Below are 57,671 nucleotides of genomic sequence, written 5' to 3'. Positions count from 1 at the left end.
GCGAGAGTGCGCAGCAGGAAGGAGTCCAGCACGAGCGGCGGTGCGAGCTTGCCCTCCCCCATCGCTCGCAGGGCTCCGACGAGCATCAGGAAGCCGCGCTGGTGAGGGTCGACCATCTCGTCGGTGAGCCGGTCGGTGGTCTCGAGCATCGCACTGGCCGCGGTGAAGCGGCCGTAGTCAGCGCTGATCCCCACGGCGAAGGCGTCGATGGTGACCACCTGGGTCACCGTGTGCAAGGACTTGCCGGCGTGGAGCTGGATGTCGACGAGGTTGAACGGCTCCAGCCGGGCGCCGAAGCGGCTGCCGGTGCGACGCACGCCCTTGGCGACCGCGCGCACCTTCCCGTGCCGCCGGGTGAGCAGCGTGATGATGCGATCGGCCTCACCCAGAGGATGGGTGCGCAGGACGATCGCATCGTCGCGGTAGAGCTTCTGCTGCATGGTCCTTCGAGCCTACGGCGCGGGCGGCACCGGGCATCGCAGGCGGGCCCGGTGTCGAGCAGGAGGTCGCTCACTCCTCCGCCGCCCGCCGTACAGCCATCCGGCCCACCGAGCGGTCGGGTGCGCGGGTCCCTGCCCTGCGACACGGCATGATGGGCACCATCGACCGCCGCGCCGCCTTGTGTGCGGTGCACGACGAGGAAGGAGGCGCCATGGGAATCTTCTCGATGCTGCGCCATGACAAGTCGGCCAAGAGCACTGCCCGCGAAGCGATGAAGGAGGCGCGGCGGGGCGATCAGGCTCCCTCGGGTGGAGCCCTCGAGCGGGTGGTGACGCTGATCCGCGACATCGGCCTGGACGGGAAGCTTGCCTACTCCTCTGCCGCTGACATCGCTCGCCACGCCCAGCGCGGGCGCGGCAAGCGCCGCCCGCAGGTCGCGGTGCGCCGTCTCGTGCGCCGCCATCGCTGGGGCGTGACCGCAGGTGGTTTCGCCACCGGGCTCGGAGGATTCATCACCCTGCCGATCCTGCTGCCCACCAATGTGGTCGAGTTCTATGTCCAGGCCACCCGCATGGTGGGGGCGATCGCGGCAGTGCGCGGCTATGACCTCGAGGACGAGGAGGTCCGGGTGCGGGTGCTCGCAGCCCTGCTCGGCGAGGAGTCCGGGGACATGCTGAAGAACGTCGGGCTCGGACCGATCGCCGGAGTCGCCACGCGGGGCCTCGCGAAGCGTCTGCCGACGACCCCGCAGTCGGAGCTCGCCGGTGCGATCGGCGGCCGCCTGCTGCGCCGCTTCGGGCTGCGCTCCGCGCGACTGTTCGGCAAGGCGATCCCTGGCCTGGGCGCTGTGCTCGGCGCGCTCGCCGACCGCTCGCAGCTGAACAAGATCGCTGCCGCCGCACAGAAGAGCTTCCCGCCGGTGGCCTGAAGCGCCTCTTCGTGGCGCTCCGTCCCTCCGCGGCCGCGCCCGATCATCTGGACTCCGCGCTCGAGCAGGTACGGACGGGCGTGGGAGGCGAGCGAGCTCGAGCTGCTCGAGTCACGGCTGGGACGGGGTCGTTCCGGCGGCCCTCATGACGAGCTGCTCGCTGCCGTGCCGCTCGGCTGAAAGCCGTCGCAGGCTGACAGCCGTCAGGCCAGGCGCTGGCCGACGGCGAAGATCCGCCGGAACGGGAGCACGACGCCGTGGCCGGTGTCCGGATAGGCCTCGCGCAGCCGCCTGCGGAACTCGGTGGCGAACTGCTCGCGGAGCGGTGTGGGCAGGGCCTGCAGCGTGGGCCGCGCCCCGGTGCCGCTGACCCACTCGAACACCGGGTCCGGGCCGTGCAACACGTGCAGGTAGGTGGTCTCCCAGGCGTCGACGTCGAGCCCGAGCTGCTGCAGGGCGCCGAGATAGGTCGCGGCGTCGTGGGAGGCGGGAGCGGCAATGCCCTGCAGGTGGCCGGCATAGGGCTCGTTCGCGGCGAGCTCGCGGCGGAGGGCATGACTGGGCTCCTCGAAGTTGCCGGGCACCTGCATCGCGAACCACCCGTCTGGGGCGAGCATCTCCACCAGGCGGGGCAGGAGCTCGAGGTGGCCCGGGATCCACTGCAGAGCGGCATTGGTGACCAGCACATCGATCTCGCCGTCGGCCTCCCATGTGCGCAGATCCCCCTGCTCGGCGAGGATGCCGGGAACAGCCCTCGCGCGGGCGATCATCTCCGGGCTCGAGTCCACGGCCAGCACCTCTGCATCAGGCCAGCGCTCGGCCAGCAGCGCGGTCTGGGTGCCTGGCCCGGCACCCAAATCCACCACCCGCTGCGGGTTCGCAGCACTGATCCGGGCGGTGAGCTCGAGGAAGGGACGTGCCCGCTCGTCTCCGAATCTCAGGTACTGCTCCGGATTCCAGGTGTGTGCCATACCGTCCTCCCCACAAAAGTATCTTGAAATCAAGATATCGCGGGAAGGGGTGGCAGCACAAGCAGCCCGCTCACCTGACCGGCCTCGCACCTGCGCTCCTCACCTCCGTTCAGCGAGGGACGGCGACGCTGACCTCCATGCGCGGCTGCATGAGGGAGACCCCGTCGTCGGGGGCGACCCAGCCGGCAGCGAGCGTCGGGTCATAGCTCGTCTCGAGCAGGGTCAGCTGAGCATCGGGAGGCACAGTCGCGGTGACGTGCACCGTCTGCCCGGCCCGGACGCCATGGATCATGAGCTGCTCGAGCCCGTCGGCGGAATCCACCGGGACGCCGTCCACGGTGATGTCGGTGAGCAGTCCGCCGCTCGTCTCAAGGGTGAGCGCAGATGCCTCTCTCGGGGCATCGATCGATATCTCCTGCGGCCCCGCTGAGGCGCCCTGGACGCTCACGGTCGGCACGGCGATGTCGGAAGCTGCCGAGGTCCCATCCAGAGATCGACCCCATTCAGTGCTGCCCGAGACCTCCCAGGTGGTCTCCCCGGTGCCGCCGTCGACGTGAGCGATGACCTGCTCCTGCGTCGGCTCCGGTGCCGCGAGGGTCCATGCGGACCCACCGATCGCGAGCCCGGTCGCGAGCACAGCGGGGAGCACCGGAATGAGGAGCCGATGAGGGCGACGTGCCGGGCGGGCACGAGGATCGACAGGCGCACGGCCTCGGCGATCAGCGGCGCGACGGGAAGGTTGGTCCGCAGGTCTGTCGCCCGAACGACGGAGGGAGCTGCCCAGCAGCAGCGGGCAGGCAGCGCCGAGCCCGATCAACGCCGTACCCGCCAGTCCCCCGGCGGCCGAGGCGATCCCGAACTCGGCCAGCGCCGAGAGCTGGGTGCCGAGCATCCAGCCTGTCGGCAGCACGGCGAGCACCCGCACCATCAGGCCTGGCAGCGGCGGCAGCAGCGCGGCGAGCAGAATGCCGAGCGCGGCGATGGCGGCGGGCAGGATCATCGAGCTGCCGAGCGCGGGCGAGTAGACCCCGAGCACCGCGAGCAGCGTCATCACCACGAGCGCAGCGCCGAGCAGAACGGCGGTGCGCGAGATCAGCAGCCGGGCGTTCACCCAGCCTGCGCTCACCACCGCGGCGGCGATCATCAGCTCGGCGAGCAGGAAGAGCTCTGCCCGCACGGGTTCACCCATGGTCTGGGAGAGCATCTCGGGAGTGGCTGCCGCTGTCGAGGACCACAGCTGGAACGCGGCAAGCACCCCACCGACCAGGACCAGCAGCCCCACCACCGCCCCCATCGCAGCGCCGCGGAGGGTCACCTCGCTGCGGCGCCGTCGCACCAGCAGCGTGGCGAGCACAGCCAGCGGCGCGAGCAGGCCGAGCACAGTCAACATCAGTGGCGGCACCTGCACCACGCCCCAAGGTGCGGTGGTCTGCACCGGATGCTCGTCCGCTCGGTCCTGGAGCGCGGAGAGATCCCGTTCGCCGAGGTCTTGGGTCAGGGCCAGGGTGAGCTCGCCGTAATGCTGAAGGGTGCCGGTGTCGAGGTGCGCGGCATCGTCCTGCGCGGAGTGGTACGCCCACGACTCGTCGATGATCGCCATATCCATCCCCCACCAGCCGGCGTCGCGATAGGAGCTGAAGTCGGTGTAGTTCGGGATGATGCCGAACAGGGCATCGGTGAAGGATTCGAACTCGGGGCTCGGCGTCGCGCCGATCACGGCGTGCATCGGTCCGTTCGCGCGGGTGACCAGCGGCCGACCGGAGATGCCGCGCGCCTCATGGTTCATCACCACCACCGGTGCCAGCAGCTCCTTGCCGGGGCCGGCCAGGTACGCGTCGGAGCCCAGGAGGCCTCGCTCCTCGCCGTCGACCAGCAGGATCACCAGATCGTTGCGCAGCGCCTCCGGACTCAGCGCTCGGGCGGTCTCGAGGATCACCGCGAGGCCCACCCCGGCGTCGGCCGCACCGGGGGCGCCGGGGACGGAGTCGATGTGGGTGGCGAGCACGACGGTGCCGGTGGGATCGGTGCCGGGGCGGGTGGCGATGAGATTGCGGACGTACCCTGCTGAGGCTTCGTCCTCCTGGACGCGCGTCCCGATCCCCTCCTGGGACTCGATCTCGAAGCCGAGTGCGCTCAGCTGTCCAGCGAGCTCCTCATGGGCGTCGTCATTCTCGGTCGAGCCTAGCGGGCGCGGTGCGGCGACCACGGGCGCGACGGCTGCGGCGGCGCGCTCGGCGCTGAAGGCGTCCTCCGGCGCGCCAGCATCGCGCGGCGCCGTCACGCCGCGGAAGGCGAAGCCCGCGACCACCACGGCTAACAGAATCAGCAGCAGCACCGCGGCATGCCACCTGGGTGCTGGGGCGGCCTCGGTGCCGTTGTCCTGAGTGGTCGTCATGAGAACGTTCTACCCTGTCCCCGGCTCGGCTCTATCCGCCACGCGGAGGAGATGCACGATCGCGCCCCCGTCGAGCGCAGTCAGTGCCGGAAATGCTCCAGCCCCTCGAGGCTGGAGAGCGTCCCGGCCGCCTCGAGCAGAGCGGCGCGGAAGGCGAGCAGCGAGGGGTGTCCGGCCGCTCCCGCCCGGGCCGCGGTGTAGAGGGACCGGTGGGGATCCCCTGGCAGCCGCACCACCCGGGTGCCGCCGAGATGCTCGGAGGCGATGATCCCGGGGACGAACGCCACCGCATGCCCGGTGCGCACCAGGTGCACCTGCAGCAGCGGGTCCGAGGTGGTGAAGCTGACTCGTGGCTCGAGGCCGGCCTGGCGCAGAAAGGTCCGTGCCCAGATCCCGGTGCGACTTCCCGAAGGGTCCAGCGCCCACGGCGCATCTGCCAGATCTCCGAGAGTCTGCGCGTCAGCCCACGGTCCAGCATCCGGAAGCACCAGCAGCAGCGGATCGCGCAGCAGTGCCTCACGGTCGGTGCCTCGGCGCACCACCCGCTGACCACCGGGATAGTCCTCGCCGAGGATCACGTCGAAGCGGTGCGCGAGCAGTCCTTCATAGGCGGCTTCCACCTCCTGCTGGGACATCTCGAGCTGGAGCTGCGGGTGCTGCTGGGCGAGCACGCTCACGGCCGCCGGGGCGAGCGCGATCATCGGCGTCTGGAAGGACGCGGCGCGCAGCAGACCACTGGCCTCGCCCTGGGCGAGGGCGAGCTCGGCCTCCGCCGTCTCCAGCAGGCCCAGCATCTCCTCCGCGCGGCGGGCCAGCTGCACCCCTGCATCGGTGAGCACCACCCGTCGGCCCACCTGCTGGAAGAGGGTGGTCTTCGTCTCCCGCTCCAGGTGGGAGAGCTGCTGGGACACCGCCGACGGGGACATCGAATGGGCGTTCGCGACTGCCGTCATGGTCTCCAGCCTGCGCAGTTCGTGCAGCAGGAACAGCCGGTGCAGGTTCAGCATGGACACCCCTCCGTTCGTGAAGTTCTGCTTCACGATACAGGTCGGAAACATTCGCTGGACCTGGCGGGATAGGAGTGTGCACAGTGGACGTGTGAGAACCTCGCCCGCCCCCGCTCCGATCCCCTCGAACACCGCCGCACCGACCCCGTCGGGCCCCTCCCGTGGGGTTCCGCTGACGCCGGTGCTGTTCATCCTCGGGTCCTGCTTCTCGCTGCAGTTCGGGGCGGCGCTGGCGACCCAGCTGTTCCCTGCGATCGGCTCCTGGGGCACCACCGCGCTGCGCCTGGGCATCGCGGCGATCGTGCTGCTCGTGATCGTGCGCCCGAAGGTGCACCGCTTCACCCGGCAGCAGTGGATCGCGGTGATCATCTTCGGTGTGGTGATCGGTGCGATGAACGGCGCCTTCTACGCCTCGATCGAGCGGATCCCGCTGGGCACGGCGGTGGCGATCGAGTTTCTCGGCCCGCTGACCGTCGCCGCGGTGCTCTCCACCCGCCGCACCGACCTGCTGTGGGTGCTGCTGGCCCTCGGTGGCGTGGGGCTGTTCGGGGTGGAGTCCTTCACCGGCGCGGCATCCCTGGACCTGCTCGGAGTAGTGTTCGCCCTGATCGCCGCCGTGTTCTGGGGCCTGTATGTGCTCTCCAGCGCCAAGGTGGGGCAGCTGGTCCCCGGCCAGGACGGCCTCGCCGTCGCCATGGCGGTCGGCGCCCTCGCGATCCTGCCGCTCGGCGCCGAGGGCGCGGTGGCGGGAGTGATGGACCTGCGCCTGCTCGGCCTCGCTGCGGGCACCGCGCTGCTCGCCTCGGTGCTGCCGTACACGCTCGAGCTCGCCGCACTGCGGCGCCTGCCCCGGCACATCTTCGGGATCATGCTGAGCCTCGAGCCGGTGGTCGCCCTGCTCGCGGGCATGCTGCTGATCGGTCAGGACGCGACGCCGCTGCGGATCGCCGCCGCCGTGCTGGTGGTCGCCGCGAGCGCCGGGGTCACCCTCACCGCGCGCAGCACCCCACAGGATCAGCCGCAGCCCGCCGACGAGGCAGCCGGCTGGGACCTCCCCACACCCACCCATGCGACGGTCACCGGCGAGATGCCGATGCTCACCGAAGCGGAGCTGGCTGCCTACGAGGACGAGGCGGCGGCGCGGCCCGAGTGAGCGGCACGGCCCCAGTGAGCCGCGCCGCCCTCATCCCTCACGCCCGGGCGCGGTAGGCCCGGTTCAGCGCCGAGGTGATCGCCTCGAGGGAGGCGCGGGTGATCGACCCGTCGATGCCGACGCCCCAGAAGATCCGGTCACCGATCTCGCACTCGATATAGGACGCGGCCAGGGAATCGTCACCCTCGGTGAGGGCGTGCTCGGCGTAGTCGAGGATCCGCACGTCGATCTTCCGCTCCGCGAGCGCCTTGACGAAGCCGTCCAGCGGGCCGTTGCCGATCCCGGTCACCTGGTGCTCCTCACCATCGACCACGAGCGTGGCGGTGATGCGGTCCGAGCCTTCGCCGGTGGACTCCTGGTGCACGTCGCGGAAACCGTAGTGGCCCCACTGACGAGACTGTTCATGCGAGGGCAGGTACTCGTCGGTGAAGACGTCCCAGAGCTGCTCGGGGCTGACCTCGCCGCCATCGGAGTCGGTGCGCTGCTGGACGATGCCGGAGAACTCGATCTGCAGGCGGCGCGGCAGGTCCAGGCCGTGCTCGGTGCGCAGCAGGTAGGCCATCCCGCCCTTGCCGGACTGCGAGTTCACCCGGATCACCGCTTCGTAGGAGCGGCCCACGTCCATCGGGTCGATGGGCAGGTACGGGACCCGCCACACCAGATCATCGACGTCCTTGCCGGACTTCTCGGCGTCGCCCTGCATCCGCTCCAGGCCCTTCTTGATGGCGTCCTGGTGGGAGCCGGAGAAGGCGGTGAACACGAGGTCGCCGCCGTAGGGGCTGCGCTCGGGCACCGGCATCTGGTTGCAGTGCTCGACGGTGCGGCGCACCTCGCCGAGGTCGGAGAAGTCGATCTGCGGGTCGATGCCCTGGCTGAACAGGTTCAGGCCCAGGGTCACCAGGTCCACGTTGCCGGTGCGCTCGCCATTGCCGAAGAGGCAGCCTTCGATGCGGTCCGCGCCGGCCAGGTAGCCCAGCTCGGCGGCGGCGACGCCGGTGCCGCGGTCGTTGTGCGGGTGCAACGAGAGCACCAGCGAGTCGCGACGGTCCAGGTTCCGGTGCATCCACTCGATCGAGTCGGCGTAGACGTTCGGGGTCGCCATCTCCACCGTCGCCGGCAGGTTGACGATCATCTTGTTCTGGGGCGTGGGCTTGAAGACCTCGATCACCGCGTTGCACACGCGCAGCGCGTACTCGAGCTCGGTGCCGGTGTAGGACTCCGGGGAGTACTGGTAGGTGACCTGGGTGTCCGGAACGGTCTCCTCGTACTTCTTGCACAGCAGCGCGCCCTGCACGGCGATGTCCAGCACCGCATCCTCGTCGGCGCGGAAGACCACGTCGCGCTGGACCACGGAGGTGGAGTTGTAGAGGTGGACCACCGCGCGCTTGGCCCCGGCGATCGACTGGTAGGTGCGCTCGATCAGGTGCTCGCGGGACTGGGTGAGGACCTGGATGGAGACGTCTTCCGGGATGCGGTCCTCTTCGATGAGGGCGCGCACGAAATCGAAGTCGGTCTTGGAGGCCGACGGGAATCCGACCTCGATCTCCTTGTAGCCCATCTGCACCAGGAGCTCGAACATCCGCAGCTTGCGCTCGGCGTTCATCGGGTCGATGAGGGCCTGATTGCCATCGCGCAGATCCACCGCGCACCAGCGCGGGGCGCGGCTGATGCGGCGGGTCGGCCAGGTGCGGTCCGGCAGCTCGACCTGGATCTGCTCATGGAAGGGCAGGTACTTGTGGATCGGCATGCCCGAGGGCTGTTGGGGGGCGTCGCCGGTGGTGCCGACGACGGGCGCCGAGGGGTCGCCCTCTGCGGCAACAGGGCGGGTGATCGTGGAGTCAGTCATCTGGAGGTCCTTCTCGCTGGGGTACCGGTCGCCGGACAGCACGTCAGCCGCGGCGGGTTCCCGGCGGTTCAGGACCCGTCGCGGCGGCGAAGCAGAAGCAGCGATCCACGCATGAGCGCCACGTTAGCACCGTCGGCCGGACGGCTCGGGCCCTCTCAGCATGCGAACACCGGACTGAGCTCAGCTGGACGCCACGCTCCCCACGGAGCGCTCACCTTTGAGCGCCCCGAACACCTTTGAGCACCTCGAATGCGACGTATCAAGACTGGAGAGCACCCATCCCCTCTCAGCTGTCGCCGGGCGCTCCGCTGAGCGACAGCTCAGAGGGGATACCTCGCAGTAACCGGCGCACGTGGCAAGCATGCGCGACAGCAGCCCGCGGCAGGCACCGGTGCTGGGTCCCTGCCGCGGGCCTGCTCATCTGCTCAGAACCCGAGGCGGCCCAGCTGCTTGGGATCGCGCTGCCACTCCTTGGCGACCTTGATCCGCAGGTCCAGGTGCACCTTGCGACCCACCAGCCGATTGATCTCAGCGCGGGCCTGGGACCCGACCTCCTTCAGTCGCGAGCCTCCCTTGCCGATGATGATGCCCTTCTGGCTGTCGCGCTCGACGAACAGGGAGGCGCGGACGACGAGACGTCCGGTGCCTTCTTCCACAGGGGTGAAGGCGTCGCCGTCGGGGTCCACCTCGACGACCTCCTCGATGACCACCGCGATCGAGTGCGGCAGCTCATCGCGCACGCCCTCGAGAGCGGCCTCGCGGATCAGCTCGGAGATACGGTCGTCACGCGACTCCTCGGTGAGCTGGTCATCCGGGTAAAGCTGCGGCCCCTCGGGCAGCTGCCGCGTGACCACCTCGAGCAGCACATCGATCTGCTCGCCCTTGACGGCGGAGATCGGCACGATCTCGTCGAAGTCCATCATCTGGTCCACGGCCATGAGGTGCTCGGCCAGGCGGTCCCGGGTCACCAGGTCGGTCTTGGTGACGATCGCGACCACGCGCGGGCCTCGGCGGCCGGTGCGCAGCTCGACCAGGTCCTCGCAGATGAAGCGGTCGCCAGGGCCGATCTTCTGGTCAGCGGGCAGGCAGAAGCCCACCACGTCCACCTCGGAGAGGGTCTCTCGCACCAGGTCGTTCAGCCGCTCGCCCAGGAGGGTGCGGGGGCGGTGCACGCCGGGGGTGTCGACCAGGATGATCTGGGCATCCTCGCGGGTGACGATGCCGCGGATGGCGCGGCGGGTGGTCTGCGGCTTGCTGGAGGTGATCGCCACCTTCTCGCCCACCAGGGCGTTGGTCAGCGTGGACTTGCCGACGTTGGGGCGGCCCACCAGGGCGACGAACCCTGAGCGGTGTGTGGGCTCAGCGGCGGGCACTGCGCCAGCCTCCGCGGCAGGATCCGCAGCGGAGCCCTCGGCGATATCGGGGCTGGGATCCTGGTCAGCGGTCATTGTCGTCCTCCTGGTCGGTGTCTTCGTGGTCTTCGTCCAGCGGGGCTCGTCGCACCAGCACGGTGGAGAGCCGCTTGCGTCGGCCAGCGGTCCTCTCCCCCTCGAGCTCGAGCCCGAGCGCGATGGCCTGGGAGCCGGGGATCGGAACCCGCCCGGTCATCTTGCCCAGCAGGCCGCCCACGCTGTCGATGTCGTCGTCGTCGAGCTCGAGGTCGAACAGATCTCCGACCTCCGAGAGTCCGGCACGGGCGGGGACTCGGTAGCGGCCCTCGCCGAGGTCCTGGATCTCCGGCTCCGCGCGATCGTGTTCGTCGGCGATCTCGCCCACGATCTCCTCGAGGATGTCCTCGATGGTCACGACGCCCGCCACTCCCCCGTACTCGTCGACCAGCACGGTGATGTGCACATGGCTGGTCTGCATCTGCGTGAGCACCTCGTCGGCCGCGACGAATTCCGGGGCGAAGCGCGCCGCGCGCATGATCTCGTGCACCGGCCGTTCGGGACTCGCATCCCAGGGCGAGTGGATCGCCCTCATCACGTCCTTGACGTACAGCATCCCGCGCAGATCATCTACGCTGTCACCGATCACGGGGATGCGGGAGTAGCCGGAGCGGACGAACAGTCGCATCGCTGTCTCGGCGCTCGCGTCCGCACTGAGGGTGACCATGTCAGGGCGCGGGACCATCAGCTCGCGCACCATGGTCTCGCGCAGGTCGAAGACGCCCTGGATCATGTCCCGTTCGCCGTCTCGCACGTGCTCGTCCTCGAGCGCACGGTCCACCTTCTTGCGCGCCTTCTCGGCGCCGTCCTCGGGCTTCTCCTGCCCGCCCGAACGGGCCGCGAGCGAGGAGCCGACGCTCGTGAGCGCCCCGGCGGGAACCCACAGCAGCCCCCGCACCAGCGTGACCAGCCAGCGGTTGGAGATCAGCACGGATTCGGGGCGGCTGCGGCCGATGGTCCGCGGCGAGATCGCGAGCACGATCAGCACCAGCAGCCCGGCCACGATCACGGTCGCGATCCCCGGCAGCATCAGGCCCATATGCCCCAGGTGATCGCGGACTGCCACGGTCACCCCGGCCACGGAGGCGACCATCACGGTCTCGGCGAGCATCCGGCCCAGAGACACCGAGGCCAGGGTGCGGGCGGTGTCCTCCTGGTGGGCGAGCACCCGTGTCCGCACGGACTCGGGGCGGGAGGCCAGTGCCTTGTCCAGCACACTGCGGGAGACGGACAGCTGCGCCGCGTCGACGGCCGTGAGCATGGCGGCCACCACCCCGGAGACCACGATCAGCGGGATCAGGACGAGCAGGGCGAGGGTCAGCACGGAGCCTGCCCGTTCCAGGGTTGCGGAAGAGTCATGGGTGGGGCGCTCAGCGAGCGGTCCGTGAGGCGAGGAAGGTGAGCAGCAGCTTGCGCTGGAGGTCGAACATCACGGTGCGCTCGTCCTCCTCCATATGGTCGTAGCCCAGCAGGTGCAGGATCGAGTGCACGGTCAGCAGCAGCATCTCCTCGACAGCGCTGTGACCGGCTTCGGCTGCCTGCTTGGTGGCAACAGTCGGGCACAGCACCACGTCCCCCAGCAGCCCTTCCGGGGCCGGGTGCTCGGGGGTGCCGGGGATGAGCTCGTCCATCGGGAAGCTCATCACGTCGGTCGGGCCGGGCAGGTCCAGCCACTGTACGTGGAGCTTCTCCATCGCGTCCTCGTCGACGAACAGGATCGACATCTCGGTGGCCGGATGCAGGTGCATCGCCTCGAACACGAAGCGGGAGAGCTCGACGAACTCGCGCTCGTCCACGACCGCCGTGGTCTCGTTGCGGATCTCGATGGTCATGCTCTGTTCCCTTTGTTCGTGCGGTGGCGAGGGTCGCGTGGACCCCCGGGTTGGATCTCCCAGCGCCCGTAGGCGTCGACGATCTCGCTGACCAGGCTGTGGCGCACCACATCCCGGGAGGAGAGGCGGCAGAAGGAGATGTCCTCGATGCCCGAGAGCACCTCTTCGACGACCCGCAGGCCGCTCTTCTGACCGCCCGGGAGGTCGACCTGGGTCACGTCGCCGGTGATCACCATGGTGGAGTTGAAGCCGAGCCGGGTCAGGAACATCTTCATCTGCTCGGGGGTGGTGTTCTGAGCCTCGTCGAGGATGATGAAGGCGTCGTTCAGGGTGCGGCCGCGCATATAGGCCAGCGGGGCGACCTCGATGGTGCCGGCGCTCATCAGGCGCGGGATCGACTCGGGGTCGAGCATGTCGTGCAGGGCGTCGTAGAGCGGCCGCAGGTAGGGGTCGATCTTCTCGTTCAGGCTCCCGGGCAGGAAGCCGAGCCGCTCCCCCGCCTCGACCGCGGGACGGGTGAGGATGATGCGCTCCACCTGCTTGCTCAGCAGCTTCTGCACCGCCATCGCCACGGCGAGATAGGTCTTGCCGGTGCCGGCGGGGCCGATCCCGAAGGTGATGGTCGAGGATTCGATCGCCTCGATGTAGTCGTTCTGGCCCATCGTCTTGGGACGGATGGTGCGGCCGCGAGAGGAGAGGATCGTGCGGGAGAGGACCCGCTCGAGATTCTTCCCGCCGGCCCGCTGATCGCCGTAGAGGTTCGCGGCGCGCTGCACCGCCTCGGCGGTGATGGCCTGCCCGGTGCCGGCCAGCTCGATGATCGAGCGGATGATCTGCTCGCCGCGACGCAGCGCCTCCTGCGTGCCGCGCAGGGTCACCTGGTGGCCCCGCACGTGCACGTCGGTGTCGGGGATTGCGTCCTCGAGGGCCGCCAGGGCCTGGTCGTTCTCCCCGAGCACCTGGAAGGGGCTGAGGTGGTCAGGGATCGTCAGCGTCCGCTCACGTACCTCGGGAGCGTGGCCGGGCGCTGGGTCGAAGGCGTCTGTCACAGTTCTCCTTCTGCGAGCTTTCCGCCCGCCAGCACGTGCGCATGCACGTGGAAGACGGACTGGCCGGCGCTCGCGCCGGTGTTGAAGATCAGTCGGAAGTCACCATCGCCGTGTTCTGCTGCCACCTGCGCGGCGACCTGTGCCGTGTGGGCGAGCAGCGCCGGATCCTGGGCGAGCTCGGTCACATCGCGCCGGTGCTCACGAGGCACCACCAGCACATGCACGGGGGCCTGCGGATGCAGATCCTTGAAAGCGATCACCTGATCGTCCTCGTGGACCCGCTCGGAGGGGATCTCGCCAGCCACGATCCTGCAGAAGATGCAGGCAGGATCATGACGCTGTGTGACGTGCTCGGTGAGGCTGTTTCCCATGCTGGGGAGTCTACGGGAGCGAGGAGCACCACCCCCGGTTGAGAAACCCCTCTGACGTATGAGAAGTTTAAATCATCATGACAAAACTTGGAATCATCCTCGCCAGTGCCCGCCCGAATCGCGTGGGAGACCACGTCGCCCGCTGGATCCGCGACGCCGTCCCCGCCGGCGTCGACGTGGACCTGATCGACCTCCGCGAGGTCGCACTGCCCGCCTTCGATGGCACCAGCAGCCCCAAGCAGGGACTGCCCAAGGAGACGGACCACTCCATCTCCTGGGGTGCACGGATCGAGGCCCTCGACGCCCTGGTGATCCTCACCCCGCAGTACAACGGCTCCTACCCCGGGGCCCTGAAGAACGCGATCGACTTCCTCTACGAGGAGTGGAGCGAGCTGCCCACCCTTCTGGTCGGCTACGGCTGGGGCTCCGCCGGCGAGGTGCTGCCCCTGCTGGAGACCCTGATGACCCGCCTGGGCGCCGACGTGGTCGGCTCCATCGGTCTGGGCTTCCGTGAGGACCTCTCCGTCGAGGGCGAGCTGTTCGTCGCCGAGGAGAAGACTGCGGCGCTCGGCCAGCAGCTCACCGCGCTCTCCCAGCGCGTGCCCGCGAACGTCGGCTGACTCAGCCGGACAGCCGAGCGCGGCCCTGCCGGTGAGCACCTCACCGACAGGGCCGCGTCGTCGTCCCCGGATTCGCGGCGCGTTCAGCCCCAGCGACCCACCAGCGCGCTGAGCACCGCGATCGACGCCGGTCCGGCGGTGGAGGAGCGCAGCACCTCGGGCCCCAGCAGCACCGAGCGAGCGCCTGCCGCGCGCAGCGCGTCGAGCTCGCCCGGATCGATGCCGCCCTCGGGGCCGACGATGATGAGGATCTCCTCGAGGCCGGACTCGCTCGCCGCCTGCAGCTGCGGGGCGAGGCTCATCAGGCCCGCGGACTCCTGCTCGTGCAGAACCAGCACCAGGGTGTCTCGCCCGGCGCTCCCTTCGAGCTCCGCGACCAGCTGCGCAGTGGTCACGGGCGCATCCACCGCGGGAATCCCGGCCCGTCGGCACTGCTTGACCGCCGCGCGCACCGTGGCCTCCCACTTCGCGCGGCCCTTGCGCAGCTTCTCGCCGCGCCAGACGGAGACCGAGCGCCGTGCGCTCCAGGGCACGACCCGATCGACTCCGAGCTCGGTCGCAGATTCGATCGCCTGCTCATCCCGACCACCGGTGGCCAGGGCCTGCACCAGGGTCAGCCGGGGCAGGCGCTGCACCGCCGCCGCGGGGTCGTCGAGCAGCCGCAGCGCGAGCGATTCCTTCTGGGCGCCCGTCACCTCGGCCAGCACCTGCCGGCCGGAGGCGTCGGTGAGCAGCAGCTGCTCCCCCACGCCGATCCGGGCGACCTTCGCGGCGTGACGCCCTTCCTCACCAGCGAGCATCAGCGCGTCTCCCCCGCGTGCCGTCACGAGGGCGTCGTCGAGGATCAGGAAGCCGGGCGGTGTGGTGGGCATGGCCTCAGCGCTCTCGTTCGTCGGAGGGGTCTCGTCGGTCTCAGAACTCGCGCAGGCGCTCGCGGAGCTTCGCGAACGGGCCGTGGCCCTTGCTGCGGCGCGTCGTCTCGTCTCCGCGCAGCGCGGCGAGCTGCTGGAGGAGGTCCCGCTCCTCGTCGCTGAGCGAGGTGGGGACATCCACGTCGAGCACGACCCGGATGTCACCGCGGCGCTCGCGGCGCAGGGGGGTGACGCCCAGCCCCTTCAGGACGATCTCCTCACCGGGCTGCGAGCCCGGACGCACATCGAGGTCCTGGGAGCCATCGAAGGTCTCCAACGGGATGGTCGCGCCGAGCGCGGCGGTGGTCATGGGCACCGCGATCGTCGTCACCAGATCGTCGCCCGAGCGCTCGAACATCTCGTGCTCGGAGACAGACAGCTCGACGAAGAGATCGCCGGACGGTCCTCCCGCCTCGCCGGTCTCTCCCTCGCCGCGCAGCTGGATCCGGGTGCCGTTCTCGACACCGGAGGGGATCCGCACGGTGACGGAGCGCTCGGAAGCGGTGCGGCCGTGGCCGGCGCAGCTGGTGCAGGGGCTCTCGATGACATCGCCGTGACCCTCGCAGGTGGGGCAGGGTGCCATGGTGACCATCTGGCCCAGCAGCGACTGGGCGACGCGCTGGACGTGACCGGAGCCGTTGCAGGCGGTGCAACGGGTGGGGCTGGTGCCGGGCTCGCAGCAGGAGCCGGTGCAGCGCTCGCACAGCACCGCGGTGCGGAAGGAGACCTGCTCCTCGGTGCCGAAGACCACGTCACGCAGATCGATCTTCACGCGGCGCAGCACATCGCCGCCGCGGCGCTGGCGGGGCACGGGGCCCTGGCTGCGGCCGCGCATGCCGGAGGCGCCGGCGAACATGTCGAAGATGTCGTTGAAGTCGAAGCCACCCCCGCCACCGCCGCCGGGGAAGCCGCCCATGCCCGGGCCGCCGCCCATGTCGTACTGGCGTCGCTTATCCGCATGGGAAAGGGTCTCGTAGGCCTGGGAGACGCGCTTGAACTTCTCCGCCGCCTCCGGGTCCGGGTTCACATCCGGGTGGAGCGTGCGGGCGAGCTTGCGGTACGCCTTCTTGATCTCATCGGTCGATGCCTCCCGGGAGACGCCGAGGAGGTCGTAGTAATCGTCGTTCACTGCAGTGGAGTCCTTACCGGAGAGTCTGTGCCGCGGGCGGCGGGCACGGGGCGTCGAGAGGCATGGGAGGCGGGCGGACGGTGGTCCGTCGAGCCCGCCCGAGACTATTCGAGAAAGCGGGAGACGTAACGGGCAATGGCCTGGACGGTGGAGATGCCGGTGACGTAATCCATCCGGCTGGGTCCCAGGATCGCGACATGCGAGCCGACGCCGTAGCCGGCGCCGACGACCGCGGCCTGATGCAGCGCCCGATCCTGGAGCTCGGTGCCGATGCGCACCTCGACGGCACCCGGTGAGGCATGCATCTCGGTGAACAGCCGCAGCAGCACCAGCTGCTCCTCGAGCACGTCCAGCAGCGGCTCGACGTCCCGTGCGAAGTCCTCCGCCGAGCGCGCGAGGTTCGAGGTGCCGGCCATCATGATCCGGCCCTCGGCCCGGGTCGCCGCGAGCGCGGCGAGAGCCTCAGACACCTCCGCCGCGGCGGGGCGATCCGGCGGCGTGAGCGCCTCGAGGTACTCGGCCAGCGGCGCGGCCAGGTCGGTGACCTCACGGCCGGCGACCACGCGGTTCAGCTGATCGCGCAGCATCGCATAATGCTCGGCGGGCTTGCCGGCGCTGATCGGCACGGTGCGCTGATCCACCCGCCCGGACTCGGTGATCAGCACCACCAGCAGCAGGGAATCGGCGACTTTCACCAGCTCGACGTGCCGGATGCGCGCCTGCCGACGAGCCGGGTACTGCACCATCGCGACCTGCTGGGTGAGCTGCGCCAGCACCCGGACGGTGCGGGCGAGGAGCTCCTCGACGTCGCCCGAGTCCTCGAGCAGCGTCCGGATCGCCCGCCGCTCAGGGGCGGAGAGCGGCTTGATGGTCGCCACATGGTCGACGAAGGTGCGATAGCCCTTGTCGGTGGGGACACGACCGGCAGAGGTGTGGGGCTGATGGATCAGCCCTTCCTCCTCGAGCAGGGACATGTCATTGCGCACCGTCGCGGCCGAGACCCCCAGCTCATGACGCTCCAAAAGCGACTTGGAGCCGACGGGTTCGCGAGTGGAGACGTAGTCCTCGACGATCGCGCCGAGGATCTGGAGCTTGCGGGGGTCCGTCTCGCTCACCTCCTGCGCTGCATGCTTCCGTCGTTGCTGTCTCGATTGGCACTCTCTCATGCCAGGTGCCAATGCTACGCGTCTCGGCGCGCTGCGCGGGGAGGTGTTCGCCACGGGTGTACGGTGTCGCGCGTGCCTGCTGACTTCCCCGACCGGTACGGCCGTGATGTGCTCTCCTCCGGTCCGCCCTCCCATCATCGTCGCCGTCCCGTGGCCCGTGAGGTCCCCGCGCAGCGAGGCCTGGTCGCCGAAGATGCCTCCACCGGGTTCACCGGCGCGGTGACACGGGTGGAGAAGATCGCCGGGGAGCTGATCGTCGAGCTGGAGGACGGCCGCGGGGTGCGACGCACCTTCCCGCTGGGTGCCGGGTTCATGATCGACGGACAGCCCGTGGTGCTCATCCGCTCCATTGCAAAGACTGCAGCGCCAGCCCGTGCCCGCTCGGCGTCCGGCTCCGTGTACGTCGCAGGCGCCAAGGCGCGCACTGCCCGGGCCTCCCGGATCTGGGTCGAGGGCACCCATGACGCCGAGCTGGTGCAGAAGGTCTGGGGTCACGACCTCCGCATCGAGGGCATCGTCGTCGAGCAGCTCGAGGGCGCTGACAATCTCGCCGAGCGCGTGCGTGAGTTCGGACCCTCCCCCGGGCGCAGGCTCGGGATCCTCGTGGACCATCTCGTGAAGGGTTCGAAGGAGTCCCGCATCGCCGCCGAGGTGATGGCGCTGCCCGGCGCCCGCGGCAACGTCACGGTGGTCGGCCACCCGTATGTGGACGTCTGGCAGGCGGTCAAGCCTGCCCGGGTGGGCCTGACCGCCTGGCCGCATATCCCCAAGGGCACCGACATCAAGGTCGGCTCCCTCGCGGCGCTCGGCTGGCCGCACGGCGACAAGTCCGACATCGGGCTGGGCTGGAAGCGCATCCTGTCGACGGTCCGTTCCTACGCCGACATCGAGCCCACGCTCTCGGGCCGCATCGAGGAGCTCATCGACTTCGTGACCGTGGACCACTCTGAGGATCGGCCGCTCCCGACCGGGGGATAGCCCCCACTCGATGCGGCGGCCCGCCACGCCGACGACGCTGGCCCCGCTCTATAGGCTGGATGCATCAGCCCGTCGCCGGCCAGAGAACCGGCCCGTCCCGAAGAAGGAACCATGAGCCAGACTCCGCATCCGCACGATCCGTTCGGCACCGAGCCCGGCCCCTCCGCCGAGCAAGCCGCTCCCACCTCGGATCCCGCCCAGCATCCGCACGATCCCTTCGCCTACGGCCACGACACCTCCCGCGTGCCGTCGCCCCCGAGTGCCGGTGAGCCCGGAACGCAGGCTCCCCACCTCGCAGGACCGGCTCCCGCTCCCGCCGGCCACAGCGCCTACCAGGCACCGGGTGGTGCTCCCTATGGCGCCCCCGGCGGGCCGGCAGGCGCAGAGCAGGCGGACCAGCCGGCACCCGGCACGAAGGGCGTCTATGAAGGGCCGCTCTCCGGTCAGCTGCTCAGCCGCTCCGACTCCCGCATGTGGGGAATGTTCTCGCAGCTCGCGGTCGTCCTCGGGCACGTGGTCAGCTGGGGCTTCCTCGGCTGGGTCGGCCCGCTGATCATCTTCGTGATCTACAAGGACCGTGATCGCTTCGTGCGCTTCCACGCCGCGGAGGCCCTGAACGGAGCGATCGCCGTGCTCATCGCCCAGATCATCCTGGGCATCGTCATCACGATCATCACCGTGTTCACCTTCGGCTTCGGCAGCGTCTTGTACCCGCTGGTCGGACTGCCGGCCCTGCTGCAGCTGGTGTTCTCGATCATCGGTGCGGTCAAGGCCAACCAGGGCGAGTACTGGGCCTACCCGTTCAACATCCGCCTGGTGAAGTGACCCGCCCGGCGCCCGCTGCGCCGTGAGCATGAGAGCCCCTGGGATGCCGATCTCAGGGGCTCTTGCTCTGCCTTCAGACCCAGCTCCATCGGAGCCTCAGGGCACCAGGTCCCGGATGACGGCATCGGCCAGCAGGCGCCCCTGACGGGTCAGGACCGCCCGGCCGGCGGCGAGGGCATCAGCGTCAAGGTGCCCGCGATCACGGTGCACCGCCAGCATCTCCCGGCGCTCCTCCGGGACCACGTCCACGGCGAGCCCGTCGACGATCCGCAGCTCGAGCATGATCCGCTCGACCAGCCGGTCCTCCGCAGCAACCTCCTCGGAATCCGCCACCGGGATCTCGCCCTCCGCGAGCATCCGGGCGTAGCGGCTGGGGTGCTTGACGTTCCAGGAGCGCAGTCCGTCGCGGTGACGGTGCGCGCCGGGGCCGATTCCCCACCAGTCGGTGCCGCGCCAGTAGGCGAGGTTGTGGCGGGAGCGCTGCTGCGGGGTGCGGGCCCAGTTGGAGACCTCGTACCAGGACAGGCCGTCAGCGCGGGCGAGGTCGTCGACCAGCTCGTATTTGTCGGCCATGTCGTCGGGATCCGGGGCCTCGAGCTCGCCGCGGCGCAGCTGACGGGCCATCGCCGTATTGCCCTCGATGATCAGGGAGTAGGCCGACATGTGGTCGACCCCGCAGGCCAGTGCCGCTTTCACCGAGGTGTCGACGTCGGCGATGGTCTCCCCCGGGGTGCCGTAGATGAGGTCGAGGCTGACGTCGAGCCCCACTTCCTTCGCCCAGGCCACGGCCTGCGGCACCTTCTCGGGGTCGTGGGTGCGGTCCAGGGTGGCGAGCACCGAGGGCACCGCCGACTGCATGCCGATCGAGACGCGGGTGATGCCCCCGGCGGCGAGGCGGGACAGGGAGGCGCGGGTGACGGAATCCGGGTTCGCCTCGGTGGTGATCTCGGCGTCCGCTGCCAAGGGGATCAGGGTGCGCAGGTGCTCGAGCATCCCGACCAGATCGTCGGCGGGCAGCAGGGTCGGGGTGCCGCCTCCGAAGAAGACGGTCGAGACCTGCTCGTAGTCATAGCCCTCGGCGCGGTCCGCGGCGAGGGTCAGATCCATCTCCCGCATCGCGTTCTGCGCATACTCCGCCTGGGAGCCGCCGCCGCCGAGCTCGGTCGCGGTGTAGGTGTTGAAGTCGCAGTATCCGCAACGCACGGCGCAGAAGGGGACGTGGATGTAGACTGACAGGTCACGGCCCGACGTGCCCACGGCGCTCACAGTCCCATCCCCAGTCCCAGTCCGCGACCGGTGGAGCGCAGCCGTTCCGGGAACTCGGTGTCCTGACCAGCGCGCCGCAGCGCGTTCTGGGCGCTGTCCGCGAGCGTGTCGTACAGCACGGTCTCCGTCTCGAGCGCCCAGTCCAGCAGCGCACGGGACTGCTCTGCGTCCAGTCCGCGGAAAGCATCACCGATGGTGACCCCGTGCGGCGGGCAGTGGAGCACCTCGATCTCGTCACCGGCCGAGGTCTCCCCCTCCACCAGCACCCGGAAGTACGCACCGCAGCGACCTGCGGCGGTGAAGTGGCGGCCCCAGCGGCGGTCCCCGATCCAGGCGGAGAAGGTGCCGCAAGGATTGCGCGGGCAGGTGGCTTCGAGTTCGGCGCTGCCGATCCGCCAGCGCTCACCGATCACCGTCTCGTCGGTGTCCTGGCCGGTGGTCACGAGGTTCTCGCCGAAGGACCCATCGGGCAGCTCGAGCTCTCGGGCCGCGGCATGCTCCTCGCGGGTCTCGCGGGCGAAGGCGTAGACCGCTTTGAAGATGCCGCCGTGGTGCTCGCGGTCTCCCTGGACATCGCCGAGCACCCCATGGGTGAGCAGCCGCACCGGCCCGTCGGCGGGTTGTTTGTCGATGCCGCTCATCAGGCCGCTCGCCGCGACCGGGAACAGCTGGGCGACGGTGCAGACTGCCGCGATGCGTCCGGTCTCCATGCTCACTTCTTCTTGCTGTCCTTGGGCATATCGCCCTCGTCGGAGGAGAGCGCGGCGATGAAGGCTTCCTGCGGGACCTCGACGGAGCCGATGTTCTTCATGCGCTTCTTGCCCTCCTTCTGCTTCTCCAGCAGTTTGCGCTTACGGGAGATGTCGCCGCCGTAGCACTTGGACAGCACGTCCTTGCGCATGGCGCGGATGGTCTCGCGGGCGATGATGCGGGAGCCGATGGCAGCTTGGATCGGCACCTCGAACTGCTGGCGCGGGATGAGCTTCTTGAGCTTCCCGGCCATCTCGACGCCGTAGTTGTAGGCCTTGTCGCGGTGCACTATCGCGCTGAATGCGTCCACCGGCTCTGCCTGCAGCAGCATGTCAACCTTCACCAGGTCCGCGGCCTGAGAGCCGGAGATGTCGTAGTCCAGCGACGCATAACCGCGGGTCTTGGACTTCAGCTGGTCGAAGAAGTCGAAGACGATCTCCGCGAGCGGCAGCGTGTAGCGCAGCTCGACCCGGTCCTCGCTGAGGTAGTCCATGCCACCGAGGACACCGCGCTTGGACTGGCACAGCTCCATCACGGCACCGATGAACTCGCTCGGCACCAGGATCGTGGCCTTGGTGATCGGTTCGGTGATCTCCTTGACCTTGCCCACCGGGAAGTCGGAGGGGTTCAGCACCTCGACCTCGGTGCCGTCCTCCATCTTCACCTGGTAGACGACCGAGGGGGCGGTGGCGATCATGTCGAGGTTGAACTCGCGCTCGAGCCGCTCCCGGATGATCTCCAGGTGCAGCAGGCCCAGGAAGCCGACGCGGAACCCGAAGCCGAGCGCGGTGGAGGTCTCCGGCTCATAGAGCAGAGCGGCATCGTTGAGCTTGAGCTTGTCGAGCGCATCGCGCAGCACCGGGTAGTCGGAGCCGTCGATCGGGAACAGCCCGGAATACACCATCGGCTTGGGGTCCGAGTAGCCCTCGAGGGCCTGGGTCGCGCCGCGGATGGAGGTGGTGATGGTGTCGCCGACCTTCGACTGACGCACGTCCTTCACACCGGTGATCAGGTAGCCGACCTCACCGGGACCGATGCCCTGGGTGGGGTGCGGCTCCGGGGAGCTCACGCCGATCTCGAGCAGCTCGTGGTGGGCACCGGTGGACATCATGTCGATGCGGTCGCGGGACTTGAGGCTGCCGTCGATCACCCGGATGTAGGTGACGACGCCGCGGTAGGTGTCGTAGACGGAGTCGAAGATCATCGCGCGGCAGGGCGCCTCGGGGTCCCCCTGGGGCGACGGGAGGGTTCGCACCACATGGTCCAGGAGCTCCTCGACACCGAACCCGGTCTTGCCGGAGACGCGCAGCACGTCGTCGGGGTCGACCCCGACGAGCTGTCCGATCTCGGCGGCGTACTTCTCGGGATCCGCGCCGGGCAGGTCGATCTTGTTCAGCACGGGGATGATGGTGAGGTCGTTCTCCATCGCGAGGTACAGGTTCGCGAGGGTCTGCGCCTCGATGCCCTGGGCGGCGTCGACCAGCAGGATCGCGCCTTCGCACGCCGCCAGCGAGCGGGAGACCTCGTAGGTGAAGTCCACGTGCCCGGGGGTGTCGATCATGTTCAGGGCATAGTTCACGCCGTCGACCTGCCAGGGCATGCGCACGGCCTGGCTCTTGACGGTGATGCCGCGCTCGCGCTCGATGTCCATGCGGTCGAGGTACTGGGCGCGCATGGCGCGAGAGTCGACGATCCCGGTGATCTGCAGCATGCGGTCGGCCAACGTGGACTTGCCGTGGTCGATGTGCGCGATGATGCAGAAGTTGCGGAGCCGCTCCTGGGGGGTCGAGGCGGGAAGGATGTCCCGCGCCTCGGCGGCAGCGATGCTCGGGGTCACCGGTCTACGTCCTCTCATCGGTTCGTGGCCCGTGCGCACCTGCGCCCGGGCATCGGCCCATCGTCTCATGGGGAACGCTCCCGATCCTGATCCCGCGGTGCTCCCGGACAGAGGTCACAGGGGGCGTCTCATCCGGCATCCACGATCTGGCCATTGCGGGGCAGGCCGCCGGGGAAGGTGAAGGGCGCCGCCCGGGCGATCGACGGGTCCGCGGCGTTCATCGCCTGCAGGTGCAGGTGCGGCTCGGTGCTGTTGCCCGAGTTGCCGCAGCCGGCGAGGAGGTCGCTGACGCGCACCTCCTGTCCCGGACGCACGACGATGCTCCCGCGACGCAGATGACACAGCGCCACGTACATCTCGGCGCCCTCGTGCTCAGCACGCAGGATCACGTGATTCCCGGCGAGGCTCCGCCACCCTTCCGCAGCGCGACGTCCCTGTGTGAGCGCGTAGCCGACCGAGGGCAGCCCGCGCCGCGCCGCGTGATCCTGCTCCCCGTCGTGGACCCGGTGGACCACTCCGTCGAGCGGGCTCAGCACCTCCCGTCCGAAGCCGGGGAACGACTCGGGCGGCTCAGGGTGCAGCAGGCTCCCGATCCGGAACGGCGCGGTCCGCCCCTTCGCGCCGATGGGGACCAGGTCGATCGAATGGTCCAGGGCGAACAGGGTCGTGCCATGGCTGGGGACCCGGTTCGCGGGAGAGTTCTGCACTCGCCAGCAGCCGCGGAACGGGTGGGCGAGCTGGAGCGGCCCCACAGCGGCCCCCGTCTCCGATCCCTCAGTGCGCCGGGTGGAAGTAGGTCGTGCCGAGCGCCCGAGTGACCGCGCCGGTGACCATCTGCAGCTGCTCCATCTCCTCGTCGAAGTTCTCGACGATGTCGTCCAGGGAGCGGAAGCGCAGGCTCGCCAGCGCGCGGCCGACGATCCGTCGGCCGGGCTCAGCCGCGCCGAGCCGGTCGAAGCTGTTGCCATGCAGCTTCGCGAGGGTCTCCAGCGCCTCCTCGATCTCGCCGAGGCAGTGCACCGCCGAGCGGGGGAAGATCGAGTCCAGCAGCAGGAACTCGATAGCCCGTGCGGAGCGCACCCGGCCGCGGTAGGAGCGAATATAGGCTTCGTGCGCGCTGCACGAGCGCAGCAGCGTCACCGTCGCCCCGGAGGAGGAGTCCTCCAGATCGTGGTCCTGGAGATTGCGGGCCAGCATGTCGACCCGCTCCAGCAGCTGCCCGATCCGCAGGAACAGCCAGGCCTCGTCACGGGTCATCGAGGAGTCGACCAGTCCGTTCACCACCGCGCAGCGGTCCTTGGCGAACTGGAAGGCGCCATGCATGCGCGAGGGGCGCACTCCTCGCGGCAGGCCCAGTGTGGTGGTGTTCAGCGACTCCCACACCTCGGTCGAGAGGACCTCGCGCACGCCCCGGGCGTTCTCGCGGGCGGTGAACAGCGCCCCCGCGACGGAGGAGGGATTTCCACGGTCGGTGAGCAGCCGGTCCAGCACCCGCTGCACGCTGTGATCGGAGTCGTCGGTCCGTTCGACCCCGAAGATCTGGTAGACGTCGCGGCAGGCCTCGGCGAAGTCCTCTGGAGTGTCTTCGGTGATCGACTGCAGCTTCACGTCGAGGATGCGGGCCGTCTGGTCCGCACGTTCGACATACCTGCCGATCCAGAACATCGCGTCGGCGATCCTACTGAGCATCATGCGGTGCCTCCTCGACGTCGATGATCGGGATCGCGGAGGTCACCGGATCGGGCTCAGGTGCCCGCTCCTCGGCCTGCTCCTCGCGCGGATCCTCGAACTCGTCGTAGCTGTCATCCGTCGGATCTTCGATCCCTTCGACCTCGAACTCCTGGGACTGCGACTGAGCCTGCGCTGCAGGCCCCACGGCCGCAGCCCGCTCGGGAGCGAGCACCCAGGTGTCCTTGGAGCCGCCGCCGCGGGAGGAGTTCACGATCATCTCGCCGCGCGGCAGGGCCACCCGGGTGAGCCCCCCGGGCAGCACCCAGACGTCGTCGCCGCTGTTCAGCGCGAAGGGGCGCAGATCCACGTGGCGTGGCTCGGGTCCCTCTTCGACGAGGGTGGGGATGGTGGAGAGCTGGACCACGGGCTGGGCGATCCAGCCGCGGGGATCCGCGAGCAGCCGCTCCCGCAGCGCGTCGAGCTCGTCCCGGGTGGCGGCGGGCCCGATCACGATGCCCTTGCCGCCGGAACCGTCGACGGGCTTGACCACCAGCTCCTCGAGCCGGTCGAGCACCTCGGCCAGGGAGTCGGGCTCCTCGAGCCGCCAGGTGTCGACGTTGGGCAGGATCGGCTCCTCGGCGAGGTAGTAGCGGATCAGATCGGGCACATAGGTGTAGGTGAGCTTGTCATCCCCGATCCCGTTGCCGATAGCGTTGGCGACCACCACATTGCGGGCGAGGATCGCGCGCACCAGCCCCGGGACGCCGAGCGCGGAATCGGGCCGGAACACCTCGGGGTCCAGGAAGTCATCGTCGGTGCGCTTGTAGATCACATCCACGCGGCGCAGCCCGGCAGTGGTGCGCATATAGATGCGCTCGCCGCGTTCGACCAGGTCCGACGCCTCGACCAGATCCACGCCCATGGTGCGGGCCAGCAGGGAGTGCTCGAAGTAGGCGCTGTTATAGCGGCCGGGGGTGAGCACCACGACGGTGGTCTCCTCCCCCGCGGTGTCCGGTGCGGCGGCCTGCAGCGCTGAGAGCAGCCGGCCCGGGTATTCGCCCACCCGGCGCACCGGCCGGTCTGCGAACAGCTCCGGGAATCCCTGGGCCATCGCGCGCCGATTCGAGAGCACATAGCTGACGCCGCTGGGGGTGCGCACGTTGTCCTCGAGCACCCGGAAGTCACCGGCCCCGTCCCGCACCAGATCGATGCCGGAGATGTGGATCCGCACGCCGTTCGGCGGTGAGTAGCCCCGCATCGCCTCGACCACATAGGTGGAGGAGGTGACCAGCTCCGCCGGGATCACCCCGTCGGCGATCGCGGCCTGATCGTTGTAGAGGTCGTCGAGGAAGCGCTCGAGCGCACGCACCCGCTGGGCGACCCCCGCCGAGACCCGGGTCCATTCCTCGGCGGCGACCACTCGCGGGATCGCGTCGATCGGGAAGGGACGCTCCTCCCCCGCATAGTCGAAGGTGATGCCCTGGTCGAGATAGCTGCGAGCCAGGGAATCGGACCGGCTGCGGAACTCTTCCGGGCCGAGCCCGGACAGGGCGTCGTGCAGCGCCTGATAGGTGGGGTGCACCGTCCCGTCGGGGGCGAACATCTCATCGCCGCCGGAACCGGTCCGCGCACTGTGGAACAGCGGGGAGGCAGACATGCCTACCATTCTCACACCGACCTCACCCCTTTGCGGCGCACTGCGTCCAGGAAGCGAGAGCCTGATGTCCCTGGTCTCCCGACTGACCTCCCTCGTCCGCTCCGCGGCTCGCAGCCCCGCCGTCCGTCGAGGAGCCCGCTCGCTGAGCCGGGCGGCGGTCCGAGCGGTGAAGGAGCAGCGCTCCGGCAGCGGCGGGCACGCCCCCGGCGGAGCTGCCGCGCGGAATTCCGTCGCCGGCGGTGACAGCGCCGTCGGAAGCGAAGCCACCGTCCTTGCCGATCGTTCCGGATCGGCGCCCCTCGTGCTCGACTACGCCCCTCGGGCGGACGACCATCCGGATCCCGGCGAGGTGGTGTGGGCCTGGGTGCCGTACGAGGAGGACCTCTCCCAGGGAAAGGATCGTCCGGTGCTGGTCATCGCCGAGGAGGCGGCTGCCACGGGCGGCTCCGACGGCTCCGGCGAGGTGCTGGTGGCGCTCATGCTCACCTCCCGTGATCGCGCCGATGACGGCGAGGTCACCACAGATCAGCACGGTGCGACCTGGGTGGACATCGGCACCGGCGAGTGGGATCAGCAGGGGCGACGCTCCGAGGTGAGGGCGGACCGGCTGCTGCGTCTCGCCCCCGAGGCGGTGCGCCGGGAGGGCGGCCAGCTGGATCGCGGACGCTACGATCGAGTCTCCGCTGTGGTCCGGACGGTGCACGGCTGGCGCTGAGCCGGCCGGGACCGGGAGAGACACGCCGCACACCGGGTACATCCGGGAGGAACCGCTCTGGTAATATCTTGCTCCGTATGTGTGACATACCGTTCGGTGTGCGCAGGATAGTCCCGCCGTGTCAGGGGCGATGATTCGTGCGACCCGGGCGAGTACCCGTGGCAGCGACCCGGAACCGACGTCTCAGGCGAATCCCCACCGCCGTCCCTGTCGGCTCCGATCCTCGGTCGTCGCGGAAGATCCATCACAGCAGCACAAGAGAAGAGTCTTCGTGGCAAACATCAAGTCCCAGATCAAGCGGAACAAGACGAACGAGAAGTCGCGCCTTCGCAATCGCGCCGTCAAGTCCGAGCTCCGCACCTACACCCGCAAGGTGAAGGCTGCCGTCTCCACCGGCGACGCCGAGGTGGCCGGCGAGGCGCTCAAGAGTGCCTCACGCAAGCTCGACAAGGCCGTCGCCAAGGGCGTCATCCACCAGAACCAGGCCGCGAACCGCAAGTCCGGTCTCGCGAAGCTGGTTGCCGCGGTGAGCGCCTGAGCTTCACCCGCTCTCGCATGTGACGACGCCCCGCACACCATGAAGGTGTGCGGGGCCTCGTCGTCTCCGGGTGGCGCCGTGCGGGGACTCAGCGTCGTTCAGCGCCTCGTTCAGCCAGCGCGACGGGCGCGGCAGATCCCCATCACCATGCGCTGCACGGACCAGCGCGGATCGCGCCCCGCCCCCTTGACCTCATGGTCTGCACGGGCGATGGCCTCCAGGGCCCGGGCCAGGGAGCGATCGTTCCAGTTCCTCGCCTCGCGCGAGAGGTTGCGGAGCATCCAGTCCGGCATGCCCAAGGTGCGGGCGCTGGCGCCGGGCGCGCTGACCTTGGCCAGGGAGCGCATCTTGGAGGCGATCGCGGCGACGATCGGCACCGGGTCGGCGCCGGCCAGCTGGGCCTGCTGGAGCAGCTGGAGCGCTTCCTGCTCGCGGCCTGCGATCGCTGCATCGGCGACGGCGAAAGCGGTGGACTCCACCCGCCCGGCGGTCAGCGCGTGCACCTCCGCGAGGGTCACCTGGATCGCCTGTTCGCCAGGGTCGGCGGTGGTGTCCTCGATGAGCTGATGGCTGATGGCGGCGAGCTCGGCGAGGTCGGTGCCGAAAGCGTCCACCAGTGCGACCAGAGCTTCGGGCTGGATGCGGCGCTGGGCGCGGGCGAACTCGGCGGCGACGAAGGTCTGTTTGTCTCCTGCGCGTTTGACCGGGCTCGCATCCACCCGCGGCACTCCGGCCTTCTTGAGCGTGTCCAGCAGCTTCTTGCCGCGGTTGCCGCCGCGGTGGACGAGCACCAGGGTGACGTCCTGCTCCGGGGTCTTGACGTAGTCGAGCAGCTCGACGACCAGAGCATCCGGTGCGGCCTGCAGCTCGGGGACGACCACGAAGCGGGGTTCACCGAACAGCGAGGGGCTGGTCACCTGGGTGAGGGCGCCGGGACCGAGCGCGTCACCAGAGAGGTCATGGACCTCGACCGTGGGATCCGCCTCGCGGGCCAGGCCCCGCAACCGCTGGACGGCACGGTCGGCGATCAGGGTCTCGGTGCCATGGATCAGCACGATCGGTGCGAGGGCGACGCTGTGCCACTCGACATCGCTCACGGGGGGCTCCTGACTGCTGGGAACGGACTGGTCGATCCTATCGGGCCGGGCCGACGCTGCGCGGCGGCGCCTGCTGATCCGCTGGCAGCACCACGGTGCCATGAACATCGGTGCGCAGCACCTGCGCACCGAGCTGGTCCATCAGCGTCAGGAGCTCCTCTGTGGGGTGCCCGAAGCTGTTCTCCTGTCCCACTGGTACCAGGGCGAGACCGGGGTCGAGCTGCTCGTATAGCGGGACGTGCTGGAAGCGGGAGCCATGATGCGCCACCTTCACGATCTCCGCCGGACCGGGGGCGAGCGCGGCGAGCTCCGCCTGCGCCGCAGGTTCCAGATCGCCGAGCGCGACCAGGCGGGTGCCGTCGCTCCAGACCACTTCGAGGGCGAGCGAGCAGTCATTGGCCGCATCGCCCTCCCCCGACCCCTGTTCCGCGGAGTTCGCGCGCAGCGCGTCCTCGGCGGAGCCCGGCCACAGCACCCGCAGGGCCAGGCCCGGCTGCTGCCAGGTCTCTCCGGTGGAGGCCGTGACCACGGGGACGCCCGGCACCACATCACGGGCGGCTGCGGGCAGAGGACACACCCACTGCCGGGCAGGTGCCCGAGATCCGGTCAGCGCCTCCCTACCGCCGGTGTGGTCGCGGTGGGGGTGGGTGAGCACCAGCAGGTCGATCCGCTCCACGCCCAGCCTGTCCAGGCACTCGCTCAGCGCAGCTGGTTCCGGGCCGGTGTCGATGAGCACGGTGGGCCCGTCCCCGGTGTCGTCGCCGGTCTGGCTGTCACCGGTCTGAGGGCGCAGCAGCAGCGCGTCCCCCTGGCCCACCGCGCACATCGCGAGGCTCCACCCCGGAGCGGTCCCGAGCGGCAGCAGCCGGCCGACCCCTGGAGCGAGGACCACCACCAGCAGTGCTGCCATCACCCAACGCACCAGCGGGATGCGGCGGGCGGCCAGGGCGATCGCGGCCACCACCATCACCGTGATCGCGAGCAGCACCCCGGTGGCGCCGTCGGGCACGGCGATGCGCGATCCCGGGAGGGCATCGGCGGTGCGTGCGATCAGCAGCACCAGGTGCGCTCCGCCGGCCGCTGCCGTGTAGAGCACCGCAGCTGCGGGCGGGAAGAAGATGCCGAGCACGAGGGCGAGCAGCCCCATCACCGTCGCCGGACCCACCAGCGGGCCGACGATCATGTTCACCGGCACCGCCCAGAGCGAGATCTCCGGGGTGAGCAGAATCAGCACAGGGGTGCAGGCGAGCTGTGCGGCCAGCGGCACAGCGAGCACCAGAGCGGCGGTGCGACCCAACCGGTCCCCGCTGAGCTCGGACAGGGCCGTGGCCAGCGGTGGGGCGGCGACCAGGATCGCGGCGGTCGCCAGGGCGGAGAGCAGGAAACCGACGGAGGCGGCGGTGACGGGGTCGAGCACCGACCAGAGGGCCACGGTGAGCGCGAGCGCCGCGACCGGGGAGGCGCGCACGCCGGCGAAGCGAGCCGCGAGCAGCGGGGCGGCCATCGTCGCGGCCCGCTGGACGCTGGGCTCATCCCCCACCAGCCACACGTAGCAGACCATCACGATCGCTCCGGCGAGCAGGCGGGGGCGTCGACGCACCCCGGCCAGCAGCAGCGGGATCAGCACTGCGGCGAGCACCAGAGCGATATTCGCGCCGGAGACCGCGACCAGATGAGAGATCCCGGCCCGGCGCATGATCTCCTCAGTCTGCTCGCTCATCCCGCGGGTATCGCCGGTGGTCATGCCGCGCACCAGGGCGGCCTCGTCGTCCGGGAGATGCGCGGTCGCCTCCCGTGCCAGCTCTCGCAGGGCGTGGCGGGCGGACTGCGCGCGGCCGGCCCATCCCGGCGTCGGCACCGCACCCACCTCAGTGGCACGCAGGATCACCAGGGCTCCGCTGATCGTGACGGTGCCGCGCAGCTGAGCGGTGTCGCCGTCCCGCACCTGGGTCATGCCTCTCACTGCGCCTGCGGAAGCGCGCACCAGCACCGGCAGGGACGCAGGCAGCGCAGCCTCTGCTCGCCCGATGCGGGCGGGGCCGCGGACGGTCCGTGCCCGCATCTGCAGCCCGTCACGTGACCATTCCGGGCCACCGGAGGGAACAGCTGGATCCGCAGCCGCGACCACGGTCAGCTCCACGATCAGTCCTTGAGCGGCGGCCTCCTCGAGCAGCTCGTCCGTCGTGCCATGGCGCTGGAGGGCCGGGAACAGGAGCGCTCCGGCCAGCACCAGGACGCCCAGGTGGGCGAAGATCCCGCTGGCGGTGCGGGTGCCGCCGGTCACCGTGATCACGGTGAGCCCGAGTGCCACCAGCACAGCGCCACCGGCGACGGCGGCCGCGGTGCCAACGGTCACGCCGAGCACGGCGAGGGCCCAGATGCAGGTTGCTGCGGGCAGCAGGCGCAGGTCTGCGCGCGTCATATGGTGGCCCGGTCGCGGATCTTCTCCAGGGTGGACGGACCGATCCCGGAGACCTCGAGCAGACCGTCGACGCTGCGGAAGGGGCCGTTCTTCTCCCTGTGCTCGATGATCCGCTGGGCTATCGCGGGTCCCACGCTGGGGAGCTCCTCGAGCTCCGCGGCGCTCGCGGTGTTCAGGTTGATCACGCCCGATGCGCCCGAGGACCCCGCAGCCGGAGCCTCTCCTGTCTCGGCGTCTCCGGGAGCCGCCGCACCCGGGTCCCCCGCTCTCGGCTCCTCCCCCGGGACGGGCAGATGAATCTGCTCGCCATCACCCACCGGGCGCGCGAGATTCACGGCCGAGAGATCGGCATCCTCGGTCGGACCGCCAGCGGCCTCCAGAGCATCGTCCACCCTGGCCCCGGCAGGCAGACGCACCACCCCGGGTGTCGCCACGGCCCCGGAGACATGGACTACGAGCTCTGCCCCGGCCGCAGGCGATTCTCCGTCGGCCGCAGGCGCTTCCCCGTCTGCGGGAGGTGCATCCTCAGGGGACGGCGATGCCGGCGCCGCGGCCGATGATGCGCCCTCGGGTCCGCTGCCGTCCTCCGCGTGCACCAGCGCCGTCGGCTCCGCCTCGAGGGGCACCGCAGAGCCGGAGCCGGAGAGGTGGATGACACCTGCCCCGATCAGCACCAGCACCGCGATCCCCACCAGCGCCGAGGGGGACGGGGCGGGCAGCGAGAACCGACGGCGCGGCTCTTGGGCAGTGTGGTCGCGGCGCTCGATCAGCACCTGGCCGGTGCGTCGATGCGTCCCCGCACGGCGCTGCGTCGGCCCGTCGGATCCGGCATGTGCTCCCATGCCTGCGAACTTAGGCGGCACGGTCCCCCGAGGCCACGGCAGGTGCCGCACTGGGGACGACACGGCGCTGGGGAGGAACGGTCACCGCTGTCGCTCACCTCACAGAAGGGGGGGGCAAGAATGCACGAAAGCGCAGAAGCGGGCTTTACGGCCATCTGCCCTCGATCTGGGTCACAAACCTGCACTCCTGAGTTACGAACCAGACACGGAAACTCAACCCGAGGCAACTGAACGCGCCAGAAGTACATCGAGCACAGGATCAGGGCAGTCCGATGACGAGGTCGGCAGCTCGGAAGATTCGCTCTCCGGCGCCCTGCCCGACTCGATGATGAGAGGTATCTCCATGACCCACCGACCCTTCACCCGCCAGTCCTTGAACCGCCGAACCCTGCTCGGAGCCACCGGACTCGCCGGTATCGCTGCAACCCTCACCGCCTGCGGCGGCGGCAGCGGGTCGGGCGCCTCCGACGCTGGCGGCGGCTCCGGCACCATGATGCGCCTGGCCCTGAACCAGACCGAGACCCACCCCTCCTACGTCGCGCTGGACAACTTCGGCAAGACGCTGGATGAGTCCACCGGTGGTGCCTGGGGGATCGACGTCTTCCCCAACGAGACCCTCGGTGCGCAGCAGGAGACCCTGCAGATGGCCTCGAACGGCTCGGTGGAGATGTCGATCGTCTCGGGCACCCAGCTGGAGAACCTCAACCCCGACTTCCTGACCCTGAACATGCCCGGTGCCTTCGACAACATCGAGAAGCAGATGCAGATCCTCCAGGATCCCTCGATCGTCGGTGAGCTGTTCGCCTCCCTCGAGGAGTCCCAGAACATCACCGTCATCGGCGGCTTCACCCAGGGCGAGCGCAGCTCCTACAGCACCGTCGGGCCCATCGACACCCCGGCTGATCTGAATGGTCAGAAGATGCGCGTCCAGGAATCGGACCTGCACCCGGCGATGGCTGCTGCACTCGGCGCGACGGGCACCCCGCTCGCCTACGGCGAGGTGTACACCGGCCTGAACTCCGGCGTCATCGACGCCGCGGAGAACAACGAGATCTCGTACTTCACCCAGGCCCACTTCGAGGTCGCACCGTACTTCGCCTTCACCCGCCACCTGGTCGGCACCGACTAACTGATCATCAACACCGACACCCTGAACTCCATGTCCGAGGAGGACCGGACCGCCTTCGACGAGGGCTGGGCCGCCGCCGTCGAGGAGCACACCGGCCTCTGGGTCGAGCAGACCGAGCAGGCGATCGCCGATGCCGAAGAGGGTGGCGCCACCTTCAACGAGGTCGACGCGGAAGCCTTCGCCGAAGCCCTCGCCGCCCTGCCCGAAGAGTTCCTCACCTCCGAGTCCCAGACCGCGCTGTGGGATGCGGTCCGCGGAGCCCAGGGCTGACCAGCCGCACCTCCACGCAGCAGGCCGGGCCACATGGCCCGGCCTCCTGCCGTGCAGAAGGGAAATGCAGGTGCAACTACTCACCAGGGGACTGAACCGGTCCCTCGGGATCACCACGGCGATCCTCTTCACCATCATGGTTCTCGCGGTCGTCTGGCAGGTCTTCACCCGTGAGGTGCTCCAGAGCCCCGCCGCCTGGACCGAGGAGCTCGCGAAGTACATCTTCGTGTGGACCTCGCTCGTCGGCGCTGCTCTGGTGTTCTCCGAGCGCGGACATATCGCGGTCACCTTCGTCGTGGAGCGTCTGCCGCGCGCCGGGCGAGTGATCGCCTCCCTCCTGATCCAGTGCGTGATTCTCTTCTTCGCGCTCGTGGTCCTGGTGTACGGCGGCATCCTCGCCGCGCAGAACACCTGGGCCCAGCAGCTCACGGCGCTGCCCGGCACCATCGGCCAGGCCTACCTGGTGCTACCTCTGACCGGCGTGATCATCGCTCTGATCGCGGTGCTCCACCTCATCGAGGATGTGCGCGGCGCAGGCCCGCTGACCAGCACTGTCGTGCACACCGAGGAAGCGGTCCCGGTGGTCCCAGGCCTCGAGGACGCGATCGCTGACTCGCCGCTGGCCGAGGCCGAGCACATGTCCTCGCGCGACGGAGACGAGAGCCCCGGCCCCGACGACGCCCCGCGCGATAACGACCCGAAGGAGCGCTGACCATGGACGTCACCGCAGTCGCAGGACTCATCCTGCTGATCGGCATCGTCGTGGGCATCGTCCTCGGCGTCCCCATCGCCGTCGTGATCGGCGTGACCTCGCTTGTCGCGATCTTCGTGCTGCTGGGCAACGACCCCACCACCACCTCGATGAACACCGCCTCCGAGGTGTTCACCGGCATCAACAGCTTCACCTGATCGCGATACCGCTCTTCATCCTCGCCGGCGGGCTCATGAACCAGGGCGGCATCGCCGGACGCCTGGTCGATGCCGCCCGTGTGGTGGTCGGCAAGCTGCCCGGCGGCCTGGTGCACACCAACGTCGTCTCCAACGCCATGTTCGGTGCCATCTCCGGTGCCGCGGTCGCCTCCGCAGCAGCCGTCGGCTCTGTGATGGGACCTCGGCTGGAGAAGGAGGGCTACTCCAAGCCCTGGAGCGCAGCGGTCAACGTCGCCTCCGCCCCGGCCGGCATGCTGATCCCGCCCTCGAACACCTTCATCGTGTACTCGCTGGTGTCTTCCACCTCGATCGCGGCGCTGTTCATGGCGGGCGTCGGGCCGGGCCTCATCTGGGCCATCGCGGTGAAGCTGGTGGTGGCCGCGACCCACAAGCGGAATCGCACCGGAACGCGTTCCGCCACCGAGCTCACCCTGACTCCGGCGATCGCGCTGAAGACCCTGTGGCGGGCGATCCCCTCGCTGCTGATGATCGTGATCGTCATCGGCGGCACCCTCTCGGGCTTCTTCACCGCGACCGAGTCTGCGGCTGTCGCCGTGGTGTACTGCCTGATCCTGGGCCTGATCTACCGCACCCTGGCGGTGAAGGACCTGCCCAAGATCCTGACCGAGGCGGGTCGCACCACCTCGATCGTGATGCTGCTGGTGGGTGTCTCCTCGGCGCTGTCCTTCGTGATGGCTTTCGCCCGGATCCCGGACCTGATCGCCGATCTGATCCTGAACTTCACCTCGGATCCGACGGTCATCCTGATCATCATCATGCTGATCCTGCTGGCAGTCGGCACTTTCATGGATCCCACCCCGGCGATCCTGATCTTCGTGCCGATCTTCCTGCCGATGGTCTCCGAGCTGGGCATCGACCCGGTGCACTTCGGCACCATGGTGGTCTACGCCTTCAGCGTCGGGGTGATCACCCCGCCGGTGGGCAATGTGCTGTTCGTGGGCGCGAGGATCGCGGATCTGAAGATCGAACCGGTCATCGCTCGACTGGGTCCCTTCCTGCTCGCGCTGGTCGTCGGACTGTTCCTGGTGGTGTTCCTCCCCCAGATCTCGCTCGCCCTCCCGGGCGTGCTCGGGATGCTCTGACGACCCGTCTCATCCCGTCAACAACGATCCCCGCAGACCTTGTTCAGGGGCTGCGGGGATCGTCATGTGCGGGATCGCACTGAGCTCAGAGGCCCAGCATCGTCAGCCACTGGTTCCAGAAGACGATGGCGATCACGACGATCACCAGCAGGTACCACAACAGGGTCGCCACCACCCAGTGGCGCAGCAGGTTCGCGAGCGGCGCCGGCAGCTTCAGGTCGCCGCTCTCGATGGTGCGGGCAAGGGTCGCGAAGAACATCGGTGCTGTGACCGTCCAGATCACCATGCACCAGGGGCACAGCGCCTTGATCAGGAAGATCGCGGAGATCGCCAGGAAGTGCACGTAGCCGAAGGCGAAGGTCATCCCGCCCAGGCGGGCCCAGCGGAACCAGGTGGGCAGCACTGTGCCGGTGGCCATCAGCGCGCCGATCGCGCCCATGATCGCGAAGCCGCCCAGCCCGATCGCCATGTTGGGGATCCCCAGCGCCGAGGACTGCCAGGTCATCATCACGTCGCCGCAGGAGATGAAGGGGTTCACGTCGCAGGACAGGCTGCCGCCGGGGTTCGCGAGCAGGAATTCCTTGCCGACCTGCAGCTCGAGGGAGGCGATCCAGCCCACGAGCGCGCCGATCAGCAGCACCAGGCCTGTCAGCCGCGTCCCGGCACGGCTCTTCGCGGAGTGCTCCGCGGCCAGCTCCGCATCGATCTCGGCCAGCATCGCCGCATCATCCGGGTCGGCCGCGGGGTCTACGGTGGCGTTCTCGTTCATGGCAGGACCGTGCTCTTCCGTGTGAGGGATCAGGTCTTCAGGTCTGCGGGCGGTCAGGTGACCGGGTGCTCACGGAACCAGGCGGCGAGATGCTCGTTGCCCTCGTCCATGCTCACCCGCGGCGTCCACTGCAAGCGCTCGCGGGTGCGGCGCTGATCGAACCAGTGCGCGGTGGACATCTGCTCGGCGAGGAACTCGGTCATCGGCGGTTCATCATGTCCGGGTCGCTTCTCCCAGATCCGCTCGATCACGCGGCCCGCGAAGCGGGCGGCGGAGCCGGGGACCTTGAGAGTCGGGGCCGGGACTCCGGCAGCTTCGCACCAGCCGGCGAACACATCGCGCACCGTGCGGGGTTCGCCGTTGGAGACCACGAAGCTCTCCCCGTGCACGTCCTGGATCCGGTCATGCGCGGCGACGATCGCTTCGGCCGCGTTGGTGACGTAGGTGGTGTCGATCAGGGCCATGCCCTGGTCCAGCAGCGGGAGCCGACCGCTGCGGGCGCGGTCCACGATGCGTCCCACCAGCTGCGTGTCTCCCGGTCCCCACACGATGTGGGGGCGGATCGAGGTGACCAGCAGCCCGTCTGCCCCGTCGGCCTCCATCGCCAGCAGTTCGGCGGCGGCTTTGGTGCGGGCGTACGGGCCGCGCGCCGTGGTGGGGTCGGCGACGGTGGCATCCGCGCCCACGATCGCGCGGCCGAGGTGTGCGACCGACGGCGAGGACACGTTCACCAGCGCTCCCCCGCCCTGCGCGCGCAGGGCATCGACCACGTTCCGGGTGCCCTCGATGTTGATCGCGCGGTATTCGCTCTCCGGACCGGAGATGGACACCTTCGCGGCGAGGTGGATCACCGCGTCCGCGCCGCTCACCGCGCGACGTACGTCCTCCGCCTCGGTGAGCGAGCCCTGCACGTCCTCGACGCCGTCGATCCCGGCAGGGCGGCGCTGGAAGGCACGCACGGTGGCTCCGCGGTCCCGCAGGGCGGTCGCGACCGCGCCGCCCAGCATCCCGGACGCGCCGGTGACCAGGACCGTCGGCGTGCTCACAGGGCGTCTGCCTTCTCGCCCTGCAGGGTCTGCTCGGACCAGCGGGACAGCGCAGCGCGGTCGATCTTCGAGTTGTGGCGGATGTCCGTCGGCAGGGCACGGGTGGTGAACACGGCCACCACCTCGACGCCGGCGCGCTCTCGCACCGCACGCCGCACAGCCTCCTGCAGGGACGGTTCTGCGGGGTGGGGCCGTCCTGCCTTGCCGGGTCGGTAGCCGTCCTCGGTCTCGAGGATCACCACCACCTGCTGGGTGCCGCGTGGGCCCACGACAGCGGCGCCGGCGCGACGTACGGTCGGCACCGTCTCCGCGGCGTCCTCGACCTGGACCGGGGTGAACAGGCCGTCCGCCGTGGCCAGCACGTGATCTGCTCGGCCTTCGACCCAGAGCCTGCCCTCCGTGTCGAGGTGGCCGACATCGCCGGTGGCGTGCCAGCCCGTGAAGCGCATCGAGGTGTGGGTGGTGCGCCAGAGCATCAGGTAGCGGTCCCGCACGTGCGGGCCACGGACCAGAATCTCACCGGTCGCGCCGGCCTCCTTGGTGATCTCCCCCGTGGTCCGTCCCAGCTCGTCCATGACGGCGATCGCGATCTCGACCCGCGGCACGGGACGGCCGACGCAGACTCCTGCGCCCTCACCCGCCGCCTCGATGCCCTCGAGGTCGATCGCGGCCACTGCGAGGATCTCCGTCATGCCGTAGGGCGTGAGGGCACGCGCCGTCGGCATCAGGGTGCGCAACTCGCGCAGCAGATGCGCGGGAATCGGCGCACCCGCGGAGAAGAAGCTCGCGGCGCGGGCCATCGCAGCGCGGTCATTCTCGTCGAGCTGGTCAGCGGTGTCGATGATGTTCCGCAGCGCCGCCGGAGCCGTGAACACGGCTGGCTCGCCGAGGGCGTCAATCGCCGCGGCCAGCGCCGGGGCGGTCAGCTCGCCCGGACGGGTGATGTCCATATCTGGAACCACTGTGGGTGCACCGAGCGCCGGGCCCAGCAGCGCGAACGTCGCGAAACCGGCGACCAGTCCGCGCTCGGGGGCCAGCTGCAGGGTGTCCCCCACCGCGGCGAACATCGCACCGAGCTGACGGTGGGTGAGCACCGCGCCCTTGGCGGGGCCGGTGGAGCCGGAGGTGAACAGGATCGCGGCGTCCGCGTCCGGTGCGGGCCAGGCCGCGTCGAGCGGGGCACCGAGCTCACGCTGCAGCGAGCCGGAGCGGGCGAGCTCGGCGATCGAGGTCTCCACGCCGAGAGCCACCCGGTCCACGGTGGGCAGCTGCTCGACCGAGAGGCGGCGGCCGGGCCAGCCCAGCGCGCGGGCGCCGACGAGTGCCTTCTTGATGCCGATGAACCAGTCGGGATGGGAGCCGATCACTGCCCGGGTCAGGCCTGCCGTGCCCAGCCCGGCGTCGGCCACCACGGCGACGGCGCCGATGCGGAAGCAGGCATAGAGCACGCCGGTCAGATCCGCGCCGGGCGTGATCAGGAGGCTGACCCGGTCCCCGGGGCGCACCCCATGGCCGAGCAGTCCGGCGGCGATGTCATCGACCCTGCGGTTCAGCAGCGACCAGGAGATCTCCCGGGCCTCGCCGTCCTCGCCGCCCAGCTCCACCACGGCGGGGCGGTGGGCGTGGCGGGGGTCTCCGGCGAGCTCCGCGATGGGCGCGCCGATATGCCGCTCGGGAGCGGGCTCGGCATAGGAGGAGACCGCGCGCCAGGCGGGGGCCTCGGTGCGGGGCTCCTCCGCGGTGCCGAAGTTCGTCTCGAGCCAGTCCGCGACCAGCCCGGCGACGTCGGCGTCCTCCCACACCAGATGGGAGGCCTTCTCGAAGCGGTGCACATCGGCGTGCGGGACGCGCTGGATGAGGTCGCGCAGGAAGCGGTCGTTGAAGGTGATGTCTCGCGGGCCCCAGGCGAACAGGGTCGGGACGTTCAGCTCCTGGATCCCGGCGGCGACCCGCTCGAGGGTGGGCCGGGAGGGGTGACCCTCGGCGGCGGGGATGTCGGCGACGAACTGGTCGATGCCGAGGCGTCGCGTGCGGCTGCGGTACGGGGCGAGGTAGGCGTCCTGGACGTCGCGCGGGAGCGACGGCTTGGACAGCGCGAGCGTGGTGCGCAGGAAGGTGTCGGTCACCGACGTCGAGGGGGTGCGGAACCATGGCGCGGTCGCGAGCTGCAGCGCCTTGGGCAGTGCCTCTTCGAGCTTCTGGTGGACGCCGGTGTTGGTGAGGATCATCCCGACCACGTCGTGGCGGTTGTCCAGCGCCCAGCCGGCGGAGATCAGGCCGCCCCAGTCATGGCCGACGGTCACCACCGGGCCGCGCAGCGACAGCGCGTCGGTGAGCAGCGACAGGTCCGTGATGCGGTCCTGGTAGCGGCGCTTCATACCGGTCCGTTCGGACCAGCCCATCTCGAGCTGGTCGACCGCGATCAGGCGCCAGGGGATGTCTCCGCGCACCAGCGAGCGGAAGAGGAAGGAGTAGGTGGGGTTGCCGTGGACGGCCAGCAGGGTGCCCCGCGGGGTGATCCCCTTCTCCGCCAGCAGCGGGCCGGAGTCCAGCAGGTGCCAGCGACGCTGCTCGCCGGAGTGGTCTCGCACCTGGAGTGTGCGGCTGAGCCGGGGATCCACTCCGGGCATCGGGGGAATTGCGGGGATCTCTTCCGAGGGAGCGCGGCGGCGCCCCGTGCTGCGGGTGGTGTTCACCACTCGACCTCCATCATCGCCGTGTTCAGACCTGAGCCGACACCCATCAGCAGCACTCGCTGTCCGCGCTGGATGTCGTTCTGGATGTGCGCGAGCGTCATCGGCACTGCTTCTGCGGCGACATTGCCCCAGTCCCCAAGGGTCATCGGGATGCGATCCATCCCCACTCCGGTGATCTTCGAGAAGTTGCGGATGTACACCGTGGAGACCTGGTGCGGGATGACGAGGTCGAGGGTCTTGAAGTCGTGCCCCGCCGCATTGGCGCCTTTCCAGGTGTCGAGGATGAGCTGGATGCCGTTCTCGAGCAGACCGGCGGAGTCGGTGCGCATGTCGTGCATGTCCGCCACGCACAGCTCGTGATGCTCGGTCCCGGCCCGGGCCTGGGTGTGCTTCATGCGGTGGCCTTCGGGGTGCTCGTCGGCCGGGCCGAGAACGGCGGCGGCGGCGCCGGAGCCCAGGGTCAGCGAGGCGAACTGGTTGTTGAAGTCCGCACGGGTGGACGTCTTCGAGTTCAGGCGCTCGACGGTCCCGCGCTGCACTTCCTCGACGTCCTCCGCGCCGACGACCAGGGCGTACTTGATCTGCCCGGAGTCGATCATGGCCGAGGCCATCGTCATCGCGTTGACGAAGCCGAGGCAGGCGTTGGTGATGTCGAAGTTCATCGCGCTCGTGGGCAGGCCCAGGGAGTGGTGGATCCCGGTGGAGACCGCGGGCTCGAGGTGCTGGCGGGAGACGGACGCGTTGATCAGCAGACCGACCTGGTCGCGCATGATCCCGGCTTTGGCCATGGCGCGCTCGGCGGCGAGCACCACGCCCTGCTTCCAGCCGTTCTCGGTGTCGCGCCACCAGCGGCGCTCATAGACGCCGGCGACCCGCTGCAGCACGCCCTTGGGCAGGCGCAGGCGCTTGCGTGCCGGCGCCAGCATCTCGTCGATCTCATCCGAGGTGACTGTGACCTGCGGAAGGCTCATCTCGATCGCGAGCAGGCTGGTGTTCCTGTGGACGATCCCTGTGTTCCCGTTCCCCATCAGCGTGCGCTACCTCGTCAGTCTGTGAATGTCGTTGCCGGATCGTGTCATTCTCCCACCCATGCCTGGGGAGACCCTCAAGGGGTGGCCGATCCCACGTCGCCCTCATTCCCGTCCTCCAGCAGATGTCCCAGGTGGTGACGGGCGAAGGCGAGGCTCTGTCGCAGGGTGCGCTCGCGGATCTCAGGCTTGTTGCTGGTGGTCACCTCGAGCAGCACCGATCCCTCCCAGCCTCGGTTGGCCAGGCGTCGCAGCACCTCGGCGCAGGGCTGGTTCCCCTCTCCGGGCGCGAGGTGCTCATCCTTCGTCGAGTTGCCGGAGCCATCGGCGAGATGCAGATGGGTGAGCCGGTCCCCGAGCCGCTCGATCATCTCCAGCGCATCATCACCGGCAGTGGCGGCGTGCGAGAGGTCGACGGTGACGTGGGCGTAGTCCTCGTCGGTGGGGTCATGGTCGGGCAGGTAGTTCAGCAGCTCCCTCACCCCGAGCCGCCACGGGTACATGTTCTCCACTGCGATGGCGATCCCGTGCTCCTCCTCGAGCGCAGCCACGCCCTCGACGAATCCGGTCGCGTACTTCCCTTGCCAGCGGAAGGGCGGGTGCGCCACGATCGTGGGCACCTCGAGCTCCTTCGCGATCTCGATCGTGCGCTCGATCTTCACCCAGGCGTCACGACCCCACAGGCCCTGGAGCAGGAACAGGGTGGGGGCATGGAGGGAGAGGATCGGCAGCTCGTACCGCTCGGAGTATTCGCGCAGGAGCCTCGGGTCCTGGCTGTCCTTGGGGTAGGAGACCATCACCTCCATCCCGTCGTACCCGATCTCGTGGGCGAGCCGGAAGCCTTCCTCGACGCCGGCGGGGAACACTGAGGAGGTCGACAGGCCCACCGGGATCCGGCGCTGCGGGTCCTGGTCGCTCCGGGGATCGCCCGCCATCAGTCGCTTGGACAGCTTCTCGCGGGCGGTGCGCTGGGCGGTGCTGGGCCGCGTGTAGGGCTTGCGGGCAGCGCTCGAAGAAGCGTCCGTCGACTGACGGTCACGGCGTGGACTCACGGCATCTCCTCGGGGCTGAGCGGGCCTGGTCAGTATGCAACAAGGGGCGCGCCTAGACTCTTCAGCATGTCTGTTCGAGATCTCACCGCCCAGGATTTCGTGCCCTACAAGACGATGAGCTCCGGAGCCTTCGGGGGCACCTTCGATCCTGAGTCTCCCACTGCTCCTCGGGAGTTCTCTCCTAGTGAGACTCCGATCGGCATCGACTCCGCCGGGCTCCCGGGCGGCGTGGACGGGGTCCTCGCAGCGGGCGCGCGGATCCGCCATGACCAGATCACGCTGGGCGGTGGGCTGGTGGGCAGCGGAGGCATCGCCGGTCTCGTCGTCCATCCCGCACACCGCGGTGACGGACTGTTCTCCGAGCTGATCACCGCGGTCATCGCCCGCTGTGACGTCGAAGGCCTCCCGGTCTCGATGCTCTATCCCTCCCATCCCGCGATCTACCACCGGTACGGCTACCAGGTGGTCGCGCGGGGACAGTCGCTGATCGTGCCGCTACTGGACCTGCAGCGGATCCCCGCCGTGCCGCACCGGCGCCTGGTGCCGGTCACCGCGGCCACGATGCCCCGCCTGCGGGAGCTCTACCACCGCCTGAGCGCCGACGACAATGCGATGCTGCGTCGAGAACCTCCGCTGTTCGCCCTGGGACTGCCCGCTGCGGGATGGTCCGCACTGCTGCTCCAGGACGAGTCCGGCACCGATCACGGCTACCTGTCCTGGACCCGGCTCAGCCAGGACCCCCACGGCGTCGGCCTCGAGGTGCACGAGCTGATGGGCCGCACCCGCTCCGACCGGCTGGCGCTGCTGCGCTCGCTGGGGTCGTGGTCCACGGTCACAGAACTGGCCAGGCTGCGGGTCCGCACCGAGGACCCGGTGCTCGATGCGCTCCCCGGCGCCGGGGCCCGCCCCAGCCCCCAGCCGGTGCCGCTGGTGATGATGCGGGTGATCGACACTGCCGCGACCCTGCGCGCCCGCCGCGCTCCGGAGCCGCTGAGCGGCAGCATCCGCCTGGTCGTCGAGGATGGCACCGTCCCCGCAGGAACCTGCCGCGCCGCCGGCACCTTCCTGGTCTCCGCGGACGGCGGCACGATCGCGGCAGACACAGTGGACGAACTCGCGGATCCCACAACGCCGGACGTCCTCGGCACCGTCCGCCTCGACATCCATGCCGCCTCGCTGCTGCTGATGGGCGGGCGCACCCTCGCCGATGCCCGTCGCCTCGACCTCTCCGCGGTGGCTGACCCAGCCGCCGAGACCTTCCTGGACGCTCTGCTGGCCGGCCCGCGGCCGAGCGTCATGGATGCCTTCTGATCCCGTCCCCTGAACCCCCGGAGCACCTGCATGGCCAAGCTGCATTTCAAGTACGGAGCGATGAACTCCGGAAAGTCCGACACCCTGATCAAGACCGCCTACAACTACGACGAGCGCGGGCTGGCCACGCTCACCGTGAAGCCGGCACTGGACACCAAGGGCGAGGACTGGGTGGTGGCCCGCGGCGGCGCCAGCCGTCAGGTCGATGTGCTCGCCGCCCCCGGTGACGACGTGCGCGCCCGGGTCAACGCCACGGCCGACGAGCGCGGGCTGCGCCCGCTGCACTGCGTGCTGGTGGATGAGGCGCAGTTCCTCGAGCCCTCGCAGATCGGTGATCTGTTCAAGATCGCCAAGCAGGACGGGATCTCGGTGATCTGCTACGGGCTGCGCGCCGATTTCCGCACCGCGATGTTCCCCGGTGCGAGCCGGCTCTTCGAGCTCGCCGACAACATCGAGAAGCTGCCCACCATGTGCCGCTGCGGCTCACAGGCCGAGTTCAACTGCCGCATGATCGACGGCCGCTTCGTCTTCGAAGGGGAACAGGTCGCGATCGACGGCGCGGAGGTGACCTATATGTCGCTGTGCGGGCCCTGCTTCATGCAGGAACAGGAACGCGCCGGCGTCACCGTCCTGGGGTGACACCGGCGCGTTCAGTAGCTGCGCTGTTCAACAGCTGAGCTGTTCAGGAGCTGAGCGGCTTGTCCTCGCCCACTTCAGCGTCGCCACCGGCGTGGGTGCTGGTGGACGAGCTCTCCTCATCCTTGCCCGCACCCTCGCGGACGCTGCTGAGGCGCTCCTTGGCGCTGCCTGCCGCGCCGGCCACCGCGCCCTGGACGTTCGAGGCGACCTCTGGGGCCTTCTCCTTGACCGTTCCTGCCGTGTCCTGGGCGACCTTGGTCGCGGTGTCCTTCGCCTGCGCGGCACGCCGCTGCACCTCAGGATCATCGGCCACCTGCCGCGCGGTGCGCTCGAGCGACTCATAGGGTCCGCGTCCTGCGCGGGATCCGACCACGAAGCCGATCGCGAGTCCGGCCAGGAAAATGAACTTCTTCATCGCTGCCTCCAGCATCGTCCGGTGTCTGTGCCACGCATCGTGTCACAGGACCCGCGCGGCGAAGGGTCTTCGCTGACCGAACGGTCCACCGCACCTCCGCGAGTGCTCCGCCGCTGCGGCGTGCCCTCAGCGGCGGAGCACTCGTCCCACTTCGGTTCCCTTTTGGTCACAGAACCTCCACCTCCGAGTCCCCGCGGCCTCTCCCGCAGGCTCGGCGAGGACTTACGATCAGAGGATCGCAATGCCGCGTTGATCAGTAACGAGAAGGAGACTTCGTTGTCCCCCGTAGCCCCCTCGCAGTCCCCGCTCGACGACTCCCCCGCCACCTCGGTGACTGTGGAGGAGGTCGCAGCGCAGGTCCACAGCTGGGTGCATGCTGCTGCGCTGCGCCCGGTGCCGGGGCCCGCGAAGATGCTCTCCGATCTGCTGAGAGACCCGAAGGGGCTGGACTTCACCCTCGCCTTCGTCGATCGCGTGATCCGGCCCGAGGATCCGCGCGCCGCGGCGGTGGAGCTGCGCCGCCTCGCCCAGGACCCGCCGGCCTTCCTGCCGGCGTCGCTGCGGCGAGTGCTGGGGCTGGGCGGCGTCGCGTCCTCTCTCGCCCCGGGGGCTGTGGTGCCGACCGCGCAGGCTGCGATGCGCCGCATGGTCGGTCACCTCATCCTTGATGCCCGCCCCCGCCAGCTGGGGGCCTCGATCGCTCGCCTCACCGCCGACGGCACGGAGCTGAACATCAATCTGCTCGGGGAGGCCGTGCTCGGCGCGCAGGAGGCCTCTCGCAGGATGCTGGGGCTCCGCGAGCTGGTGGCCCGCGAGGACGTCGACTACGTGTCGATCAAGGTCTCCTCGCTCGTGGACCATCTGCCGCTGTGGGCCACCGCCGAGACGGTCGACCACACGGTCGAGACGCTGCTCCCCCTCTACCTCGACGCCGCTCGCCGGGAGCAGCCCACCTTCCTGAACATGGACATGGAGGAGTACCGGGATCTCGAGCTGACGCTGCAGGTCTTCGAGAAGCTCCTGGATCGTCCCGAGCTCGAGCATCTTCACGCGGGCATCGTGCTGCAGGCCTATCTGCCCGATGCGCCCTCGGCGATGGCCCGGGTGCGGCGCTTCGCCGAGCGGCGGGTGGCGGCCGGCGGTGCTCCGCTCAAGGTGCGCCTGGTCAAGGGCGCGAACCTGGCGATGGAGCAGGTCGAGGCCTCGGTGCACGGTTGGAAACAGGCACCGCTGCTGTCGAAGGAGGAGACCGACGCGCAGTACAAGCGGATGCTGCTCGAGGCGCTGCACCCCAGCCGCCTGGACGCGGTCCATCTGGGCATCGCCGGCCACAATCTCTTCGACGTGGCCTTCGCGCACCTGCTGATGCGCGAGCGAGACATCGGTGCCGGACCGGGCCACGGCGTGGAGTTCGAGATGCTGGCCGGGATGGCCCCCGGGCAGCAGGCAGTGGTGCGCGAGGCCACCGGCACGATGCGGCTGTACGTGCCGATCGTGCACCCGCGCCACTTCGACGTCGCCGTCTCCTACCTGGTGCGCCGACTCGAGGAGAACGCCTCCTCGCAGAACTTCCTGTCCGCCGCGTTCGAGCTGGACACCTCCGAGCAGCTCTTCGAGCGCGAGCAGCAGCGTTTCGCCGGCGCTCTGGAGCGGGCGCTGCGGGAGACCTCCCTGCCCACCCATCGGGACCAGGACCGCATCGCCGAGGTCGCGGGCAGTCGGGGCGCGCTGCAGCTGGGCTCCCCCGGCCTGCCGGCGGTGCCCGGCGCCTTCCGCAACACCCCCGACACCGATCTGTCGACCCCTGCGAACCAGCAATGGGCCGCACAGCTCACCCATCGCATCCGCGGCTCGGAGATCGGCGAAGAGGAGGCCCGCGCCGCGCGGCTCACCACCGTGGAGGCTGTCCGGTCGACCATCTCCCGCGCCCTGGCTGCCCAGCCCTCCTGGGCGGGCCTGGGGGTCGAGAAGCGCGCCGGGATCCTGCGCCGGGTGGCGGGGACCCTGGCTGCGCATCGCGCAGAGCTGCTCGAGGTGATGGCGGCGGAGACCGGCAAGACCCTCGAGCAGGGAGACCCCGAGGTCAGCGAGGCGATCGACTTCGCGCTCTACTACGCCGAGCAGGCCGAGCAGCTCGCCCGGCAGGACGGCGTGCAGGGCACGCCCCGGCCGCTGACGCTGATCACCCCGCCCTGGAACTTCCCCGTCGCGATCCCCACCGGTGGCGCTCTCGCCGCACTCGTGACCGGCAGCAGCGTGATCATGAAGCCCGCCCCCCAGGCTCGTCGCTGCGGCGCCCTGATAGGTCGACTGCTCCACGAGGCCGGGGTCCCCCAGGACGTCTTCACCCTGGTCGATGTGCCGGAAGATGAGGCGGGTCGCGCGCTGATCTCGGATCCTCGGATCGATCAGCTGATCCTCACCGGTGCCTCGGACACCGCCGCACTGTTCGCCTCCTGGCGGCCCGAGCTGCGGATCCTTGCCGAGACCAGCGGCAAGAACTCGATCATCGTGACCCCGCAGGCGGATCTCGACCTGGCAGCCCGCGATGTCGCAGCGAGCGCCTTCGGCCACGCCGGCCAGAAGTGCTCCGCCGCGTCCCTGGTGATCACCGTCGGCTCCGTGACCACCTCGCGGCGCTTCACCGCACAGCTCGCCGACGCGGTGCTGAGCCTGCATGTGGGCCGGCCCACCGACCCAACCGCGCAGATGGGCCCCGTGGTCGAGGCCCCCGGTGAGAAGCTGCGCTCGGGACTGACCGAGCTCGCGGACGGCGAGGCCTGGCTCTCCCGACCCCGCCAGCTGGATGACTCCGGCACCCTGTTCTCCCCGGGCGTGCGCACCGGTGTCGAGGAGGGCTCCGCCTTCCACCTCACCGAATACTTCGGGCCCGTGCTCGGGGTCATCCACGCCGAGTCCCTCGAGGAGGCGGTGCGGATCCAGAACGGCACCGCCTACGGGCTCACCGCCGGGCTCCATTCGCTCGAGCCCACCGAGGTCGCCTGGTGGACCGAGCACGTCGAGGCCGGGAACCTCTATGTGAACCGGGGTATCACCGGGGCGATCGTGGAACGGCAGCCCTTCGGCGGCTGGAAGCGCTCGGCCATCGGCCAGACCGCGAAGGCGGGCGGGCCGAACTATCTGGTCCACCTGATGGACTGGGCCGACGCCCCCGCCACCTCCGACGCGCTGTCCGACCCGGAGACCTGGCTCGCCTCAGCGCGACACAGCGACCGGGAGCTCTTCTCGAGCATCTTCGCTCCTCGCGACGTGCAGGAGCTGCACGGAGAGATCAATGTGCTGCGCTACCTGCCGCTGCCGGTCCTGATCCGGGCCGCGTCCGGCACCTCCCCGCAGGAGCTCGAGCGGGTGCTGCATGCCGCAGCGACCGTCGGCGCCGAGGTGGAGGTAACCGTCGCGGACCCGGAGCTGACCGCGGCCGTGGATGCCGCAGTCACCGTCACGGTCGAGGATGCCGTCGCTTTCGCCGGCCGCGTCCCTGCTCTCACCCAGTCCCGCATCCGCCTGATCGGTGAGCCCGACGAGGCGCTGCGCCGGGCGATCGCGGAGCGCATCGAGGTGGCGCTGTTCACCGGAGCGGTGGTCGCCAGTGGGCGGATCGAGCTGCTCCCGTTCCTGCATGAGCAGGCGATCAGCGCGACCGATCATCGCTACGGCAACGCGCTCCCGCACCCGCTGGATCTCACCGGTGGCCAGGGCTGGGCCCGCGGCCGCAGCTGACCCGGCGGGAGCTGGCAGGAGCTGGCGCGGCGGGCCAGGCCACGGTTCCCACCCCAACTGGACCCCGGCCCACCTCAGCGCGACCTCAACCCGACCACAGCGCGACCACAGCCCGACCTCAGCCCGCGTCGAGATCGACGTTCGGTACAGATTGCGACACGCTTCTTGGACCGTACGTCGATCTCGTTGCCGCTCCATCGGCGCATCGGCGCCTCGGCGCCTCGGTGCTGCGGGGCTGCGGGGGTGCTGAAGAAGCACTGCTCTCGAGCCGCTGCCGTCACGCCGACGGCGTCCACCCCTGTCGAAGAAGGGCGTCACGGACCCTGTTCACGGCTTTGCGACAGCCGTACTGGAGATCCTCAGCCATGGTGCGCACCTCCACCCATCCCGCCCGGGACCGCCGTTCACCCCGTGCGATGTCCTTCGCCTGCTGCTCCGGAGTGAGATGAGTGGGCCCGTCGTGCTCTACCGCGACCCGCCATCTCGGCCAGTGCAGGTCTGGCTGGCCGAGATCGATCTCCGTCCCGAGCCTGTCGACTCCGCCGACTGGACGCTCATTGGCCAACGGCTCCGGCAGCCCCGCCTTGACCAGCGCGAGCCGCAGCCTGGTCTCGGCGGGTGAATCGCTGCCCAGACGCATCTGTGTCACCGCCGCCCGGAGCCTGCGGGCGCCCCGTCCGTGGAAGGCACCGGCCGCCTCGAGCAGCTCCTCGAGGCTTGCATACGGCTTCGAGCGCCTTTCGAACTCCTGGCGCGGGTGACGCACCAGGTGATCACCGATCGCCACGAGTGCTTCGTGACGGAGCACTCCGGAAAGGTCGAGCAGGGTGCGGATCCTGCTCGTCACCCGCACCGTCGGCCCCTTTTCCAGTGAGACCGGCGTGGCCTCGAGACGACTCCACCGCACCAGTGCGGTCCCTCGCCGTGGCGCTGCCGGGGAGGCGAGATGGATCCGGATATCCACGGTGCGGCCCCGGGGTCGGTGCACCGATCTGCCGTGATCCCGTCGTGACGTGGCCGGCGCGGAGACCACCTCGTCAGCCAGGACCCCAGGCAACGGGACGCCCCAGAGCCGCGCGGCGGTGAGCCCTGCAGCGAAGGCGTCTCGGTCCCGCCGGCAGAGCGCGGCGACGATGTCCGCCTCGGTGATCGGCCGCTCTCCCAGTGCCCAGAGCCCCCGGTCCAACGATCTGATATCTGCTGCCCGGAGGCGAGATGCGGACACGCCCGCGGCCAGAGCTTCAGCGGTCGTGAAAACGGGTAAGGGAAAAGCAGGAGGGAGCGGGCGTGGTCTACCGGTCATGCCGACAGCATCGGCCCCGGACGCCGTCCATCCGACACCGCTCCACACTCTGCAGGTGAGCGCCACCTCGTGACGGGTCCTCCCCAAGAAGAGCGGGCCAATTCATCGCGCCAGCGCGCCCCGCCGGCGCCGCGTCAGCGCGCCGCGTCAGCGCGCCCCGTCAGCTCTGGCCGAGATCGACGTTCGGTACATCTTCGCTCAGCAAAGTTGTACCGAACGTCGATCTCGCAGCAGGGCCCGTAGTTCGCGACGGGGCACAGCAAAGCGACGAGGCGCAGCACAGCAGGGCGCCAGGATCCCGACAGCCCGCGCTGGATGGGACTGGCCGAGCTGGACGGGACAGCCCGCGTTGAACTAACTGGACTGGCCGCGCCTCAGCCCGCCGTCGCGGTGCCGACGCGGGCTCCTTCGGGAACCTCGCCGCCTTCTTCGCCGAGCACGGCGTCCCCGACCACGGTGACGTCGGCGCCGAAGGTCCAGTCGCCCTGCACGTCCAGGCTGCTGGCCTCCTTGAGCGAGGGCACCCCGTGCGGGAAGCGCGGCTCGAAGTCCTGGATCAGCTTGTAGGCGCCGCCGTGCAGCGAGACCGCGGGCACCGTGTCCACCTGCTGCACGAGCGCCGCCCGTTCATCGAGGGCGTAGGCGTCTGAGCGGACCAGCAGCAGATCGCTGGTGGCCTTGACCGGCAGGAAGCGGTCGCGGCCGACGACGATCGCGGTCGCGCCGTCGAACACCTCGATCGCCGCGCCCATCGCGGATTCGATCTGGTAGACGGGGGTGCTGGCCTTGTCCGCCGGGTCCACCGTCTTCTCGTTGCGGATCAGGGGCAGGCCCATGATGCCGCCCCGTTCCTCGAGCACAGCTGCCATCTGCTCGAGGTCGAACCAGAGGTTGTTGGTGTGGAAGAACGGGTGGCGGTGCTCGTCGGTGAAGAAGTCCATCTCGTCGTCCGGGGTCTGTGCGGTGTCGCGCAGGATCAGCCGACCATCGGACTTCCGCACGGCGAGGTGACCGCCCTTGCGATCGGCGGGGGTGCGATGGCACAGCTCCGCCGCATAGGGCGCGCCGGTCGCGGCGAACCAGGACGCGATCACGGGGCTGGGCACAGTGCCGAGGTTGTCCGAGTTCGAGACCGAGGCGTACTTGAAGCCGGCATCCAGCAGCTGCTGGAGCAGGCCGGAGGTCTGCAGGGCGGTGTAGATGTCGCCGTGGCCGGGCGGGCACCACTCGAGAGAGGGATCCGCATCCCAGTCCACCGGGGTGAGGTCGTCCTTGCGGAGCTTGGGCTCCTTGTTCTGCAGGAAATCCAGGGGCAGGTCGCCGACGGGCAGGTCGGGGTACTTGGCGAGCACCTCGAGGGTGTCCTCGCGGGTGCGGAAGGAGTTCATGAAGATCAGCGGGAGGCGGGAACCGGTGCCGCGGCGCGCGGCGAGGACCTGCTCGACGATGATGTCGAGGAACGACTTGCCGTCCCGCACCGGCAGCAGCGACTTCGCCTGGTCCAGGCCCATCGAGGTGCCGAGGCCGCCGTTGAGGTTGATGATCGCGAGCTGGTCGAAGACCTGCTTGGCGTGACCGACGTCGATCTTGACGTCCTCGAGCAGCGGCGGATCGAGGTAGGGCTCGATCGTGTCCTCGGGGATGGTGCCCGTGACGCCCTGTGCGAGCTGCTCGTAATAGTGGGAGAAGACGTCGATCGCAGTCTGTGCGACCCCTTCATCGACCATCTTCTGCTGCGCGGCGGCGAGTCCTTCGTTGCTCATGGCTCCAGGGTATCGGGGGGAACGGCTCTCGATGGCACGGCGATCGCCGATCTGCCCCCGGCCTCTTCTGAGGTTCGCACCGGGCTCTCGTCGGAGTGCGCCCGCGACTCCCCTAGAATCGACTGCTATGAGCACAGTCCTGTCCGCGGTCGCCTGGCCGTATGCCAATGGTCCCCGCCATATCGGTCATGTCGCCGGCTTCGGCGTCCCCTCCGATGTCTTCTCCCGATACATGCGGATGGCCGGCCACGACGTGCTCATGGTCTCCGGCACCGATGAGCATGGCACCCCGATCCTGGTCGCCGCCGACTCCGAGGGCATCAGCGCTCGCGAGCTCGCCGATCGCAACAACCGCATGATCGTCGAGGATCTGGTGGCGCTGGGTCTGTCCTATGACCTGTTCACGCGCACCACCACCCGCAACCACTATCAGGTGGTGCAGGACATGTTCGTCACGGTGCGGGACAACGGATACATGGTCGAGCAGGTCACCTCCGGCGCGATCTCCCCGTCGACCGGCCGCACCCTGCCGGACCGCTATATCGAGGGCACCTGCCCGATCTGCGGCGCCGGCGGCGCCCGCGGCGATCAGTGCGACAACTGCGGCAATCAGCTGGACCCCACGGATCTCATCAACCCGGTCTCGCGCATCAACGGCGAGACCCCCGAGTTCATCGAGACCTCGCACTGGTTCCTGGATCTGCCGGCGCTGGCGGCAGAGCTGGGCCACTGGCTCGATGAGCGCGAGGCCACCGGGCTGTGGCGCCCGAACGTAATCCGCTTCAGCCAGAACATCCTCGAGGACATCCGCCCCCGGGCGATGACCCGCGACATCGACTGGGGCATCCCTGTTCCCGGCTGGGAGGATCAGCCGAACAAGCGCCTCTACGTCTGGTTCGACGCGGTGATCGGCTATCTCTCCGCCTCGATCGAGTGGGCGCGCCGGTCCGGTGACCCGGAGGCCTGGCGGAAGTGGTGGAACGATCCTGAGACTCTCGCCTATTACTTCATGGGCAAGGACAACATCGTCTTCCACTCCCAGATCTGGCCGGCCGAGATGCTCGCCCAGAACGGGCAGGGCGACAAGGGCGGCGCCCCCGGGAAGTTCGGCGAGCTGAAGCTGCCCACCGAGGTGGTCTCCAGCGAGTTCCTCACCATGGAGGGGAAGAAGTTCTCCTCCTCCAAGGGGATCGTCATCTACGTGCGCGACGTGCTCGAGCGCTACCAGCCCGATGCGCTGCGCTACTTCATCTCCGCGGCGGGCCCGGAGACGCACGACGCGGACTTCACCTGGGTCGATTTCGTCTCCCGCACCAACAACGAGCTGGTCGCCGGCTGGGGCAACCTCGTCAACCGCACCGCCGCGATGATCGCGAAGAACGTCGGCGAGATCCCGGCGGCCGGGGAGTTCGAGGAGATCGACCGGCAGCTGCTGGATCAGATCCTCGAGGGCTTCACCACCGTCGGCGGCCTCATCGAGGCACACCGTCAGCGGGCCGCGATCGCCGAGATCATGCGCCTGGTGGGCGAGGCGAATGCGTACGTCTCCCGCACCGAGCCGTTCAAGCTGAAGGCGGAGGAGCAGCGTCCTCGCCTGCTCACCGTGCTGCACGTGCTCGCCCAGGCCGTCACCGACCTGAACACGATGCTGGCCCCCTTTCTGCCGCAGTCCGCGAATGCGGTCGAGAAGGCGCTCGGGGGCACCCGCCAGATCGCGCCGATGCCGCGCATCGACGAGGTCGAGGATCTCGACGGCGGGCCCGGCTACCCGGTCATCACCGGCGATTACACGAATGTCCCCGCGTGGGCGCACCATCCGGTCGGGGTCGGCCAGCAGGTCGTCAAGCCCACTCCTATCTTCGCCAAGCTCGACCCGACCACGGCCGCTGAGGAGCTCGAGCGTCTCGAAGCAGCTGCCGAGGGCTGAGCCGAAAGCGTGACGCCATCGGCACTGTAGTAACACTTTCTCGACAAAGTGTTACTACAGTGGGGCCATGAGCACAGATCCGACGGCACCATTGACGGTCCCTCCAGTCGGACGCCGTCCCGGCCTCTGGCGGGTGGCCGACGACGGCCTGGCCTCCCGCTCCGCTCGCACCCGCGGATCGGGGCCCTACGAGGCAGCGATCCCCGCAGTGCTCACCGCTCCCGCCCTCACGCTCAGCATCCCCGGGGACCTCGCGGCCGACGTCGCCGATGCGGAGAATGCGCTGACGGCCTTCGATGCCCACGCCGGTTCCCGCCTCGGCGCAGATAATCCTGCGCTCGGCCCCATGAGTGCAGTGCTGCTGCGCACCGAATCCGCCTCGTCCTCCCAGATCGAGGACCTCACTGTGGGCGCCCGGCAGCTGGCACTGGCCGAGCTGGACGAATCACGCAGCAGCAATGCCCGCGCCGTGGTCGCCAATGTCCGCACAATGGAGGCGGCGCTCCGCCTGGCCGCACGGCTTGATCTCGACGCAATCCTGGCGATGCACGCCGAACTGCTGGCCGGCGCGGAGGATGCCGGACGACTCCGGCAGCAGCTGGTGTGGGTGGGCCGCAGTGGTCTGAGCCCGCTCGGCGCCGCCCATATCGCGCCGGAGCCTGAGGATGTTCCCGCCGCGCTGGAGGATCTCCTGGCCTTCATCGCCCGCGACGACCTGCCGATCCTCCTGCACGCCGCGATCGCCCACGCCCAGTTCGAGACCATCCACCCCTTCACCGACGGCAACGGGCGCACCGGCCGCGCACTGGTCCACGCGATGCTCAGCGGCAAAGGGCTGCTGGCCACCACCGCGCCGGTCTCCGCCGGCCTGCTGACAGATCTCGGCGCGTACACGGGGTCGCTGACCGCCTTCCGGGCGGGCGACGCCCGGCCCCTCGTCGAGGAGTTCGCCCGGGCCGCGCGATACGCCGCCGCAACCGGCACTCGGCTCGTCGACGACCTCGCGGCACAGTTGGAGGAGGACCGCGAACGCCTCGCCGGGGTGCGCCGCCACGCCCTGGCGTGGTCCGTGCTGCCTCGCCTGATCGGGCAGCCGATCGTCAACGCCGCCCACCTCCAGCGTGCTCTCGAGGTGCCCGCGATGACCGCCCAGCGCGCGCTGGCCCAGCTCACAGACGCAGGCGTGCTCCAGGAGGCGACCGGTCGCTCCCGGCATCGAGTCTGGCAGCATCCCGGGATCCTCCGGATCCTGGATGCTTACGCCTCCGAGGTGCGCCGCCAGAGCTGAGCCTCGAGGGGATACTGTGGGTCACCTCACACCTTCGGTAGGGAGGCGACGCATCATGTCCAAGCCCGCAGCACGTTCCGGCAATGCCCCGGCACCATCCCAGAGCCTGAATCCCAAGGTCGTCGTGATCAGCGTGGCCGCTGCCGTCGGGGGCTTCCTGTTCGGCTTCGACACCTCGGTCATCAACGGCGCCGTCAACGCCCTCTCCGACGAGTTCTCGCTCGGTGCGGGCCTGACCGGCTTCGCCGTCTCCTCCGCCCTGCTCGGCTGCGCCGTCGGCGCCTGGTTCGCCGGCATGCTCTCGAACCGCTACGGCCGCATCCCGGTGATGGTGATCGCGGCGACCCTGTTCTTCATCTCCGCGATCGGCTCCGGGCTGGCCTTCGGGGTCTGGGACCTGATCGTCTGGCGCGTGGTCGGCGGTCTCGGCGTCGGTGCCGCGAGCGTCATCGCACCGGCCTACATCGCGGAGGTCGCCCCGGCGAGGTTCCGTGGTCGGCTCGGCTCGCTGCAGCAGCTCGCGATCGTGCTCGGCATCTTCGTCGCCCTGCTCTCCAACGCCCTGATCGCGAACACCGCCGGTGGCGCGGCGGAGTCGTTCTGGTTCGGGGTCGCCGCCTGGCGATGGATGTTCATGATCGAGGCGCTGCCGGCCGCGATCTACGGGATCATGGCGCTGTTCCTGCCGGAGTCCCCGCGCTACCTGATCGGCAAGGGCGAGCTGGACCGCGCCTCGAAGGTGCTCTACGACTTCACCGGCGAGCTCGACGTGAACCTCAAGATCGAGCAGATCCGCAAGACGCTCGAGCGGGAGCGCAAGGAGAGCCTGCGGGATCTCCTCGGCGGCCGGTTCGGGCTGAAGCCGATCGTCTGGCTGGGCATCCTGCTGTCGCTGTTCCAGCAGCTGGTGGGCATCAACGTCATCTTCTACTACTCGACCACGCTGTGGCAGTCCGTCGGCTTCGATGAGTCCCAGGCGCTGCTGACCAGCACCATCACCTCGGTGATGAACATCGTCGCGACGATCATCGCGATCCTGCTGGTGGACAAGGTGGGCAGGCGCCTGATGCTGCTGGTGGGCTCGGCCGGGATGACCGTGTCGCTGGGACTGATGGCCCTCGCTTTCTCCTTCGGGGAGGTCGCCGCCGGCACCGAGACCATCGCCCTGCCGGATCCGTGGTCCACCGTCGCCCTGATCTCCGCGAACGCCTTCGTGATGTTCTTCGGAACCACCTGGGGTCCGCTGGTGTGGGTGCTGCTGGGAGAGATCTTCCCCAACAAGATCCGTGCCTCCGCGCTCGCGGTCGCGGCGGCGGCGCAGTGGGGTGCGAACTGGGCCGTCTCGGCGTCCTTCCCGGCGCTGTCGAACATCGGACTGACCTTCGCCTACGGCATCTATGCGGCCTTCGCGCTGCTGAGCCTGGTCTTCGTGTTCCTCTGGGTGCCGGAGACGAAGGATCGTGAGCTGGAGGACATGGACTCCCTCGAGCTCGGGCGGGCCGCCCGGAAGGGCTGACCCGCCCGTCGGCTCAGACTCCGCGTTCCGGCTGAGATCGTCCCTCCAGGGTGGTCCGCGCCGCGGCGGCGATGTGCGCGGCATCGATACCGGCCCAGTCCAGCAGCTCTGCGGGTGTGCCGGAGCCGGGCACCCCGTCGACCGCGAGGTGCTTGAGGTGCAGGTCGGTGATCGGCTCGGCGGCCAGCGCCGCGAGCACTGCGGCACCCAGACCGCCCTCGGCGTGGTGGTCCTCGGCCACGACGATGCGCCCGCCGGTCGCCGCGACGGCCTCCCGCAGGCCCTCGGCGTCGATCGGCTTGAGGGAGTAGACGTCGATCACCCGCACCTTGATCCCCTGCTCGGCGAGGATGTCCGCGGCGGCCAGCGCCTCATGGAGCGTCACCCCGGCACCGACCAGCGTGACGGCATCCTCCGGGGAGCTGCGCAGGGTCTTCGAACCGCCGACGGGGAAGGATTCCCCGGGGCCGTAGAGCACGGGATATGCCCCGCGGGTGGTGCGCAGATAGCTCACTCCGGAGAGGTCCGCCATCTCGACCACCAGCGCCGCGGCGGAGGTCGCGTCGCTGGGGTAGAGCACCGTCGAGCCCTGGATGGCGGCGATCATCGCGAGGTCCTCCAGCCCCATCTGGGAGGGCCCGTCGGGGCCGATCTCAACGCCTGCATGAGAGCCCACGAGCCGCAGGTCCACCCGGGAGATCGGGGCCATGCGGACGAAGTCCGCGGCGCGGGTGAGGAAGGCGGCGAAGGTCGAGGCATAGGCGAGATAGCCGCGGGTCGAGAGCCCGGTGGCCGCGGCGACCATCTGCTGCTCGGCGATGAACATCTCGAAGAAGCGCTCGGGGTGGGCCTCGACGAAGTCGGCGACCCCGGTGGAGTTCGAGACCTCGCCGTCCAGCGCGACCACCCGCGGATCGACCTCCGCGAGGGCCACCAGCGCCGGGCCGTAGGCCTTCCGGGTCGCGACCTCCTCCCCCTTCTCGAAGACGGGCAGCTCGACCTCGCCGCGCGCGGCCCTCTCGGCGCGCTCGACCACGGGCGGCATCGGTCCCCGCACCTGCAGGGACCGCTCGCCGCCGAGCGCGGCGATCGCCTCCACGGACTTCTCCTCGGGCATCGGCTTGCCGTGCCAGCCGCTCTCGTCCTCGACGCCGGGGATGCCCTTGCCCTTGATCGTGCGGGCGAGGATCACCAGGGGGCGGTCCAATTCGCCGTCGGCCTGCGCGAGCGCGCCCTCGATCTGGTCGATGTCGTGCCCGTCGATGATCACGGCGCGGGCACCGAAGGCCTCGACCCGGGCGGCGTAGGTGTCCAGGTCCCAGCCCAGCGCCGTCTCCCCGCGCTGGCCGAGCCGGTTCACGTCCACGATCGTGACCAGGTTGGTCAGCTGATAGTGCGAGGCGGTGGCGAGGGCCTCCCACATGGATCCCTCGGCGAGCTCGCTGTCCCCGGTGAGGACCCAGACGCGATACGGGGCCTGCTCGAGGTGCTTGCCGGCGAGTGCGATGCCGACCCCGTCGGGCAGCCCCTGCCCCAGCGAGCCGGTGGCCACATCGACCCAGGGCAGCACCGGGGTGGGGTGACCCTCGAGCCGCTGGCCGAAGCGACGATAGCCCTCCATCAGCTCCTGGTCGCTGACGACCCCGGCGGCTCGGTAGACCGAGTACAGGAGCGGAGACGCGTGGCCCTTGGAGAAGATCAGGTGGTCGTTGCCGGGGTTCTCGGGTGCATCCCAGTCGTAGCGCAGGTGGCGCGACATCAGCGTGGCCAGCAGGTCTGCGGCGGAGAGGCTGGAGGTGGGGTGGCCGGACCCGGCGCTGGTCGAAGCGCGGATCGAGTCGACACGCAGCTGGGCGGCGAGCTCCGGGACCTGGTCGAGA

The 57,671-nt window shown here is 69.6% G+C and carries 47 protein-coding genes and 1 pseudogene (2 of these 48 running past the window's edge); 17 read left to right on the top strand and 31 right to left on the bottom strand.

What is annotated here, in order from left to right; genetic code table 11:
• A protein-coding gene (recO, locus tag ABD893_RS11045) for a DNA repair protein RecO (RefSeq protein WP_345079744.1) crosses the window boundary here: on the bottom strand, positions 1-440 show its 5' portion. It extends 295 nt beyond the left edge of the window; only the first 440 of its 735 coding nucleotides appear in the window; its start codon is at positions 438-440; its stop codon lies off the left edge, out of view.
• A 212-nt stretch (positions 441-652) separates the two neighbouring features.
• Between recO and ABD893_RS11040 the strand changes: the two genes are divergently transcribed.
• Positions 653-1,369, top strand: coding sequence for an EcsC family protein (locus ABD893_RS11040; RefSeq protein WP_345079741.1), 717 nt, complete (start codon positions 653-655; stop codon positions 1,367-1,369).
• Between the two features lie 203 nt (positions 1,370-1,572).
• On the opposite strand, the gene ABD893_RS11035 is transcribed toward ABD893_RS11040, so the two are convergent.
• The 3 genes from ABD893_RS11035 to ABD893_RS11025 form a co-directional block, all read right to left on the bottom strand.
• On the bottom strand, positions 1,573-2,340 hold the full coding sequence (locus ABD893_RS11035) for a methyltransferase domain-containing protein (protein ID WP_345079738.1): 768 nt from the start codon (positions 2,338-2,340) through the stop codon (positions 1,573-1,575).
• 109 nt (positions 2,341-2,449) lie between these two features.
• Positions 2,450-4,735 carry a M28 family peptidase gene (locus ABD893_RS11030; protein ID WP_345079734.1) on the bottom strand — a complete coding sequence of 762 codons (2,286 nt, stop codon included), beginning with the start codon at positions 4,733-4,735 and terminating at the stop codon, positions 2,450-2,452.
• An 80-nt stretch (positions 4,736-4,815) separates the two neighbouring features.
• On the bottom strand, positions 4,816-5,742 hold the full coding sequence (locus tag ABD893_RS11025) for a LysR family transcriptional regulator (RefSeq protein WP_345079731.1): 927 nt from the start codon (positions 5,740-5,742) through the stop codon (positions 4,816-4,818).
• A gap of 91 nt (positions 5,743-5,833) precedes the next feature.
• Here ABD893_RS11025 and ABD893_RS11020 point away from each other — a divergent pair, with 91 nt between their 5' ends.
• Positions 5,834-6,895 (top strand): EamA family transporter, encoded by a 1,062-nt coding sequence (locus tag ABD893_RS11020; RefSeq protein WP_345079728.1) that lies wholly within the window; start codon positions 5,834-5,836, stop codon positions 6,893-6,895.
• A gap of 37 nt (positions 6,896-6,932) precedes the next feature.
• On the opposite strand, the gene leuA is transcribed toward ABD893_RS11020, so the two are convergent.
• From leuA to ABD893_RS10990, 6 genes are all read right to left on the bottom strand, one after another.
• Entirely contained in the window at positions 6,933-8,642 is a 1,710-nt protein-coding gene (leuA, locus tag ABD893_RS11015; RefSeq protein WP_345080779.1) for a 2-isopropylmalate synthase, read from the bottom strand.
• 524 nt (positions 8,643-9,166) lie between these two features.
• Positions 9,167-10,189 (bottom strand): GTPase Era, encoded by a 1,023-nt coding sequence (gene era, locus ABD893_RS11010; RefSeq protein ID WP_345079725.1) that lies wholly within the window; start codon positions 10,187-10,189, stop codon positions 9,167-9,169.
• Positions 10,179-11,513 carry a hemolysin family protein gene (locus tag ABD893_RS11005; RefSeq protein ID WP_345079722.1) on the bottom strand — a complete coding sequence of 445 codons (1,335 nt, stop codon included), beginning with the start codon at positions 11,511-11,513 and terminating at the stop codon, positions 10,179-10,181. The genes era and ABD893_RS11005 overlap by 11 nt, the downstream gene beginning before the upstream one ends.
• Positions 11,514-11,559: 46 nt before the next feature.
• Positions 11,560-12,021, bottom strand: coding sequence for an rRNA maturation RNase YbeY (ybeY, locus tag ABD893_RS11000; protein WP_345079718.1), 462 nt, complete (start codon positions 12,019-12,021; stop codon positions 11,560-11,562).
• Entirely contained in the window at positions 12,018-13,070 is a 1,053-nt protein-coding gene (locus tag ABD893_RS10995; RefSeq protein ID WP_345079715.1) for a PhoH family protein, read from the bottom strand. Before ABD893_RS10995 ends, ybeY begins: the two co-directional genes overlap by 4 nt.
• Complete coding sequence (locus tag ABD893_RS10990) at positions 13,067-13,441, bottom strand: HIT domain-containing protein (protein ID WP_345079712.1); 375 nt, start codon at positions 13,439-13,441, stop codon at positions 13,067-13,069. Before ABD893_RS10990 ends, ABD893_RS10995 begins: the two co-directional genes overlap by 4 nt.
• A gap of 77 nt (positions 13,442-13,518) precedes the next feature.
• On the opposite strand from ABD893_RS10990, the gene ABD893_RS10985 reads away from it, so the two are divergent.
• Positions 13,519-14,061: an NADPH-dependent FMN reductase gene (locus tag ABD893_RS10985; protein ID WP_345079709.1), complete on the top strand. Its 543-nt coding sequence runs from the start codon at positions 13,519-13,521 to the stop codon at positions 14,059-14,061.
• An 83-nt stretch (positions 14,062-14,144) separates the two neighbouring features.
• Here the strand turns inward: ABD893_RS10985 and ABD893_RS10980 are convergent, their stop codons facing one another.
• From ABD893_RS10980 to hrcA, 3 genes are all read right to left on the bottom strand, one after another.
• On the bottom strand, positions 14,145-14,933 hold the full coding sequence (locus ABD893_RS10980; protein WP_345079706.1) for a 16S rRNA (uracil(1498)-N(3))-methyltransferase: 789 nt from the start codon (positions 14,931-14,933) through the stop codon (positions 14,145-14,147).
• Between the two features lie 40 nt (positions 14,934-14,973).
• Complete coding sequence (gene dnaJ / locus ABD893_RS10975; protein ID WP_345079703.1) at positions 14,974-16,101, bottom strand: molecular chaperone DnaJ; 1,128 nt, start codon at positions 16,099-16,101, stop codon at positions 14,974-14,976.
• Between the two features lie 104 nt (positions 16,102-16,205).
• Positions 16,206-17,267 carry a heat-inducible transcriptional repressor HrcA gene (gene hrcA, locus ABD893_RS10970; RefSeq protein ID WP_345079700.1) on the bottom strand — a complete coding sequence of 354 codons (1,062 nt, stop codon included), beginning with the start codon at positions 17,265-17,267 and terminating at the stop codon, positions 16,206-16,208.
• A 72-nt stretch (positions 17,268-17,339) separates the two neighbouring features.
• Here hrcA and ABD893_RS10965 point away from each other — a divergent pair, with 72 nt between their 5' ends.
• On the top strand, positions 17,340-18,245 hold the full coding sequence (locus ABD893_RS10965) for a DUF3097 domain-containing protein (RefSeq protein WP_345079697.1): 906 nt from the start codon (positions 17,340-17,342) through the stop codon (positions 18,243-18,245).
• Between the two features lie 111 nt (positions 18,246-18,356).
• Positions 18,357-19,070 carry a DUF4870 domain-containing protein gene (locus tag ABD893_RS10960; RefSeq protein WP_345079694.1) on the top strand — a complete coding sequence of 238 codons (714 nt, stop codon included), beginning with the start codon at positions 18,357-18,359 and terminating at the stop codon, positions 19,068-19,070.
• 96 nt (positions 19,071-19,166) lie between these two features.
• Here ABD893_RS10960 and hemW read toward each other — a convergent pair whose 3' ends face one another.
• From hemW to ABD893_RS10930, 6 genes are all read right to left on the bottom strand, one after another.
• Positions 19,167-20,336, bottom strand: a complete 1,170-nt coding sequence (hemW, locus tag ABD893_RS10955) for a radical SAM family heme chaperone HemW (RefSeq protein WP_345079691.1) — start codon at positions 20,334-20,336, stop codon at positions 19,167-19,169.
• On the bottom strand, positions 20,333-21,046 hold the full coding sequence (locus ABD893_RS10950; RefSeq protein ID WP_345079688.1) for an MOSC domain-containing protein: 714 nt from the start codon (positions 21,044-21,046) through the stop codon (positions 20,333-20,335). Before ABD893_RS10950 ends, hemW begins: the two co-directional genes overlap by 4 nt.
• Before the next feature lie 2 nt (positions 21,047-21,048).
• Positions 21,049-22,941, bottom strand: coding sequence for a translation elongation factor 4 (gene lepA, locus ABD893_RS10945; protein ID WP_345080776.1), 1,893 nt, complete (start codon positions 22,939-22,941; stop codon positions 21,049-21,051).
• A 110-nt stretch (positions 22,942-23,051) separates the two neighbouring features.
• Positions 23,052-23,675, bottom strand: a complete 624-nt coding sequence (locus tag ABD893_RS10940; protein ID WP_345079685.1) for a M23 family metallopeptidase — start codon at positions 23,673-23,675, stop codon at positions 23,052-23,054.
• Between the two features lie 22 nt (positions 23,676-23,697).
• Positions 23,698-24,615, bottom strand: coding sequence for an alpha-E domain-containing protein (locus tag ABD893_RS10935; protein WP_345079682.1), 918 nt, complete (start codon positions 24,613-24,615; stop codon positions 23,698-23,700).
• Positions 24,602-26,251 (bottom strand): circularly permuted type 2 ATP-grasp protein, encoded by a 1,650-nt coding sequence (locus tag ABD893_RS10930; protein ID WP_345079677.1) that lies wholly within the window; start codon positions 26,249-26,251, stop codon positions 24,602-24,604. Before ABD893_RS10930 ends, ABD893_RS10935 begins: the two co-directional genes overlap by 14 nt.
• A 64-nt stretch (positions 26,252-26,315) precedes the next feature.
• Between ABD893_RS10930 and ABD893_RS10925 the strand changes: the two genes are divergently transcribed.
• Both ABD893_RS10925 and rpsT read left to right on the top strand, forming a co-directional pair.
• Complete coding sequence (locus ABD893_RS10925; protein WP_345079674.1) at positions 26,316-26,966, top strand: type II toxin-antitoxin system PemK/MazF family toxin; 651 nt, start codon at positions 26,316-26,318, stop codon at positions 26,964-26,966.
• Positions 26,967-27,237: 271 nt separating this feature from the next.
• Complete coding sequence (gene rpsT, locus ABD893_RS10920) at positions 27,238-27,504, top strand: 30S ribosomal protein S20 (protein WP_345079671.1); 267 nt, start codon at positions 27,238-27,240, stop codon at positions 27,502-27,504.
• Between the two features lie 110 nt (positions 27,505-27,614).
• Here the strand turns inward: rpsT and holA are convergent, their stop codons facing one another.
• Genes holA through ABD893_RS10905 form a run of 3 tightly spaced genes read right to left on the bottom strand, consistent with a single transcriptional unit; the run spans position 27,615 to position 31,865 of the window.
• Positions 27,615-28,601, bottom strand: a complete 987-nt coding sequence (gene holA / locus ABD893_RS10915; RefSeq protein ID WP_345079669.1) for a DNA polymerase III subunit delta — start codon at positions 28,599-28,601, stop codon at positions 27,615-27,617.
• A 37-nt stretch (positions 28,602-28,638) separates the two neighbouring features.
• Entirely contained in the window at positions 28,639-31,023 is a 2,385-nt protein-coding gene (locus ABD893_RS10910) for a ComEC/Rec2 family competence protein (RefSeq protein WP_345079666.1), read from the bottom strand.
• Positions 31,020-31,865, bottom strand: a complete 846-nt coding sequence (locus ABD893_RS10905; protein WP_345079663.1) for a ComEA family DNA-binding protein — start codon at positions 31,863-31,865, stop codon at positions 31,020-31,022. The genes ABD893_RS10910 and ABD893_RS10905 overlap by 4 nt, the downstream gene beginning before the upstream one ends.
• On the opposite strand from ABD893_RS10905, the pseudogene ABD893_RS10900 reads away from it, so the two are divergent.
• The 4 genes and pseudogenes from ABD893_RS10900 (at position 31,864) to ABD893_RS10885 (ending at position 35,297) form a co-directional block, all read left to right on the top strand.
• A pseudogene (locus ABD893_RS10900) lies at positions 31,864-33,264 on the top strand (TRAP transporter substrate-binding protein). The gene ABD893_RS10905 and the pseudogene ABD893_RS10900 overlap by 2 nt on opposite strands.
• 70 nt (positions 33,265-33,334) lie before the next feature.
• Positions 33,335-33,976, top strand: coding sequence for a TRAP transporter small permease (locus tag ABD893_RS10895; RefSeq protein ID WP_345079660.1), 642 nt, complete (start codon positions 33,335-33,337; stop codon positions 33,974-33,976).
• Between the two features lie 2 nt (positions 33,977-33,978).
• Positions 33,979-34,173, top strand: a complete 195-nt coding sequence (locus ABD893_RS10890; protein WP_345079657.1) for a hypothetical protein — start codon at positions 33,979-33,981, stop codon at positions 34,171-34,173.
• A 35-nt stretch (positions 34,174-34,208) separates the two neighbouring features.
• Positions 34,209-35,297, top strand: coding sequence for a TRAP transporter large permease (locus tag ABD893_RS10885; protein ID WP_345079654.1), 1,089 nt, complete (start codon positions 34,209-34,211; stop codon positions 35,295-35,297).
• An 85-nt stretch (positions 35,298-35,382) separates the two neighbouring features.
• Here the strand turns inward: ABD893_RS10885 and ABD893_RS10880 are convergent, their stop codons facing one another.
• From ABD893_RS10880 to ABD893_RS10860, 5 genes are all read right to left on the bottom strand, one after another.
• On the bottom strand, positions 35,383-36,066 hold the full coding sequence (locus ABD893_RS10880) for a vitamin K epoxide reductase family protein (protein WP_345079651.1): 684 nt from the start codon (positions 36,064-36,066) through the stop codon (positions 35,383-35,385).
• A gap of 53 nt (positions 36,067-36,119) precedes the next feature.
• Positions 36,120-37,112 carry an NAD-dependent epimerase/dehydratase family protein gene (locus tag ABD893_RS10875; RefSeq protein WP_345079648.1) on the bottom strand — a complete coding sequence of 331 codons (993 nt, stop codon included), beginning with the start codon at positions 37,110-37,112 and terminating at the stop codon, positions 36,120-36,122.
• Complete coding sequence (locus ABD893_RS10870) at positions 37,109-39,742, bottom strand: alpha/beta fold hydrolase (protein ID WP_425548376.1); 2,634 nt, start codon at positions 39,740-39,742, stop codon at positions 37,109-37,111. The genes ABD893_RS10875 and ABD893_RS10870 overlap by 4 nt, the downstream gene beginning before the upstream one ends.
• Positions 39,743-39,804: 62 nt before the next feature.
• Entirely contained in the window at positions 39,805-40,836 is a 1,032-nt protein-coding gene (locus ABD893_RS10865; RefSeq protein WP_345079642.1) for a 3-oxoacyl-ACP synthase III, read from the bottom strand.
• A 77-nt stretch (positions 40,837-40,913) separates the two neighbouring features.
• Positions 40,914-41,888 (bottom strand): sugar phosphate isomerase/epimerase family protein, encoded by a 975-nt coding sequence (locus ABD893_RS10860; RefSeq protein ID WP_345079638.1) that lies wholly within the window; start codon positions 41,886-41,888, stop codon positions 40,914-40,916.
• A gap of 66 nt (positions 41,889-41,954) precedes the next feature.
• Between ABD893_RS10860 and ABD893_RS10855 the strand changes: the two genes are divergently transcribed.
• Together ABD893_RS10855 and ABD893_RS10850 are read left to right on the top strand one after the other, a co-directional pair.
• Complete coding sequence (locus tag ABD893_RS10855; protein WP_345079635.1) at positions 41,955-43,199, top strand: GNAT family N-acetyltransferase; 1,245 nt, start codon at positions 41,955-41,957, stop codon at positions 43,197-43,199.
• A 30-nt stretch (positions 43,200-43,229) separates the two neighbouring features.
• A complete protein-coding gene (locus ABD893_RS10850) occupies positions 43,230-43,838 on the top strand; it encodes a thymidine kinase (RefSeq protein ID WP_345079632.1) in 609 nt (202 codons plus the stop codon).
• Between the two features lie 43 nt (positions 43,839-43,881).
• On the opposite strand, the gene ABD893_RS10845 is transcribed toward ABD893_RS10850, so the two are convergent.
• A complete protein-coding gene (locus ABD893_RS10845; protein ID WP_345079629.1) occupies positions 43,882-44,253 on the bottom strand; it encodes a hypothetical protein in 372 nt (123 codons plus the stop codon).
• Positions 44,254-44,529: 276 nt separating this feature from the next.
• On the opposite strand from ABD893_RS10845, the gene ABD893_RS10840 reads away from it, so the two are divergent.
• Positions 44,530-47,994, top strand: a complete 3,465-nt coding sequence (locus ABD893_RS10840) for a bifunctional proline dehydrogenase/L-glutamate gamma-semialdehyde dehydrogenase (RefSeq protein ID WP_345079626.1) — start codon at positions 44,530-44,532, stop codon at positions 47,992-47,994.
• Positions 47,995-48,271: 277 nt separating this feature from the next.
• On the opposite strand, the gene ABD893_RS10835 is transcribed toward ABD893_RS10840, so the two are convergent.
• Entirely contained in the window at positions 48,272-49,219 is a 948-nt protein-coding gene (locus ABD893_RS10835; RefSeq protein WP_345079623.1) for a hypothetical protein, read from the bottom strand.
• Positions 49,220-49,671: 452 nt separating this feature from the next.
• Positions 49,672-51,060, bottom strand: coding sequence for a UTP--glucose-1-phosphate uridylyltransferase (locus ABD893_RS10830; RefSeq protein ID WP_345079620.1), 1,389 nt, complete (start codon positions 51,058-51,060; stop codon positions 49,672-49,674).
• A 127-nt stretch (positions 51,061-51,187) separates the two neighbouring features.
• Here ABD893_RS10830 and metG point away from each other — a divergent pair, with 127 nt between their 5' ends.
• The 3 genes from metG (at position 51,188) to ABD893_RS10815 (ending at position 55,791) form a co-directional block, all read left to right on the top strand.
• Positions 51,188-52,987 (top strand): methionine--tRNA ligase, encoded by a 1,800-nt coding sequence (gene metG / locus ABD893_RS10825; RefSeq protein ID WP_345079616.1) that lies wholly within the window; start codon positions 51,188-51,190, stop codon positions 52,985-52,987.
• A 67-nt stretch (positions 52,988-53,054) separates the two neighbouring features.
• Positions 53,055-54,275, top strand: a complete 1,221-nt coding sequence (locus tag ABD893_RS10820) for a Fic family protein (RefSeq protein ID WP_345079613.1) — start codon at positions 53,055-53,057, stop codon at positions 54,273-54,275.
• Positions 54,276-54,330: 55 nt separating this feature from the next.
• Positions 54,331-55,791, top strand: coding sequence for a sugar porter family MFS transporter (locus tag ABD893_RS10815; protein ID WP_345079610.1), 1,461 nt, complete (start codon positions 54,331-54,333; stop codon positions 55,789-55,791).
• A 13-nt stretch (positions 55,792-55,804) separates the two neighbouring features.
• On the opposite strand, the gene ABD893_RS10810 is transcribed toward ABD893_RS10815, so the two are convergent.
• On the bottom strand, positions 55,805-57,671 hold the 3' portion of the coding sequence (locus tag ABD893_RS10810; RefSeq protein ID WP_345079607.1) for a transketolase. It continues 32 nt past the right edge of the window; the window shows 1,867 of its 1,899 coding nt (coding positions 33-1,899); its start codon lies beyond the right edge, outside the window; it ends in the stop codon at positions 55,805-55,807.

This window comes from Brachybacterium paraconglomeratum (assembly GCF_039541415.1).
GTDB classification, from domain to species: domain Bacteria; phylum Actinomycetota; class Actinomycetes; order Actinomycetales; family Dermabacteraceae; genus Brachybacterium; species Brachybacterium paraconglomeratum_A.
This window is presented reverse-complemented; position numbering and strand designations above follow the sequence as displayed.

Excerpts from the sequence above, each read along its gene's own strand:
- ABD893_RS11040 (WP_345079741.1), top strand. The coding sequence starts at position 653 with ATGGGAATCTTCTCGATGCTGCGCCATGACAAGTCGGCCAAGAGCACT.
- ABD893_RS11035 (WP_345079738.1), bottom strand. The coding sequence starts at position 2,340 with ATGGCACACACCTGGAATCCGGAGCAGTACCTGAGATTCGGAGACGAG.
- ABD893_RS11030 (WP_345079734.1), bottom strand. The coding sequence starts at position 4,735 with ATGACGACCACTCAGGACAACGGCACCGAGGCCGCCCCAGCACCCAGG.
- ABD893_RS11025 (WP_345079731.1), bottom strand. The coding sequence starts at position 5,742 with ATGCTGAACCTGCACCGGCTGTTCCTGCTGCACGAACTGCGCAGGCTG.
- leuA (WP_345080779.1), bottom strand. The coding sequence starts at position 8,642 with ATGCCGATCCACAAGTACCTGCCCTTCCATGAGCAGATCCAGGTCGAG.
- era (WP_345079725.1), bottom strand. The coding sequence starts at position 10,189 with ATGACCGCTGACCAGGATCCCAGCCCCGATATCGCCGAGGGCTCCGCT.
- ybeY (WP_345079718.1), bottom strand. The coding sequence starts at position 12,021 with ATGACCATCGAGATCCGCAACGAGACCACGGCGGTCGTGGACGAGCGC.
- ABD893_RS10990 (WP_345079712.1), bottom strand. The coding sequence starts at position 13,441 with ATGGGAAACAGCCTCACCGAGCACGTCACACAGCGTCATGATCCTGCC.
- ABD893_RS10985 (WP_345079709.1), top strand. The coding sequence starts at position 13,519 with ATGACAAAACTTGGAATCATCCTCGCCAGTGCCCGCCCGAATCGCGTG.
- ABD893_RS10980 (WP_345079706.1), bottom strand. The coding sequence starts at position 14,933 with ATGCCCACCACACCGCCCGGCTTCCTGATCCTCGACGACGCCCTCGTG.
- hrcA (WP_345079700.1), bottom strand. The coding sequence starts at position 17,267 with ATGAGAGAGTGCCAATCGAGACAGCAACGACGGAAGCATGCAGCGCAG.
- ABD893_RS10960 (WP_345079694.1), top strand. The coding sequence starts at position 18,357 with ATGAGCCAGACTCCGCATCCGCACGATCCGTTCGGCACCGAGCCCGGC.
- ABD893_RS10950 (WP_345079688.1), bottom strand. The coding sequence starts at position 21,046 with ATGGAGACCGGACGCATCGCGGCAGTCTGCACCGTCGCCCAGCTGTTC.
- lepA (WP_345080776.1), bottom strand. The coding sequence starts at position 22,941 with ATGAGAGGACGTAGACCGGTGACCCCGAGCATCGCTGCCGCCGAGGCG.
- ABD893_RS10935 (WP_345079682.1), bottom strand. The coding sequence starts at position 24,615 with ATGATGCTCAGTAGGATCGCCGACGCGATGTTCTGGATCGGCAGGTAT.
- ABD893_RS10930 (WP_345079677.1), bottom strand. The coding sequence starts at position 26,251 with ATGTCTGCCTCCCCGCTGTTCCACAGTGCGCGGACCGGTTCCGGCGGC.
- ABD893_RS10925 (WP_345079674.1), top strand. The coding sequence starts at position 26,316 with ATGTCCCTGGTCTCCCGACTGACCTCCCTCGTCCGCTCCGCGGCTCGC.
- ABD893_RS10910 (WP_345079666.1), bottom strand. The coding sequence starts at position 31,023 with ATGACGCGCGCAGACCTGCGCCTGCTGCCCGCAGCAACCTGCATCTGG.
- ABD893_RS10905 (WP_345079663.1), bottom strand. The coding sequence starts at position 31,865 with ATGGGAGCACATGCCGGATCCGACGGGCCGACGCAGCGCCGTGCGGGG.
- ABD893_RS10890 (WP_345079657.1), top strand. The coding sequence starts at position 33,979 with ATGGACGTCACCGCAGTCGCAGGACTCATCCTGCTGATCGGCATCGTC.
- ABD893_RS10885 (WP_345079654.1), top strand. The coding sequence starts at position 34,209 with ATGAACCAGGGCGGCATCGCCGGACGCCTGGTCGATGCCGCCCGTGTG.
- ABD893_RS10880 (WP_345079651.1), bottom strand. The coding sequence starts at position 36,066 with ATGAACGAGAACGCCACCGTAGACCCCGCGGCCGACCCGGATGATGCG.
- ABD893_RS10870 (WP_425548376.1), bottom strand. The coding sequence starts at position 39,742 with ATGCCCGGAGTGGATCCCCGGCTCAGCCGCACACTCCAGGTGCGAGAC.
- ABD893_RS10865 (WP_345079642.1), bottom strand. The coding sequence starts at position 40,836 with ATGGGGAACGGGAACACAGGGATCGTCCACAGGAACACCAGCCTGCTC.
- ABD893_RS10855 (WP_345079635.1), top strand. The coding sequence starts at position 41,955 with ATGTCTGTTCGAGATCTCACCGCCCAGGATTTCGTGCCCTACAAGACG.
- ABD893_RS10850 (WP_345079632.1), top strand. The coding sequence starts at position 43,230 with ATGGCCAAGCTGCATTTCAAGTACGGAGCGATGAACTCCGGAAAGTCC.
- ABD893_RS10845 (WP_345079629.1), bottom strand. The coding sequence starts at position 44,253 with ATGAAGAAGTTCATTTTCCTGGCCGGACTCGCGATCGGCTTCGTGGTC.
- ABD893_RS10830 (WP_345079620.1), bottom strand. The coding sequence starts at position 51,060 with ATGAGCAACGAAGGACTCGCCGCCGCGCAGCAGAAGATGGTCGATGAA.
- metG (WP_345079616.1), top strand. The coding sequence starts at position 51,188 with ATGAGCACAGTCCTGTCCGCGGTCGCCTGGCCGTATGCCAATGGTCCC.
- ABD893_RS10820 (WP_345079613.1), top strand. The coding sequence starts at position 53,055 with ATGAGCACAGATCCGACGGCACCATTGACGGTCCCTCCAGTCGGACGC.
- ABD893_RS10815 (WP_345079610.1), top strand. The coding sequence starts at position 54,331 with ATGTCCAAGCCCGCAGCACGTTCCGGCAATGCCCCGGCACCATCCCAG.